Source organism: Nocardia sp. NPDC004568 (genome assembly GCF_040609955.1).
Taxonomy (GTDB): domain Bacteria; phylum Actinomycetota; class Actinomycetes; order Mycobacteriales; family Mycobacteriaceae; genus Nocardia.
Genome location: NZ_JBEXLL010000013.1, coordinates 1 through 57,671, shown reverse-complemented (window position 1 = coordinate 57,671; position 57,671 = coordinate 1). Strand labels below are relative to the sequence as shown.

The window sequence follows — 57,671 nt, the reverse complement described above, 5'->3', positions numbered from 1 at the left end:
GCCAGATCGAACGCCAGCGCGGCCGCGGAGGTCTGCCCCAGGAAGGCCAGCGGCGGCGGGCTCGCGCAACTGTGCACCACCGTCGGGACGCCCGGGGCCGTCAGTACCGTTTCCAGGATCGCCAGCGCTTCCGGCTCCGGTACGGCCGCGACCGTGTTCAGGACACTCGGCCCGCGTAGCGAACCCGCCAGTACGGCGCCCAGCGACGGCTCGTCCAGTTGCAGCACCACCTCGGCCTCGAGCCGCGAACCGACCTCGGCGATATGCGCGGCCAGCCCCTCGGCCAGCGATTCGGCCAGATCCCGTACCGCGCCCCGGTCGGTCAGTACCCGGTGCCCGCCGGCCAGCTCCACCTGCGCGGCGAGTGTCAGCGGCCCGGCGGCCTGTACCTTCACCGGCCGACCGGATCCGCGCAGCCCGGCGTTCTCCCACGCCTCCTGGAGCGCGTCCAGATCGGTGCGCAGCAGGTCGCTCGCACGCCGTGAGACCGAGCCCGGCCGGGCGGCCAGGCGGTAGCCGCGCGGGGTGGTGTCGAACCGCATATCCACGAGCAGCGCGGAGGCCCGTCCGACCGTATCCGCGCCCACCCCGCGGGCCGGTAACTCGACCAGATGCGGCAGTCCGGTCAGTTCGCCGACGATCACCGTGGCGGCTTCCCGGGGGTCGGTGCCCGGCCACGACCCGATTCCCGTCGCGATCCCGGCCGGCAGACCGGACAGGGTCATCGTGGTGCGCCCGCCGGCGCGGTACGCGCGGTGGCGCTGATGGTGCCGCTGCCGAGTACCGCGTCGCCCGCGGAGTCGGGCCGGTACAGCACCACGGCCTGCCCCCGCGCGACACCGCTGAGCGGCTCGTGCAGCCGCACCGCCAGGCCGTCGCCGACCGCCTCGGCCGTCGCGGGCGCGGTGCCGCCGTGCGCGCGGACCTGCACCACGCAGTCGAGCGGTTCGGTGGGCGCCGCGCCGCCGGTCCAGACGGCCCGGTCGGCTTCGATGGACCACACCAGCAGATCGTCGGCCGAGCCGACGCGCACGGTGCCCGAATCGGGGTCGATATCGGTGACGTAGCGCGGTTTGCCGTCGGGGCCCGGCCCGGGCAGCCCCAGGCCTTTGCGCTGGCCGATGGTGAAGCCGTGCACACCCTCGTGCCGGCCCAGCTCCGCGCCGCCCGCGTCCACGATGGCGCCGGGACGGATGCCGATCTTCGCGCCCAGGAAGGCCCTGGTGTCCCCCGAGGGGATGAAGCAGATGTCGTGACTGTCCGGTTTGTTCGCGACCGCCAGGCCCCGCTCGGCCGCCTCGGCCCGGATCTGCGGCTTGGGCGTATCGCCCACCGGGAACATGGCCCGCGACAGCTGCTCGGCGGTCAGCACCGCCAGCACATAGGACTGATCCTTGTCCGCGTCCACGGCCCGGCGCAGCACACCGTCGGCGAGCCGGGCGTAGTGACCGGTCACCACCGCGTCGAAACCCAGCGCCACGGCCCGGTCGGCGAGCGCCGAGAACTTGATCTTCTCATTGCAGCGCAGGCAGGGGTTGGGTGTCTCCCCCGCCGCGTAGGACTCGACGAAATCGTCGATCACGTCTTCTTTGAAACGGTCCGCGAAATCCCAGACGTAGAAGGGTATCCCGAGCACATCGGCGGCCCGGCGGGCGTCGCCCGCGTCCTCTTTCGAACAGCAGCCACGCGATCCGGTACGCAGCGTGCCGGGCGCACTCGACAGCGCCAGATGCACGCCGACCACCTCGTGCCCGGCGTCGACGGCCCGTGCCGCCGCCACCGCGGAATCGACTCCACCACTCATCGCGGCGAGCACTCGCATACGCTACGCACCTCCTCTCGCACCGGCCAGACCCGCGGCCCTGGCTCGTTCCACCACCTGCGGCAGTACCTCCAGTACTGCCTCTATATCGGACCGCTGCGAGGTGTGTCCAAGGGAAAACCGCAGCGACCCCCGCGCTTCCCGGGCCTCGACACCCATCGCGATCAGGACGTGGCTCGGCGAGGCCACCCCGGCCGTGCACGCCGAACCGGTCGAACATTCGACCCCCGCGGCGTCCAGGAGCATCAACAGCGAATCACCCTCGCAGCCGGGGAAGGTGAAATGCGCGTTGCCGGGCAACCGCCGTTCGTCGTGGGGTCCGTTGAGTATCGCGTCCGGGACGGCCCGCCGCACGCCCGCGATCAGCTCGTCGCGCAGCCCGGACAGTTCCGCGGACCGGACCGGCAGCTCGGCCACGGTCTGCCGCAGCGCCGCGGCCAGGCCGGCCACCGCCGCGACATCGGCGGTGCCCGAGCGCAGGTCCCGTTCGTGGCCACCGCCGTGCAGCAGCGGCACACAGCCCACCTGGCGGCCGAGCAGGAGTACGCCGACACCGTGCGGCCCGCCCAGTTTGTGCCCGGCGAAACTCGCGGCGGCGAGTCCGGCGGCACCGAAATCTATCGGCAGTTGCGCGGCGGCCTGGACCGCGTCGCTGTGCATCGGCACCTCGGCCGCCCGCGCGATCTCGGCCAGCTCCCGGATCGGCTGGATCGCCCCGACCTCGTTGTTGGCCCACATCACGGTGACCAGTGCGACCTCGCCGGGATGCGCGGCCAGTTCGGCGCGCAGTGTCTCCGGGGCGACGATTCCGTCGGCGTCCACCGGCAACCAGGTGACCCGGGCGCCCTCGTGCCGCTCCAGCCATTCCACCGCGTCGAGCACCGCGTGGTGCTCCACGGCGGCGGCCAGGATCCGGTTACAGCGCGGGTCCGCACCCCGCCGGGCCCAGTAGATTCCCTTGACCGCGAGATTGTCACTCTCGGTTCCACCGGAACACAGGATGACCTCGGAGGGGCGGGCGCCGAGATCCGCGGCGATCGATTCGCGCGACTCCTCCAGCCGGCGCCGGACCGCCCGGCCCGAGCCGTGCAGCGAGGACGCGTTTCCGACCTGCGCGAAGGCAGCGGTCGTCGCCTCGATCGCGACGGGCAGCATCGGTGTGGTCGCCGCATGATCGAGGTAGACCGTCGTGGGCACACCGCTGACAGCACCCGGGAAAGCCGACTTCATGACCGACAAAGCCTATCCCACCGTTGACCTGGGCATCTTTGGGGTCTCCCCCCTCCTTCTACAATTTTTCTACAAATTCCACACGATTCATAACAGTGCAGGCACCACCGACATTCCTCCATTTACCTGCCCGGATGACAGGGATGGCGCCGGCATAACCGTGGCCTTGAACGCCACAGACTGTGCCGTCGGGCCAGATGGGCCCACCCCCGGGAGCAGCGCGGTTGGAGCCGACTGACCAAGTGGGGTTTCCCATCCCGCTGGTGGAAGGGAAACGGCGTCTGTCACTCCGCACGCACGCCACGCGGAATACCCGGGGGGCATCGCCGGGGTTTATATGACCGGTGCCCACGGGGCGTCCTGGCCCTGTTCTGATGCCACTCTGAACGGATGCCACCGTGGGTTTGGACCGGGCCGAACAGACCAAGAAGTGAATGAGCTTGGCACAGGCGCCGGAGACCCGGGCGGGCGTCCGCCGCTGGTAGTCCTCATGGTCGTTCGAGGTCCATATACGGAGTCGTCTCGTTGCGGGAGGTTCGCCGAGTAGTCACATGTCACCGATGTCGGACCCTCCCCGCGCGTGCGGGGCCGACACCTTCGGCGGCTGCGGCGGCAACGGCATCGCCGGACCATCCCCGCGCGTGCGGGGCCGACCTCCTGGTGGACACCCTGGAGGAGGTCCGCGGTGGACCATCCCCGCGCGCGGGGGTCCGACCGGGCCCGGGCCACCTGCAGGACCCTGTACGCCGGACCATCCCAGCGCGTGCGGGGCCGACCTCCGGTCCCGGTCCCGGTCCCGGCCCCGGTCCCGGTACAGCGCCCTTACACGGACCATCCCCGCGCGTGCGAGGCCGACACTCCGCCGCTGAACCTGCCCGGCTCGATCTACGGACCATCCCCGCGCGCGGAGCCGACCGCCGATCACCGAGGTTGGTCACATGGTGATCAGGACCATCCCAGCGCGTGCGGGGCCGACCTGGTGGAGGCTAGTCCGGTGACTGGACTAGCAGGACCATCCCCGCGCGTGCGGGGCCGACTCCTGAGCAGGCACGTTCACAATGGCGATCGTGGGACCATCCCCGCGCGTGCAGGGCCGACTGCAGCGGGCCCTGGACACCGCCCAATCGACTAGGACCATCCCCGCGCGTGCAGGGCCGACACTTGCCGCACTTGGTAGGTTTTGGCTTTCCCGGGACCATCCCCGCGCGTGCGGGGCCGACATCTGCTCGACGGGAACGAGCACATCCCGCGCCGGACCATCCCCGCGCGTGCGGGGCCGACGCGTAGACGATGTGCCCGTCTCGGGTGTGCGGGGGACCATCCCCGCGCGTGCGGGGCCAACCACGGGGAGGTTTTGCGCCAGGTCCCGATCTCCGGACCATCCCCGCGGGTGCGGGGCCGACAGCTGCCAATCCTCGTGCTGCTCGACGACCTTCGGACCACCCCCGCGCGTGCGGGGCCGACCGATCCCGGCCTTCGACGTTTCCGAACAGCTTCGGACCATCCCCGCGCATGCGGGGCCGACCGCCCTGCGCGATCGGGCCGGGCGCGCCCCAGGGGACCATCCCCGCGCGTGCGGGGCCGACTTCCAGCTGGCAACCAAGGTCAAACCATGCTGGGGACCATCCCCGCGCGTGCGGGGCCGACGACGCCGACAGTGTCCACGCAGCTCCTGCGCCCGGACCATCCCCGCGCGTGCGGGGCCGACACCGGGGTGACATCCACCAGCGCGCCCATCGTGGGACCATCCCCGCGCGTGCGGGGCCGACTACACACCGCACCGGATCACGCGTAAGCACCTCGGACCATCCCCGCGCGTGCGGGGCCGACAGGCGAGGACTTCCGTCCACATGGCGTGTGCCCGGACCATCCCCGCGCGTGCGGGGCCGACGGTGGTGTGGGCCCGATCAAAGTCACGCCTAGCGGACCATCCCCGCGCGTGCGGGGCCGACTGACGCATGCCGGTCGGATGGGGTTCCCGCTGAGGACCATCCCCGCGCGTGCGGGGCCGACTACAACGGCCGCAACGGCGAAAACCTCGACGAAGGACCATCCCCGCGCGTGCGGGGCCGACAGAAGGTTTCTCCAGGAAGCAACCCGGTCGTACGGACCATCCCCGCGCGTGCGGGGCCGACCTGGGCGTGCAGATCGACGACCAGTTCGTCGTAGGACCATCCCCGCGCGTGCGGGGCCGACGCGCTGCATCTGCACAAGGAGACCGGCGAGGTGGGACCATCCCCGCGCGTGCGGGGCCGACCGCACGCCGGCCAGTCCGGCGCCCTCTCCCGACGGACCATCCCCGCGCGTGCGGGGCCGACTGCGCCAGGACCTTGTCCACGTCCTCGTTCAGCGGACCATCCCCGCGCGTGCGGGGCCGACGACACGCCGCCCGGCCACGCCTCACGATGCGGAGGACCATCCCCGCGCGTGCGGGGCCGACATGGTCTCCGTCGGGACGCACGCGCCAGCCGTCGGACCATCCCCGCGCGTGCGGGGCCGACCAGCGCTGGCCGCTGGGAACCGTGCCCGCCAGAGGACCATCCCCGCGCGTGCGGGGCCGACCACCTCTTGCACCATCACCGCGACCGTGGACTAGGACCATCCCCGCGCGTGCGGGGCCGACCGCACCGAGGAGGCCGCGACCAGCCCCGAACAGGGACCATCCCCGCGCGTGCGGGGCCGACCCGAACCGCGCCCGCTTCCTCGGCCGCGCTGAAGGACCATCCCCGCGCGTGCGGGGCCGACGTGTAACGCGATCGACAGTTCTCCGGCCAGCAAGGACCATCCCCGCGCGTGCGGGGCCGACGTCCGGAGCGCTGACCGCCAGATGAACGACGGCGGACCATCCCCGCGCGTGCGGGGCCGACCCACTGTGACCGACGATCGCGTCACCGGATCCAGGACCATCCCCGCGCGTGCGGGGCCGACAAGCTCACGTCCGCGACGAGTTCCCGGGCGATCGGACCATCCCCGCGCGTGCGGGGCCGACTGGAGGCCGCGCTCGCGAAAGACCGCATCATGAGGACCATCCCCGCACGTGCGGGGCCGACCGCACGTACCGAGCACCTGGGCACGGTGGCCACGGACCATCCCCGCGCGTGCGGGGCCGACCTGGCGTAGGGGTATACCGCAGGTCAGTGCGCAGGACCATCCCCGCGCGTGCGGGGCCGACGACGCGGCGGCAGCGTTCGCTGAGGCGCGCCGAGGACCATCCCCGCGCGTGCGGGGCCGACCAGATCACCCTCGGTCTCGGTCAAACCGGCATCGGACCATCCCCGCGCGTGCGGGGCCGACCGGTTCTCCCCTTCAATCGTTGTCAGGGTCTCCGGACCATCCCCGCGCGTGCGGGGCCGACGTGTCTCCCCGGCCGCCGCCCCTCCTCCCCTCAGGACCATCCCCGCGCGTGCGGGGCCGACCTCGGCGCCGTACATGATCACGTCGCGGTCGGTGGACCATCCCCGCGCGTGCGGGGCCGACTCGCCAACTCCGGGCGCGGCACCCGGATCGAGAGGACCATCCCCGCGCGTGCGGGGCCGACCTCTCAGCAGCCGCCACCCCGAAGACAGGGTCAGGACCATCCCCGCGCGTGCGGGGCCGACATCTTCGGCACGGCCAAGAAGATGGCGGCCTGCGGACCATCCCCGCGCGTGCGGGGCCGACCCGCACTCGGTTCCGCAGGAAATCAGCGTCCGCGGACCATCCCCGCGCGTGCGGGGCCGACGCAGTGCGCGGGGGCCGCCACTCGTTGACCATCGGACCATCCCCGCGCGTGCGGGGCCGACGACACCTGCGGCACATCCAGGTTCGCCGCGATAGGACCATCCCCGCGCGTGCGGGGCCGACAAAACGGTTTTGAGTCGGAGGCGGATTACGGTCGGACCATCCCCGCGCGTGCGGGGCCGACTCCGCTGCGTGTGGGTCGCCGATGACAGTGCCCGGACCATCCCCGCGCGTGCGGGGCCGACGGCGCCAGCCTCACCCAGGCCGCCGCCGACGCAGGACCATCCCCGCGCGTGCGGGGCCGACCTCGGCGTGGAACTCGGTGACGACGATGCCACCGGACCATCCCCGCGCGTGCGGGGCCGAACCGACTTACTACTGGGGCACTGCACCGGAGGGGGGACCATCCCCGCGCGTGCGGGGCCGACGGTGGCATCGAGATCGGCGGTTTCCTGGACGGAGGACCATCCCCGCGCGTGCGGGGCCGACGCACCGGGGACGCGGGACCGGTCACCGAGCCGCGGACCATCCCCGCGCGTGCGGGGCCGACCACGGAGAGCAGGCACTCACCGGATCGCACCGCGGACCATCCCCGCGCGTGCGGGGCCGACACGACATGGGCCGAGAACTCGTTCACGAAGCCGGGACCATCCCCGCGCGTGCGGGGCCGACACCTCGCCACCGAACTCGGCCTGCTGGAACCGAGGACCATCCCCGCGCGTGCGGGGCCGACGTCGCGTTCGTGCGCGGACCCCGGTCCAAGGCAGGACCATCCCCGCGCGTGCGGGGCCGACCACAGATCCACCGCGATACTGTCGGCGTCGGGGGGACCATCCCCGCGCGTGCGGGGCCGACGGCTGCTGCCGCGGTGATGGGTTCTCGGGCGGCGGACCATCCCCGCGCGTGCGGGGCCGACCCGACCCGACGACGGCACCACCCCGGTGTGGCCGGACCATCCCCGCGCGTGCGGGGCCGACTCGCCGACGACCACCGGATCCAGCAGATAGGCAGGACCATCCCCGCGCGTGCGGGGCCGACGCCACTGTGGTGGGTCCGGCACGCATAGTCCTCGGACCATCCCCGCGCGTGCGGGGCCGACAACGTGCAGGCCACTGTGGACATCTGCACGGAGGGACCATCCCCGCGCGTGCGGGGCCGACCCCCGGCCCCGGCTGGATCTCGGATGGAACCACGGACCATCCCCGCGCGTGCGGGGCCGACACTTCTTTACCTGCGTGTTTGTTCGCCAGTCGCGCCTTTTTCATTCACTTCGGTCAGCGCGCTGCTGTCGGCTGCCGCCCCTGGATCTCGGTTCTGTTGGGGCTTGGAGGAAGTCTTTCCGGGCGCGGTGGGTGTTTTTGGGCGGGCAGAGAGGAGTAGTCCGTCGAAGTCGGTAGGGCGCCAGCGGTCGCGGCCGGCAGTGCGGACGGCCCAGCCTTGTTCGTTGTTGGCGGGTTCGATCATGACGGCCTGGCCGTCGCGGACGCGGTCGGCGAGTAGTTCCCAGAGGCGTTCTCGTACACGTCGGCTGGGTCTTCCGACGAAGACACCGGCATTTACTTCGACCATCCATCGGGTGAGATGGCCACGAAGGCCTGGCGCGACAGCGATGAGGACGATGACTGTCACAGGTTCACCATTCGACCTGGGTTTCGATTTCGGGTCCGATGATAGTGAGCTGTTGCTCGCCGAAACTGGGTTGCATGAGGTCGGCTTCTTTGTCTGCCCAGTTGGTGCCGCCATCGACGGCGCCAACTTTCTCATCCCACAATTGCGGTCCGGAGGGATCATCCTCGGCCCCGGTAGCGTCGAGCAGCGTTCGGACGTCGTTGACGACCCGTGGAAGCAGTTGTCGCTCGGCAATGAGGTCGCGGAGTCCCAGTCGGGCGTCGCGTTCTTCGCTGAGTTCGTCAGCGACGAGGTCGAATGCGAGGGGGATGGTGTATTCGGCCTTGTACAGGTCGGCGATGTCGAGGACGAACGACATCGCCGATCCGGTGTGGACAAATCCGAGGCCGGGGCTGGCTCCGAGTCCGACGATGACGGCGTGGCAGATTCCGTAGAGGGCGGCGTTCGCGGCGGAGAGAACACGGTTGAGGTCGTCGCCGGTGGCGTGGGCGTCGCCGGCGATGTATTTGCGGCCTTGCCAAGTGATGCCGGTTCGCGAGGCGTGCTCGCGATAGATGCGTCGGATGCGAGTTCCTTCGCGGCCGCGGAGCTGCTGCATGGTCAGGTCGCTGACGTTCTCGCCGGGGAACCGCATCGAATACATGGCGCGGGCGACTTTCAGCCGTTCTTTGGGCCGGGTTACCAGGTGTGCCTGCTGCATCAGGAGTCCGGCGCCGCGGGACGGGCCGATCCCCGCGGCGTACATGCGTACTCCTTGTTGCCCGATCCAGCAGATTGTGGTGCCCGAATCGGCGAGGAGTGCCGCGGCGGCATGGGTGATGCGGGTGCCGGGTCCCAGCAGCATGGCCGCGACCAGCGCTGCGGGGACACGAACGGTTTCCTTCTTGTTGATCACCACCACGGCGTTCTCATCGCGGTCGATATGGGATCGCTCGACGTAGACCGTGGATATGCGGTCTTGGAGTCGGTGCAGATCGTGGGGGTGGGCTTTCCACCAGATGTCGGGCATATCAGGCCGATGGAATCGGTGCGAGAGTGAGCAGCCCACATCCATATGCTTTGGAAGGTCCGATACCGGCGAGGAGGGTGGCGGTGAACCGCTCGCGGTCGGTGATCTCCAGGTGGCCCTCGAAGGTAGCGGTGTGGATTGTGACCCGAGACCTTCCCATGTTGTCTCGATCGGGGTGCCCGAAATTCAGTCGTTGACGCGTGCTGATCAGGATTTCGGGCGCGGACTCGTCCAGCTCGATTCCAGGCAGCTGCGGTTCGAACTCGGTGGAGGGGATCCGGAACCCCCACTTCTGTGTCCGATCCAGAAACCAGGACAGTTGCGCCGCCGCTGTCCGGTGGCCGAGCCGCAGCGACCTCGGCCGGGGTCGCTGCGCTTCAGGCTTTTGCGTTCCGGCTTCGACCCGGGCAACCTGGGCTGCTGTGCTTTTCAGCGGGGTTTTGGTGTTCTGTACTGGGCTTGCGGTGACCCGGAAGGCGTAGTGGTGTCCGCTGTCGAGCTTGTCCAGAAGGGGACGGTAATCGGCGATGTCGGCGTGTTCACCGTCGGCTCCGGGCCAGCCCGCATTTTCGATCAGGTGGGACCAGTCGGGCTTTGTCTGAGTCAGCGCGTACAGCAACGGTCGGTGTGGATTGTCGGTGTCCAGTCGCCACAGGATGCGCTCACCGGTGGCGTCGCCGGGGACTCCGTGCAGGACGGCGCTGTGCATAGCGCGGGGGTTGGCGAGCAGTTTCCGGCTCTGCGCCCGCAGTGGGTTGATGCGGATGCGTGAGAGGTAGGTCATGGGGCGCCTTTCACCAGTCCAGGAGGGAGAACGGATCGTGGCCGACCGGTGGCACGCTGCTACCGGTCTCGGCGGCGTCGGGCTCGGGGAATCCGGTCGGGATCTGCACGGTGGTGTGTCGCACACGGCGCTGCATATACCTGCGATCGCGAAGGCCGAAGGAAACGGGCACATCCTGGCGGGTTTCGCCGCCAGCGGGATCGTCGATGGTGACCGGCAGATGCACGAAAGCTGGTTTGGTGCCGCGCAGGTGGCCGGCGCGGGCTGCTGTGCTGGCCTGCCATGGATGCGAGGACAGTGCGGTGAGCAGTTCCGAGGTGGGTGTGCCTGCCAGGATCGGTTGGGTGGGCGGGCAGCTACGCCGTCCGAGTGCCAGTGGGAAGGCCGGCCGCTTGACCGCCGCAGCCAGTTCGCGGACGGTATCGGGTGGACCGGCGAGCCCGACCAGGAACGCAGCGTCTTGTAGATAGTAGCGGTGCGTGACGTGGGTGTATTTCGCTGGTGTGGTGGGCCGTTGGTTCCCTTTCGCGTTGACTCCGCTTTGTTTCAGCGGCTGTCCGCGGTAGTCGGAGACGGTGTGGAAGTCGCGGAGCAAGGTGCCGGCCTGGTCGGTGCGTACTCCCATGGCGAGTCCGGCCAGGGTGCTGAGATCGGCGCCGCGCTCGAGGCCGAGTGCTGCGGCGAGGAGGCCGACGACTCCGGATTTTGTCGGTTCGGTCCGGGTTTCGCGGCGGTTGAATTTGCTGTTCTCGCCCCAGGACTGGAGAGGTGCGGCCAAGCGGAGCAGCAGGATCGAGGTGTCGGTGGATGCGGTCATCGGCTCAGGTATCCGCGCAACTGTTCGAGCAGTCCTTGGCGGAGTTCGGTGATTGTTACCGCGGCACCGAAGGCGGTTTCCAGGTCTTTCTCGGTTTCGGGGCCGAAGGCGTGCGCGAACGCGGCGTGAGCGGGTTTGTCGCCCCACATTTCGATGCTGCGTCGCTGTTCTTCGGCCAGCGCGCGGGCGGAGCGTTCGGCGATGCCGCCTCGAGGTGCGGAGATCGGATTCTCGAATGCCGAGACGAGGTTGACGGGTTGGTCCTCCCGGACCACGACCGCGACCAGGGAGGGCAGGGTGCGGTGGGCGAAGGAGTTGCCGTAGCCGGCGGGCATGGAGCGGGCGAAGCTGTCGACGAAGATGTCGATCGCTTCGAGCACCGCGTCTGGTTCGCCGAGGTTGTGGTGTAGCTGGTCGAGTCCGATGCTGGCGTACCGGTAGAGGGTGGCGGAGTTGAAGCCGATCGAGCCGATCATTCCGGCGGCAGGGTCGGCATCGTTCTCGTTCGCATCGTCGACGGCGGTGTAGTAGTCGAACTCGGCTTCGACTGCGTGTGTGGAGATGGCATGTGCCACCTGAGCTGCGGCGTCGACGTTGAGGGCGGGAATATCGGCGACCATGCGTCCGAACAGAGCGACGTCCATGGGGTGGTTCTGAGTGAATTGGTCGGCGACCGGCAGGTCCTTCATGGCCTTCTCGAGCGCTTGGTCGTCGAGCGCGGCGAGTTCGTCTGCTCTATCTGCGACGAGGTCGACCACTGAATCGAGTTGGCGGTTGCCGACGAACAGCAGGTAGGCGGTGTTGCCTGCTTTCTTCCCTGCGGCGATGCCGACCGGGGCAAGAACGGCAGTGCCGAGGCGTGCTGCCTTCTCGGAATCGAGAGAGGTACGTTCCTTGATCCGTTTGGCCAGTTCGGCCGCGACTTTACGAGTCCGGGTTCCGAGGTCTTGCTTGGGGACACGTTCTTCGAATCGCATCCGTGCCGCCCGCTTCCAGGCTTGCGAAGACACGCGGGACCGACGGACGCCGCCGTAGACGGCTTCCTTCGGGTTTCCCTGGTCGTCGCGATTGAGGTTGGCCGGCGGAACAGTCTGCAGAATGTGTATATCGATGCGTACATGCTGAGCCATGTCAGGTGTGTCCTTTGGTCTGAGTTGATGTGCGGCAGAGGTGTCTCGTCAGCCGGTGGCGGACTCGGCGGGTTTTTCCCATCGTTGATAGCCCCGTGCCCAGGCTTTTCGGACGCGCTGCCGCCCATCGGGCCAGTGCCAATCGTCGAGGTCGCGGAGCAGTCGGTCGTAGTCCAGCCCTTGTTTGACATCGCGGAGTTGCGTGACCAGCCCGCGTAACTGGTAGGTCAGCATCGACACCGAAGTCGAACTCACCATCGCGGATACACGGCGGTCCACCGCGTCGGCGCTGTACTTCTCGTGACCACGCAAGACCCGCAGGGCGAAGCCGAGGCCGACACCAGGAACGTGCATCAGGGTCTTCTGGGACTGTTGATGCAACCCGAACAACGCCAGTGCGGCATGTTCGGCGTGCTGGTCGGCAGTCACGCCCCCAAAGCGTTCCTGTTTTTCGTTGTCGTCGGGCGCTATGGTGTAGAACGGCCACATCTTGGGAACTGTCAACGTTTCACGGCCGAGGCCTGACCGCAACGCGGCAAGATGTTCGCCCGGCGGCAGCTCCTGCCTTGCCGTGCCTTCGCGGATGAACCTGTTCCAATATTTCTGAGCCATATGTCTATTCCTCCTCGTGCGGCCGTTTGCGCAGAGCGGATGCTCGGCCGAGGGTGTCGTTGACCGAGGTGTGAAACCGGTTCGCCGCCAGTCCGAGTTTGTAGTGGTGTTCCTTGCTGCCCGATTTCTCGCTGCGGCCGTTGAACGCGGCTGCGGGGAGGGCGAACAGCGGTGCGGCGCAGCGATGAACCGCGTCGAAGGCCATCAGCTCCCATGCCGCACGTCCGCGGGTGAGTTTGTCCTCATCACGGGAGTCCGCCGTTACGCCTGCCAGGAGTCGCCGGACCAGTGGATCGAGGGCAGTGAGTAGCTGCTCTCCCGGCCGCATCCCCTTGTTCCACGGGATCGGGGCGGCGCCCACGGATCGGCGCAGATCGGCGGAGAGGTGGTTGATCGCGTTGACCAGCTGTTCGGCCTGCATCGCGGCGTCTACGACCACCTCGTAGGCCAGCCCCTTACCTCTCAGAGATGCCACAGGCACAGACACGACGTCATGGATCAGTTCCTCGATCACCGCAGACTGGTTGCCGTACACGATGCCGAAGGTCTCTACCTGCAGCGGATAGTCGACATCGATGATGCCCTCGGCGTCCAAACCTGCGATCTGATCGATCAGCTCACTGGTCTGCGCCGCGCCGTTCTCCTTCTCCAGGGCCAGCAGGGCGTCCAGTCCACGCCACGCTGCCTTGCCCGCCGTGTGCCGCAACGGACGTAGCGGAGCGGCTCCTGTGCGTTTGTCGGGTTTGTCCTTCCGCCATGCGGTGTGGGTTTCCCATACCGGCACACCGACGGTGAACCGGTCCCCCGCGGACACCACCACTCGCGAGACAACGAGACCATCCTGGGTAGATTCGGCCATCAGCCGGATCCGCCGTGACTGCCACGTCCACAGGTCCAGCACGCTCTCCGGTGCGCGAATCTTCCACTGCGGCCCGAGAGGATCTTTCGCCCATTGCGGGGTGCCCAGTCGCTTCTGAATACCGATCGGGGTGTTCAGAAGTAAAGTGTCGTAGAGGGTTCGCCCGACCGGCATCACCACACCCAGCTGCCCCAGCGGGCCCGTCGGGTTTCCCGACGTTTTGCCCGTTTTCTCGGCATTCGGGTCACCGATAACACCGGTTTTAATGGCCGCGGTGTCCCAGCATTGCGTATGCAGCATCCAGCGCACGGCGGCATCGAGCGACAACGGCAGGGCATCAGCCTCGGTCCGTGTCGCGAACAACGGGACGTTGTTACCCGAGGGCGCTGTGGCCACCAGCAACGCAGCCCCCTTGGTTTCACCCTTCTTCGTCCGAAGACCAGCGACCTGGCCGAACGGATGCACCGGATGCAGTACGTCGAATCGGTCGCCATACTCGACCAGATACGCGTCGAGCGCCTCGACCTCACCGGCATCGAAGCATCCGCGGTCGAATCGCTGCCCCCACTCTTGTCGAGACCGCGGCGACCCGAGCGCGTGCAGCACGATCGGCAGCAGAAGTTGACGCAAGATCGCCGGCAGCATTGTCGGCACCTCCACATCGAGGCTGACGATCCGGTGGCTGTTCACCAACGCGCGCCACACCGGAAGCGCCTCGACAGAGCCGTCGTCGAACCTGCAGGGCAACAGCGGAACTGCCCGAATCAAGTCGCCTTCATTCACGCTCTCATCCATTCGATAAGGAACAGTGTTTAAGGTATTTCTGGAGAGTACTTCACTCGCTTGTCCGGCGGTATGGAAAACTAGAGCCATACCTGCCGGTTTGTTCCGGCAGGTATGGTCCAGAACAGTGTTTGGGCTCCCAGTCGGCCCCGCAGAGGCGGGGAGTGGCGCGGTGACGTACTTTCTGTACTCACCGCGTCACTCGACACGCAGGCCGAGTTTTTCTTCGTAACGGACCTTGGTCTCGCCGACCATCGCCCGGCTGTCGCGGTCGAGGACCAGTGCACGGCTGTAGCGCAGCCATGGGTGATCCCGCCAACCGTCCAGCGTTCGCAGCGACTCCATTCCGGATCGGGTAAGTCGCGTCGGCAGCCGAAGTGTCCCGCCGAGAACGTCGTCGAGAACCTCGGCACCGACCTCACCGTTCGGCCCGAGCCGGCGCCCGTTCTCGGCTCGGTAACCGTGGTCGTCCCGCCGTACCAGGATCACTTCGATCGATTCCTCGCCGTCACGGACACGGACATCATCGTCCTTGACGTACTCCCCCCGGTGCAGGCCCTCCAACGTCGGGTGCTCGTGCTCGCCGAGGCGGGTCAGCACGAACTGTGCTGCCGTGTCGGCCCGCTTGTGTTGATCGGCGATCCAGGACTGCGACGCGTCGGCGACTTCGGATGCCCAGGCTTGAGAGGTCGTTACCTGCCCGTCGTAGGCGGCGGCTACCAGCTCGGGGACCTGGGCAGGAACCTTCCAGCCTTCTCCTACCGCCTGCAGGACTGCTGCCGCACTGCACAGTAGTGGGTATCGCCCATAGATCGCTTCGCTGCCACCGTCGAACTGCGGTGAACCGTCTCCACGCGGGGTGAAGCCGGTGACTATCACGGTCGGCTCACGCAGCCCCGGGGGGCGGCGGACTCCGTCGTGGCGGTGCATGCGTCCGATCCGTTGCAGCAACAAGTCCATCGGCGCCAGATCGGTGATCAGCAGGTCAGCGTCCACGTCGAACGATTGTTCCGCGATCTGTGTGGCAACCACGATGGACAGAGGTCGTTGCACCCCATCTTTTTTCGGGCCCAGGACAGTGAGACATTCCTCGGTCACCGCCGCACGCTCACGGATGTGCATCCGCGCGTGCAGCAGCCGCACCGCAGACCCGAACACAGGCCTCAACTCCTCGTAGGTCTGCTGGGCCCGATCAACCGTATTGCGGATGATCAGCACGCAACCGCCTTCGGACAGGCGATCGCGCAGCAGCTCGGCGATCGACATTCCTTCCCGAAGCACCCGGACATTGACCCGCAGCGATTCCGCCCTCCAGGCCGGTGCAGTGGCCTGCTCGACCACCGGAGTGCCGGCGGTGTCCGTCCACGCCGTGATCACCCTCGGATATCCCGGTTCCGGCTCGACCGCGATCGGCTCGAGTTCCTCGGTGCCGCGGGCCCCGGCCAGGTAAGCGCTGAGCAGCCGCTCGCGTTGCTGGGGCGGCAACGTAGCCGACAACAGGATGACCGGGACTCCGGCCTGGCCGAGCCAGCGCAGCCCCTCCACGAGGAACTCCGACATGTACACGTCAGCCGCATGCACCTCGTCGAGAATGACGACCTTTCCCGCCAGCCCGGCCATCCGTAGCATCACATGCTTGGTCCGCGTCGCCGCCAGCAACAACTGATCGATCGTGCCAACGACGAACGGCGCCAGTAACCCCCGTTTCGCTCCGAGGAACCACTCGGCCGGCACCGTACGGACCGGCCTCTCCCACGTACACGGGTCGAACTCCGCACAGCCATACGGATCATCGAGCCCGAACTCGTCCTCACCGACACTCAAGAACTCCGCATCCCCACCCTGAGCGGATTCGACGAGCCCTTGCCACTCCGCGTTGAAGCGACGCTTGCCGTGCAGCAACGCAACCCCGGCCGCAGCATCGGCGTTTACCTTCTCCACCCATGCCCGCGCTTGCGTGAACATCGGGTCACTTGTCGCCTGAGTAGGCATCCCCACGAACACCCCGTCGAACCCGAACCGCGCCGCCAGCACCTCCGCACACAGCAACGCCGTTCTCGTCTTACCCTCCCCCATAGGCGCCTCTACAATCATCAACCCAGGACGCTCCATGCGCGCCGCACACTCGATTGCCACACGCTGCGAAGCTCGCGGTAGAGCACCGAATCGCGACTCGAAATCATCGGCCGAAGGCTCCGGAATTCGACCCCACCCGCGAGCCAGACCGAGTGCTTCCCATGCCTTCTCAGCCCTCGCGCGTGCCCATTTGACACTGATCTGGTCCAAACGATCAAGGCCCGGGAAGTGCTCCCCACTTGCGATCCAATCGGCCATAATGATGTACCCGCTCAATGCCAACTGCAGCGCTCGCGACGGCACGACCCGCGGCTCCAGATCAGAAAGCTCGCCATACCCCAGCGCCCGGGTATACACCGCTAGCAACGCTCGCTGAGCCTTCGGCCAATCACCCGTACCCCGCAGCTCAGGCTCACTGCGCCGACCAGGCCCCAAATCCCCCAGCGATGGAAACTGCCCGTGATGCCCGGCTATCAACGGCCACAACCAGTCTCGTTGCTCAGCACTCCACCCGGCCTCCTGAAGCAGGTCCTTCAGCACCCTCGCCCCGGCCTTCTCATGCCTCCACCGCCTTGTTTTGACCGCGCGCTGATCCCAACCCAACCCCACGCTGCGAACCGCAGCGGCACCGTGACGGTCCACGGACTGAAACGCAGGCGTTGCCTTGCCCAGATCGTGCACACCACATAGCCATACGAACAACCGCCGACCCGCATCAACACCGCCGGCAACCAGTGACACTTGATGACGGACCGACTCCGCCAAGTATCTATCCCAGATCAACTCTGCAACAGCTGCCGTATCCAGTAGATGCGAAAGCAACAGATTCACCGTGCCACCAGCACGACCAGCAGACTTCCCCCAAATAGCGCCCAACCATGCTTCTTCGGAGCCAGCCAAGTCCGGGCACCCAGCCGACCTCACGTCCCCGTCCACAGTCATAGCGCCACCATAAAAAGACCCACCGACACAAACAGCGGCTGACACACGGTCGCACCCCCATGCCCGAACATCAGTCATTGACAGCTGATTTCGTCGCTGCCGCCGCCACCAACCCCCTGTGTCGCACCCTGGGCGTGGCGCAGTCGATGGGCCGGGTCACTTCGACCCTGGACAATTCACCAGCGGAGTCGTTCAACTCGCTGCTGAAGGTCGAGTTCGTGCACCGTCACCGGTTCCGCACCCGCGCCGAGGCCGGTATGCGGATCGTCACCTGGATCACCGGGTTCTACAACCCGAAACGCCGCCACAGCCTCTGCGGCGGCATGTCACCGATCTACGAAAACCATATGGCCACCGTCCGCGCGGCGACCGCAGCGGCCCTGTCACGAGACGAAGCCGCATAAAGGAACCCTCCACGGTTTCAGGGGACTGACAGTGCCGCCGGTCACGGAATAGCACTGGACTCCGGAACCCTTCTTAGCGAACCAAGATCAACACGTGGTGCTATGAAGGGCCATATGCACCCTCTGCAGGGCGTTCCAGCAACCATCTATCCATAGTCCCGACGAAGTGAATGAAAAACAGCCACCCAGCACGAAAATGGCCAGTTCAGGAAGTGTCGGCCCCGCACGCGCGGGGATGGTCCCACACCCGAGTTTGTAATGACATTCCGCACAGCGTCGGCCCCGCACGCGCGGGGATGGTCCGACTTGGCGGGCGAGGTTGTTCACTGGGCACTCGTCGGCCCCGCACGCGCGGGGATGGTCCTCCCGGCCCTCGGCCAGCCACACCACAGGTCGCGTCGGCCCCGCACGCGCGGGGATGGTCCTTTTGAATACGCGCGAGTGTTTCTACAGCGTAAGTCGGCCCCGCACGCGCGGGGATGGTCCATGATGCGTTTCCGGATAGCCCTATCAAGATGAGTCGGCCCCGCACGCGCGGGGATGGTCCGCGGTACGGCATCCCGTCCGAAGACCCGGAGGCGTCGGCCCCGCACGCGCGGGGATGGTCCGCAGGCCGGTATCGCACTCGGTCTGCCGAGCGAGTCGGCCCCGCACGCGCGGGGATGGTCCGCCGACGAAGAACTGATGATGCGCGAATGGGAAGTCGGCCCCGCACGCGCGGGGATGGTCCGCCCTGGCTCGCGCCTTGCGGGTCGACCCGAGCGTCGGCCCCGCACGCGCGGGGATGGTCCAGGCCGGATTCCGTGCTTCTACCGGCTGCGGGTGTCGGCCCCGCACGCGCGGGGATGGTCCGGCGGATGATGACTCGCCCGTCTGGCAGGTCGAGTCGGCCCCGCACGCGCGGGGATGGTCCGGCGACCAGCACGGCCGAGATCAGCGCCTCCAGGTCGGCCCCGCACGCGCGGGGATGGTCCTACCGACCTCGACGGCGACGGATTCCATAACTAGTCGGCCCCGCACGCGCGGGGATGGTCCCCCCGTGCGCTGTGGGAAGGTGCCCGAGGAGTAGTCGGCCCCGCACGCGCGGGGATGGTCCGAGGTTCGAGCCGTCTTCGACGCTGGTGTCGACGTCGGCCCCGCACGCGCGGGGATGGTCCGTCCGGAACGAGCCGATCGCGGCGAAAATTGGAGTCGGCCCCGCACGCGCGGGGATGGTCCATCGGTGAGGGCCTGGAACTCCGCGGACACACCGTCGGCCCCGCACGCGGGGATGGTCCTCAGAATGTCTGAGAACGAAGTCGACCAGATCGGTCGGCCCCGCACGCGCAGGGATGGTCCTAGACGGCAATGCGCACGATTGGAGGTCTACCCGTCGGCCCCGCACGCGCGGGGATGGTCCTCCGTTGACCCACACCGTGGCGACCCGCAGCTGGTCGGCCCCGCACGCGCGGGGATGGTCCGCGTGGGCTTATCTGCCGCGTATCGAGTCCGTAGTCGGCCCCGCACGCGCGGGGATGGTCCACGGGTTGCGGCGTGGCATTACTGGGCTCTCCGGTCGGCCCCGCACGCGCGGGGATGGTCCGGTTGAGGAGTCGAACCCCCAGGTTTTACCCTGGTCGGCCCCGCGCACGCAGGGATGGTCCGGGGTTCATGGTGAGCAGGTCACCGAGGATCGGGTCGGCCTCGCGACCGCGGGGATGGTCCGGATTCAGCTCGGTACTCGAAGACTGTGTCGAAGTCGGCCCCGCGCCCGCGGGAATGGTGCTGCCATCCCGGACAACATTTTCGATCCGGGCCAGTCGGCCCGCGCCCGCGGGGATAGTCCGGGCGCCGACGTCTCGACGGTTCTTGTCAGTCGAATTCCCGTCGGCGAGCAGGCGCTGCGGCCCCTGCACTACAGCGAGCGCTCGATGCCACCAGCGGCCACGCGCAATCCACTGAGCAGCCGTGCCTGAACTTCGGTCGTGCCTTCGATAAGGCGCCGCCGGAGCGCACAGGCTGAGCAAAGACACAATCCGGCGAATGACCAGCGAGGACACACTCCGCGCGTACCGTTCCGCGGCGAGATCCGATCACGGACGAAGACGTCAACACGGACATGAGCCCGATCGAGTGAGGAGGTACCCAACCCCATGCGCTCACGCATTCTGCACGAAAAAGCCAGGTCAAGACGAAATATCGCCTTGACCTGGCCATTCTATGGTTGTCCCAGCTGAGATCGAACCAGCGAACTTGGGCGCGTGAGGCAAAAGCCTCTTGCCGCTGCCCCTTCTGGGCCGGGAGAGGCACCGATCGCGATCAACGGCTCCGGTCCGCCACAGACGAAAACGATCCGACCCGACTACGGAACCGCGGCCGCCAGATAAGTCGATGGTTCATTCCGGCAGGAGCTTCTAGGATTCGCCGACGACCCGCATTCCAGTTGTTGCCTTTCGGTAGTCCCGCAGCCCACGCCGAAGTGCTTGTCCGATGGTCTGTGCCGTGTCCCGCTGTCCATCCACCAGGTGGGTGTAGATGTCGAGGGTGGTCGTGTTGTTCTTGTGCCGCATGCGCCGGGTCACGTCCGCCAGGCTGTATGCCCCGTCCGCCAACAGCGACCCGTACAGGTGACGGAGCGAGTGGAATCCCATCTGTTGGCGCATCTTTCCGTCGGGACCCCAGGGCACCAATTTCGCTGGTTCTCCGCCGAGCTCGGACACCGCGGCGTAGACACGGTTCCGCAGGGCCTTCTGAGACATGCGCCCGCCTGAACGACTCCCTTCGAACTCGATGAATTTGCCGGTAGTGCGTCCACGCAGCAGATCTACCAGCCAGTCCACGACCCATGGATCGACCGGGATCTTCGTCCCCGATGTTTCGGTCTTCAGTGGGCCGTCGTGGGTATCGATCCTCTTTCCGTAGACTCGTCGAGATGGCTTGTACTGGGTCACGGGCCGGTAAGTGCATGCTTCGACGTTGAGGTCCTCGATGTTCGCGCCGAGTACCTCGCTGAGGCGCAGTCCGACACCGACACCGAGTGCGACCGCGATGTGTGTCTCTTCGGGCATCAGGTGGAAGAAGGCCCAGAACTCCGACATCGTCGGGCAGTAGGCGGCGATCTTCGGGCGTTCCCGGTTCGGTTTGGCGTAGGTCTCGATCGAGCAGGGCATCACCATGGTGAGCTCGGCTCGTTTTGCTGCGGCCATGATCCTGGTGAGCAAGCGGTGGATATCGACTCGGTAGTCGAAGGCATAGCCGGTGCGATGCAGGCCGGTCATCAGTTTCAGGACATGCGGTTCACGCACTTCGTGGACTGCGAGTCTGTCGAGGTACTGGAGGATGAGCTTGATCTTGCTCCGGTAGCCACCGAAGGTTCCCGGATCGATCGCCTGGAGATCGAGCCATTCCCAGCACCACTCGGTCATCATGACGCGTGACGCATCTTTCGTTATGTGCTGTCCGGCTTTGATCGCCGATACTTGGTCCTGCGCCCATTGTTCGGCTGCTTTGGCGGTGTCGAACCCGCACGTGTGGGCAGCGTGGCGAATTCCGTCCTGGTATGCGCCTCTCCATCGCCTTCCTTTGCCGTAACTGGACGATTTCAACCGGTGCCCGTTTGTGTCGCGTTCGCGGCGATGCCAGGTGTCATACGGTTTCCTAGCCCGCACGGCAGGGACACGCTTTCGCTGTGCCAATGGCTATTTCCTCGCCGGGTGGTGGTCGACCCGAACCGACGAGAATGTCCATAGTAAAGACGGGCAAGGCAAGGCGCTCGCCGTTCCGCCTCTGTTACGCGGCATCTCGATGCTCGGTCTCGTCGATGGTGTGGCCGCCGCCCCGCGCGAGCATCATCTCTTCCCAGGCCATCAATTCGTCCAACCGATATCTCCGATGGCGGCCGATGCGAGCGAAGCGGGGCCCCTTACCAAGGGAGGCCCAGTTGGCCAGTGTCTTTGGCGGTATCTTCAATCGATCCGCCACATCATCAGTCGTCAGCCAGCCGGAAAACCTATCTTCCACGTCGTTCACTCCCCATTTCGAATTGAAATGATTTCATCAACCGATTTCGACATAGTTCGAATATTGGATTGCCAGACAATCAACGCTCGATGTGTATCGAATTGTCAAGCACTACTGGCGAGTTGGTGCTAACGTTTCGCTGGTTGCCATCGAAAGACGGCCGTCGCGTCTGAAATTCCTCACTCACAGATACCTCTCACTCTCTGGCACCACCTACTGTGCGGGCTGATGTCGGCAGCTGAATTGCCACAATGCGATTACTCAGCGGCTAGCGTTTCCCTCTCCTCCAACGCCTCCGCCGCCGTATCGACCGGTACAGGCCGCCCCCGGTTAGCCCCCCACCCGTGATCACGCCCGTCCGCCGTTTCGGGGCGGAATACGGCCCCGGCTGGGTGACCCGCTGTGGTGGGGTGCGGTGGTCGGGTAGGCGGTGCCGTGGCGCAGCGGGTGGGTGTTTCGTTGCCACATAGGGACGAATCCGGTTCAGACCGAGCGGTTGTCGAGGATCACCTCTTCCTTCTCGTGAGCACCGATGTCGCCGGCGCCGCGAGCGGGCGTTGTGATCTCGGGACCGGTGGGTTCGGTGAAAGCGGGCAACGGGGCCGTAGCGTCGATCTCGATATCGGGGTCGGCTTCGTCGTTGCTGGCAGCGAGTTCGCCGGGGTCGGTGGTGATCAGAGCGTTCTCGGTGGGTGAGGCCAGCGATGCGAACACCGCGCGGTCGGTGCCGCCGACCGTGAGCAGTCCGCTGCCGCGTGCGGCGGAGAGCAGGAACTGTTGTTCTCCGTCGGAGAGCCGGAACGCCGCGGCGACCTCGTCGATGGCTTGAGGTGCTTGGCGGAGCAAGATCTGGGTGGCGGCGTTGGAGACGATCGCGCGGCCGAGTTCGGTGGACAGGACATCGGTGCTGTCCTGGGTGGCGACGGTGAGCCCGGCCCAGTGTTTGCGGAAGCTCTTCGCCGCCTTGAAAAGGAACTGGGCTCCGGCGGGTTGGCGCATGAGCAGCCATGCTTCGTCCACGGTGATCATGCGGGGCCGCCGGTCGGCCGGGTTGGAGACCCGCCGCCAGGTCGCGTCGAGGACCAGCAGGGTGCCGATGGTCTTGAGTTCTTCGGGTAGCTCCCGCAGTGAGAACACCACCAGCCCGCCTTCGGGTTCGGTGGTGGTGGGCCCGTCGAGCAGCCCGGCATAGGCGCCGGCGCCGACGTAGGGCGCGAGTCCGTCGGCGATCTCGCCGGCCGCCGGTGTCGCGAGCCGGGCCAGGTGCTCGCGCAGGCCGCTCAGGGTCGGGGCGGGCTGGGTCCAGGTGGCGGGGTCGTCGGTGATTCCGGCATCGGAGTAGGTGGCCGACAGCGCGGTGTCGAGGGCTGCTCGCTGGGCGGGGTTTTGGTCGCCGAGCAGGACCGTGATGAGGGTGTGCAGGAACAATTTGCGGCGGGTGAGAGCGTCGACGGGGGCGCTGCGGCTGCCGCCGGGGCGGGTGTGGATTTCCAGGTCGAAGGGGTTGAGTCGCTGCCCTTCGGAGCCGAGGCGCAGGTGGGTGCCGCCGACCGCGTGGGCGAGGCGGCGGTATTCGTCTTCGGGGTCGATGACGATTTGTTCGATCCCGCGATAGAGCGAGCGCAGGATCTCGGCCTTGACCAGATACGACTTGCCTGCGCCGCTGCGGCCTAGGACAACGAGGTTGTGGTTGTGGGCCTCGGGGCCGAAGCGGTCCACGAACAGCAGTCCCGAGGCGGCGTCGCGGCCGTAGAACACACCCGAAGGGCGTTCGGCCTGTACCGGGTCGGCGGCGGGCAGTTGCGGGGAGTCGAAGGGGAACGCCGCGGCGAGGGCGGTGGTGTCGAAGGTGCGCCGCACCCGGATCAGGTCCAGGCCCAGGGGCAAGGTGGTGGTCCAGGCTTGGGCGGCGCGGTAGGCGAGGGTGCAGGTGTCCACGAGCAGGCTCGCGGCCAGTGCTCGGACGGCGGCGAGTTCGTCGGCGAGTTCGGCTTCGGTGTCGGCGTGGACGGTGAGGTAGATCCCCACCCGGAACAACCGTGCTTCGGCGCGTGCCACGCGCGCCGACAGCTCGGCGGCGTCTTCGACCGCGACATCGACCTGCGGATCTGATAGCCGGCCCCGGCCCGCGTCGTGCATGCGGGAGGACTCCAGGCGCGCGAGTTGGCGACGCAACCGGCTGGCGGCGGTGACCGGGTCGACGGGATCGATGTGCACGGCGACCTCGACGCGCCCGAGATGGGTCAGCAGCGGCGCGAGCCAGCCGGCCGTGACTTCCCTCGGGTATCCAGTGACCGCGACGGTGGCGGCCCAGTCCCCGCCGACCTCGAGGTGCCGGGTGCCGATCGTCAACGACTCGGGCGCGAACTCGACCCCGTCCGGCGCTGCGAACGGGTCCAGCGCCCCGGCCTCGCCCGATCCGGCGGCGGTCACGACCGCTGTCGGCGAGACGTCGGCCGCGGCGGAAACGAGGCCCTCGGGATTGCAGCAGCTGCGCAAGACCACGCTGGCCTGGAGGTCATCGAGGGCGGTGACGGTCACACCCAGCGGGGATAGGACAGAGGCGGCCTCGTTGAGCCGACGCAGCAGCCGCGACTCCGCGCCGCGACGCGCAGCGGCCGACACAGCACGCCGGGCCCGCGCTCGCCCGAACAGGCTGGCCCGCGGCGAGACGGTGGTGGGGTGATCAAGCGGTTCGCGCCAGACGAGCAGCACTTGGCGGCGGGCCAGGTACTCCCCCGCAGTGAGGTCGCTCAGGTGCGCGGCGTGGTCGGCCGCGGCGGCGGCCAGCTCCGGCGACATCTCTTGGGCGGCGGTGTGCAGGGCGGTGAGGTGGGTGGTGAGGTCCAGGCGGGCCGAGCGGATGAGGATCTGGACGGGCTGGCGCAGGGTGTGCAGCCAACCTGCGAGCTGTCCGACGAGGCTGTCCTGCTCGGCCGGTGTTCGCAACGACAGGTTCAAGGTGCCCGCGACCGCGACGACAGCCAGCCCATCGGATCCGAGATCGACCACCCCGACACCAGTGCTGCCGGGGGTAACCAACTCCGGCAGCCGCTGCTCCCGGGTCGACAGCGCTACCGGGCGCGGCGGGCGGGGCCGGGATCGCGTGCCCCGGTCGGTGATCCACCTCGGTGCCGCGAGCGCAGTTGCCTCGGCACCGGCCACAAGGTGACGGGATGAGAAGTGGTGCCGGATCGCGGCAACCAGCAGCAGGTCCGCGGAGAGTCCGTCCCGGCGGGTCGAGATGGCAACGGTGACCACGACCGCGATCGGAGTGGCGGCGGTCAGGAACACCGCAGGGGCGAGTGCGGCCCGGGTCGCGATCCACGCCGAGTACAGCAGGACGGCGGTGGCGGCGAGGATGGCGAGCTGGCGGGCGGTGAAGGGGCCGAGCAGCTTGTCGCTGCGGTCGACATCGGCGGGGATACGCACGATCGTGCTCATCGCGGTGTTCCTCCTCGGGGAGCTCGTGGCGCGCGACGGCGTACGGGCAGGTCGGGCATCGGCAGGTGCAGCTGCCGCCCCGCCGGACGCGCTGGTGTGGGTGGCTGGGGTGTGGTGGGTGGCGGGGGTGCGGGTTTGACCCGGGTCACCGGGAACGGCAGCGGGTACTGACCGCTGCGGGTGGGCCGGTTTCGTGCGTAGGGGTCGGCCGGGGCTGGTTCGGCGAAGTCGAAGGCGAGCTGTTCGGGTCGACGACGCGGAGCCACTCGGACCGGTGGAAGTTGCGGCGGTGTCGGTGGTGGTGAGGGCCGTGCCCGGCGCACTGGGATCGGCAACGGGTACTGACCGCCGCGCCCGGGTCGGATTCCCCGATATGGGTCGGGCTCGGTGAAGTCGCACGCGAGTTGGCGCCCGCGCGGCGCGCGCGCCGGGCGAGCCGGAGCCGCAGTAGTAGAACCTGCCTCGGTCGAGTTCGGTTGCCGCCGAATTCGCCGCACCCCTTCAAGGGGCAGCATCAGTTGCCAGTCGCGGGTGGCGCGCACCCGCGCATACGGATCGGCAGGCCCAGCACCGCCCGCGGAGGTGCGTGGCATTCGCGGCAGGAGCCGGGTCGCTGGCCCGGCGGTGGCTGCTGTGGCGGCGGTGCGTGCGCTGCTCGCGGTGGCGCCTTTGAGCAGGCCGAGGGTCTTGTAGGCGAGGAAGCCACGCACGATCGACCCGACGAATGAACGACCTTGCCCGATCTTGAGCACCGACAGCAGCCAGAACGGGGTCTTGATCAACACGAACATCAACGCCAAAGCGACGATCATGTTCACGATCTCGTTGGCGTCCGGGCCGAACAGATGCCATCCGCCCGGGGTGAGCAGCACCCGCAAAACGGTCACCAGCGTCAGGTATTGCACGACCTGGATCCCCAGGCACGCAGCGAAACTGCGCCACCACCACCGCGCTAGCCCGTCGATGCCGGGCAGCGCGTGGCACATCAATGCCAAGGGTGCGGCCACGATCAGCAGGATCGTGATCGTGACTCGCACGACGTAGCTGATGAGCAGCACGACCAGCATCACTACCAACGCCAGGAACAACAGCAACGCGAACCCGCGGCTCTGGTCGCTGGTGACCGCGAGTTCGGCCAGCGCATCAGCGGCCGAGCCGGAGTCGACGCCGGCGCCGGCGACCGCGTGGGCGAGGGCGTTGGCGAAGCCGATCGCGGCCGTGGCGATCACCATGCTCAGCGCCCCGGCAACGAACCCGACCACCAGCCGGGGCGCGAGTTCACGTATCGACCACTGGGTCTGCACGGTTTCGCGCATCATCAGTAGCACCCCCGCCGCCATCACCACCAGCACATACAGGGTGGTGACCACCTGCCACGACTGGTCCCACAGCACTCCGATCTGCGGTATCTCCCCGGGCTCGGGAGTGGTCAGCAGCGTCTTCGACAACAGGTCGAGCAACGGGTTGAGCGCGGACTCGACGATCCGCTGGAAGAACCCGTCGATCGCGTTCTCCACACACCCGTTGATATCGGTGACCCCGCACTCGGCAGACCCCGACGAACCCCCCGGAACCGGGGACGGCGCACCGGGCGTGGTCGGTGCGGGCGAGACCGGGCCCGGGGCGGTGGTGGAGGGTGGGGTCACCCACCTCGACGGCGGGGTCGTGGTCGGCGGCAGGGGTGTCGGTGGGGCGGGTGTGGCCGGTGTCGGGGTCACCGGCACAGTCGGCGGTGCGGGCTGGGCGGTGGCACCGCCCGCGCCGGTGTGGCCGACGAGTACCGCGACCAACACTGCCGCCACTCCTGCGGTGTGGACGAGGCGCAGTCCTCGTCCGGAAACGACGGTGAAGCCGGTGGCGTGTGAGGCCGTCATGTCAGCCTCCGACGATGGATTTGAGAACAGCGACGATGACCGGTGCCAGCACCGCCAGCGCATAGCCCAGGCACGCGGCGCGGAAGGCGGTCTTGGCTTTCTCGGTTTCGGCGGGATCGCCGCCACCGAGCAGATAGCGCGCACCGGCCACGGTCAGGCACAGCGTTGCCAGCCCGGCGAGAATCCCCATCACCCAGTTGCGGGCGTTGTCGATCACCTCATCCAGCGACGAGGCGACCGCCAGCACAACGGTCTGCGGCGGCACGGCCGATGCCGATCCGGCAGTCAACACCAGCAACGCCACGGTGGCGCAGACCATCGCGAGGATCGTGGCCCACCGCCGCAGAACCGGCTGCCGACCCGGCGCCAGTGGCGCCTCACTGAGGTGTCCGCGGTTCGCGTTCATGCGGCCACCTGCCCGTGCTCGGTGCCCGAAGATTCCGGTGCCGGGATGTCCTGTTTCGGCCGGCGGCCTCGCTGCGGCGCGGACCCGGTGCGCGCGACCGGTGCGAGGGTGGCGACTGCCTGCGCTTCGACCGGGCTGGTGTTGCCCACCTCCAGGTCCAGGGCTTGTTCGGTGAGCCAGGCCGCCAGCCGGTGTTCGGCGCGGCGGCGTTGCTTGTGGAGTTTCCACAGCGATTGGCCGCGTTCGGCGGCGATCGCTGTCAGTGACCGGCCTTCCCACCGTGAGACCGCGATGAGTTCCGCCGCGTTCTCGGTGAGGACGCCGACGGTCACGGCGTGGGCGAGTACCTGCTCGGGATGGCCGGGTTCGGCGAGCGTCGATCGCGCCTGTGTCATGAGCGGACCGAGGTCGCCGTCGATGTCGCCCGCCGACATCACCCCTGATTGCTGTTGATTCGCTGCCTTGCGTGTGGCGCGGTAGGCCACCCACCGCAACCGATGCCACACTCCCGGCCGGTCTAGTGCGACGCGGCCGAGGGAGGTGAGGAATTCCGTCAGTACTTCCGACTCGACATCGTGGCGGTGGCCGCTGCCCACGGCGTCGTACTCTCTCGCGGCCCTGGCCAGCATCGGCACCGCCAGGCCGGCGCACACCAGCATCGCGTCCTCGCCGCAGGTGCGTGCGCGTTCGATCAGCCACACCCAGATCGAGTCGATCTCGGCGATCGGCACCGCGGGATCCCACAACCGCTCACGCAACCCGCCCCACGACTCGACAGGGCCTGCGACCGCTGCCGCCGGGCTCGGTACCGGTCGCGGATCGGTGGGCAACCGCTGATCGGTGATCCGGTCGAAACTCGACCGCACCACCCCGAGCGGCGAACCACCCGCTCCCGCATATTTCACGAATTCCGAATTCGTCACCAGATACTCCCTGCTCGGTGGAAAAAAATCCGACCTCACAACGACACCAGCGGCCTCTATCCGAAACGCATCCACACCACATCCAAACCGCACCCGGAACCTATCCAAACCACCCCCAAGACCTATCCGGGCTCAACCGGCGAACATTTGGCGACCGATCACCCCGGGCGTCAACCACTCAACGCGAATGGACCTACCAGTAATTGTTTATGCGCGGATGTGGTTTGGATGTGGTTTGGATAGGACGCGGATAGCACATCCACCTACCTCGGCAAACCATCGAAAAAGAATCTCGAAAAAATTTGCGGCACCCCGAACCGGAAGCCCTTGCCAGTTCTCGCTATTCAGCAAAATTATCCAGACTTGTTCGAAGAGCATTGTCCAAAAATCGGCTTTTCGGCGGAAGTAAGCGAGTACACACCGCTCTCTCGTCAGGAGTCGTTATGACCGTCAGTTCTCGCCGACCCCGGCCCTTTACCCCGATGCCCACGGTGCGTGTCCCCTCAACCTTGTGGGCGGTCGGCACCAAGGCCCTCGATCCCGACTACCGCTGGCCCGAGCCGATCCTGGCCCACACGGTCCGGGAGTTCTCTACGCCGGGCTCGCGAGTGATGTTGATCGGCTGGCCGGCCCCGACCAGCCGGGGCACGCTGCGGATGATCGAGCCCGACACCGCCCACGCCCTCGCCGCGATCCGCGATCTGGACCGCCACAGCCTCGACGTCCCCACCCACCCGAGCCATCCCGGTGAACCGGTGGATCTGGTCATCGCCAGCCTGCTCGCCGACCACTTCGACCCGATCCGAGCCGCCGAACACGTCACCGCGCTCGCCACCGAAGTGATGGCGATGGGCGGTTTGCTGGTTGTTCTCAGCCGGTGCCGCCACAGCCATTCCGGGATCCTGCTCGATCCTGCCGGTCCGGTCGTATCTGCCGCCCAGGCCGCCGATCTGCTCTACCTCCAGCACGTCATCGCCGCCCCGGTCACCGGCCACACCATCACCGCCCCCGCGCCCGCCGAGCAGACAACGCCCGGCATTCCGCGGCACACCGTCGCCCATACCGACGTCCTCGTTTTCCTCCAGCCCGAACACGGCTGACTCGCCCGGCTCGCCATCTCGCACACCACCCGATCAGAAAAGGACCACTCGATGACTCCCGAACCCAGCACCACCGCCGCCTACACCAACTCGGTAACCACCACGCCCACTGGCCCCATCGATGCGCCGGTGTCGGTGTGGGCAACCGCTCAGAACGCGCCCGCCGCGCAGCGGCGGGGACGCTATCACCCCGACAGCACCGCGCACCCGGCGAAGATGTTCCCCGCAATCGTGCAACACGCGGTGACGACCTACACCCACCCCGGCGGGCTCGTTCTGGACCCCATGTGCGGCATCGGCACCACCCTCATCGAATCCCTGCACCTCGGCCGCCGGGCCGCCGGTGTGGAATACGAGACCCGATGGGCCGAACTGGCACGCACCAACATCGCGCTGGCGCGCGAAGCGGGGATCGATCTCGATGCCGACGTCTACCACGGCGATGCCCGCAAACTCACCACACTGATACCGCAAGAGCTTCGGGGGCAGGTGGATCTGGTGATCACCTCCCCGCCCTACGGTGACTCCCTGCACGGCCACGTCCGCGCCAACGGCAAAGCCCCGGTGGTCAAAACGAATCACCGCTACGGGGCGGTGCTCGACCGCGGCAATTTGGCCAACGTCGGAATCGGCCGGCTGCTGTCCGGATTCACGAAAATCCTCGCCGGAGCCGCCGAGTACCTCGCCCCGGGCGGGCATGTCGTGGTCACCGCCCGGCCGTGGCGCCAGCACGCCGAGCTGGTGAACCTGCCCACCCACTTGTTCACCTGCGGCGAGCTGGCCGGGCTGGTCCCGGTCGAACGGTGCGTGGCACTGCTGGGGCGGCTGTCCGACGGTGAACTCGTCGCGCGTAGCAGTTTCTTCCAGCGCGATTTCGTCGTCAAGCAACGCGCTGCCGGGCTGCCGATGCACTTGATTGCGCACGAGGATGTGGTCGTTCTGCGCAAACCGGACGCTGCCGCCTCGACCGAACACCGGAGGGCACGTACGCGATTCCCCTACGGTACTGCGCCGGTTCAGGGGACGGACGGCGATGCCGGGCCAGGGTCGGTGGCGGCGTGAGTGCCACCATCGCGAGCCCTGAGCAGGGGTGGCTGGGCCGGGCGCTTCTCGCGCATGGCGCGGCAGCACGTGATCTGGCCGAGGCGGTCGAACAGGGGCTCGGTTCGGCCTCCGGGACCACTGGAGTACTGAGCGTGCTGGGTGTGCTCGCCGCGGTGGGAGTTCTAGGGCGGTGGCGCCGGCGGCGGCTGAATGCGAGTGCTCGCCAGATCACCGTGCTCACGCCTCCCGAGGTCGACGCCAAAGGCGCGCTAACTTTCTGGGCGCATCTGATCGGCCAGTTGCGCCCGGCCTGGGCGCGGCTGCTGCTGGGGCAACCGCATCTCGGTTTCGAATACGCCGTGACCCCCGATGAGGGGGCCGCGATCCGGCTCTGGGTGCCCGGCGCGATCCCGCCTGGGCTCATCGAGCGGGCCATCGCCTCGGCGTGGCTCGGCGCGCACACCGAGACCGGAGAACCCGCCCGGCCCCCGCTACCGGCCCCGGTGAAAGGCGTGGAACGGATCGTGGCCGGAGGCGAGCTACGGCTGGGACGGCGGGAGGGGCTCCCGTTGAGCACCGACCACGCCGGTGATCTCGTACGTAACCTGATCACCGCCGCCGACGACCTCGCACCCGGCCAAGCCGTCTGCGTGCAGATCCTGGCCCGCCCGGTCACCGGCCGCCGCGCCGCCCGTGCCCTCCGCACCACAGCAACCACCAACGCCCCCGCAGGGATCGTGACCGGGCTGCTGCGCGAGGCATTGAACCTTCTCACCCCTGGCACAAGCACCGCGCGCCCGACCCGCGCCTGGGGGCCCGGCGAGCGGCGGGGCGGCGACCGGCAGGCGGTGATGGAGTACAGCGCCGCCGCCCGCGCGGCGGCAACCAAGGCCCGGGGAGCGCACTGGGAGACCGTTGTCCGCTACGCCGCCTCGATTCCGGTCTCCGACGACCTCGACGACACGAACCCGAGAGCGCAGGCGCGGGCGGTGGCGCGGGGTCGCGCCGACGCCCTGGCCACCGTGTTCGGGGCATGCACCGATCACAACTACTACCGGAGGCGGCGCCGCCTCCGGCTCGCGACCTTGATCCGGCAGAGGCGGCTCGGGCGTGGGGATGTGTTGTCGGTGCCCGAGCTGGCGACGATCGCGCATCTGCCCACCGAGACCGGGCTGCCCGGCCTGCAACGTGCCGGAGCCCGCGCCCTGTCTCCCGCCCCTGAGATCCCGGTCGGTGGGGAGTTCACGAAGCCGCTGGGCCTCGCTGATACCGGCACTCGTCGCCCGGTTGCGGTCAAGATCTCCGATGCCCGCCATCACCTGCATATCCTCGGGCCCACCGGTGTCGGCAAATCGACTCTGCTGGCGCGCACGATCCTCGATGATGCCGAGGCCGGGCGTGGGGTGATCGTCGTTGATCCCAAGGGCGACCTCGTCACCGATGTGTTGTCGCGGTTGCCGGCGCGTATGGGTGAGCGGGTGGTGCTCTTCGATGCCGACTCCGCCGCTCCGCCGCCGTGTGTGAATCCCCTGGATATCGGGCGGATCGGGCGGGCGGGAATGGATTTGGCGGTTGACAACCTCGTCACCGTGTTCCACCGGATCTTTCACCAATGGTGGGGGCCGCGCACTGACGACATCATGCGCGCCAGCCTGCTGACCCTGTGTGCTCAACCCGGCACCGCCACTCTGGCCGACCTGCCCCGCCTGCTCACCGAACCTGCCTTCCGGGCCCGCGTCACCCGCACCACCAAAGACCCGGTCCTCCGCGGATTCTGGGACAGCTACGAGACGCTGTCCGATACCGGCCGCGCCCAGCTCACCGGCCCGTTGTTGAACAAGCTGCGCGCGTTCCTGCTGCGCCCGTTCGTGCGCGCGGCCATCGCGGGTGGGCCCTCCACGGTCGAGTTCGCCGACATCCTCGACCAGGGCGGGATATGCCTGGCGAGACTGCCGAAAGGCTCACTCGGGGAGGAGACCAGCCGCCTGGTCGGGTCCCTACTCGTGGCCCGCACCTGGCAGGCGGTCACCGCCCGCGCTCGGGTGCCCTCCGCCGACCGGCCCGACGCCGCGCTCGTGCTCGACGAGGCACAGAACTTCCTCAACCTCTCGACCCCGATCGAGGACATGCTCGCCGAAGCCCGCGGACTGCGCCTGTCACTGCTGCTCGCGCACCAGAACCTCGGCCAACTCTCCCGCGAACTACGCGACGGGATCTCGGCGAATGCCCGCAACAAGATCGTGTTCGCGGTCAGTCCCGACGACGCCCGGGATCTGGCCCGCCATACCGAGCCGTGGTTGTCCGAGCACGACCTGTCCCACCTCGATGCCTTCCATGCCGCCGCCCGGCTGCTGGTCGACGGCCGCAACGCCCGCCCATTCACCCTCACCACCCAACGGCTGCCCGCACCAACCCCGGGACGTGCCCGCGAAATCGCCGCCGCTGCCCGCGCCCACCTCACCACACCGGCACACACGCCCGACCCCGGCCGCGCGCCGGTCCTCGACCGTGACGAGCAGCCGAACCCTGCACGGCACGACCCGCGCCAGCGCTAGCCATCCGACCCGGCCTCTCCGAGAAAGGTTGCCGTAGCGATGATCTCTCGACCCGATCGGCAAGAAGATCGACGCAAGCCCCGCCCTGAGACCCGCGCCGCGCAGACCGGACCGGTCGACATGACCGTGCTGGTGGCGCGGTTGACCGAGCGTGACCGCTGGATTTTGCGGATGCTGCACGAGCACCGCGTCCTGACCACCAACCAGCTCGCCGCACTCGCCTTCACCAATACCGTCATGGCGTTGCGGCGCCTGAACCGCCTGCACCGCTACGGTGTCCTGGAACGGTTCCGGCCCTTACGCACCCGGGGCAGCGCACCGATGCACTGGGTCCTGGCCCCGCCTGGAGCCAGCGTGCTTGCCGCCGAAGCCGGCATCAGCGTACGCGAACTCGGCTACAACCACCAACGCACCCTCGCCATCGCCCACAGCCTGCACCTGACCCACACCCTCGGCGTCAACACCTGGTTCACCACCCTCACCGCACACGCACCCCACGACGAACGCGGCCAGCAAGCCCGAGTACAGGCATGGTGGTCACAAACCCGCTGCCAACGCCTCTGGGGAGACCTCGCACGCCCCGACGCCTTCGGCCGCTACACGCTCGCCGAGGCGACCCTCGATTTCTTCCTCGAATACGACCTCGCCTCCACCACTCTGACCCGGGTCGCTGCCAAACTGCACGGCTACAGCGAACTGGCCCGCACCACCGGGATCCCCACCCCTGTGCTGCTGTGGACCCCGACCACGTTGCGTGAAGCCGGCGCTCGCACAGCCTTGCGACAAACCTGGCAACGCCTGCCCGACCCCGAAGCCGTACCCCTCGCCACCGCCGCCGCCGAACTCCTCACCCCGAAACCCGAGGCCAGCCCCGCCGACCAGGTGTGGCTACCGCTGGACCGTGACAGCGATCGGTTACGCCTGAACGAACTCGCCACCGTGTGGCCAGGGCGCACCCCGCCCGACGACGAACTCCACAGCGAGCAGAACTGGGTGCCTTCGGGCGGGCTGATCCTCCTGGCCCCACCACCACCCACTCCACCGCTCTACGAGTCCTGGTGAACCGCTGATGCTGGTCAAAGCACTCGGCGCGGGCTGCGCAGCGGTCGTGTTCCTCGTGGTCGTGATCGCGGCCGTGGTCACCACCGTCATCGTGTTCGACCAGTCTCTGTCCACCCCGGCCCCGGGAGCCTCGACCGGCACCGGCTCCATCCCGAGCCCAGAAGCCCGCCACGACATCCCGGCGGAGATGCTGGTGCTGTATCAGGCTGCGGCCCAGCACTGTCCCGGTTTGGACTGGTCGGTGCTCGCCGCGATCGGCAAGATCGAAACCGACCACGGCCGCTCCCCCCTCCCCGGAGTGACCTCGGGCGAGAACTCCTCCGGTGCTGGTGGGCCAATGCAGTTCCTGGCCTCGACCTTCGACGCCGTGACCATCCGCCACCGGCTGCCTGCCGGCGGGGAGAGCCCGCCCTCGCGCTACAACCCGCACGATGCTGTGCACGCTGCCGCGTTCTACTTGTGTGACTCCGGCGCACCCGCCGACCTGCGCGCCGCGATCTTCGCCTACAACCACGCCGACTGGTACGTCGACCAAGTCCTCGATCAGGCCGCCCGCTACCGCGCCACCGACACCCCCGGCGGGGGCGACTGCCATACCCAGACAGGCACGAACCGTGTTGCCGCGCAGATTATTTCCTTCGCTTGCGCTCAGCTCGGACAGCCATATGTCTGGGGTGGTAACGGGCCCGAATCGAGCGGAGGCTGGGACTGCTCCGGACTCACCCAGGCCGCCTACCGGTCCGCCGGAATCGCTCTCCCCCGCACCACCTACGACCAGGTCCGCACCGGCCCCACCGTCCCCGAAGCGGGACTGGCCCCCGGGGATCTGCTGTTCTACGGCACCACCGTCGACGTCCACCACGTCGGTATCTACCTCGGGAACGGGCAAATGATCCACGCACCCACATTCGAAGAGCCCGTCCAGATCTCGCCCTACCGGTGGACAGGTGACGACTTCTACACCGCTACCCGCCCAGCCAGCGGCTCGCCCGCCCATACCGAACCTCGTGCCGCGCCCTGACTCTGCACGCCGCAACGCTCCATCCCGCGCCCCTTCGCTTCCGACTCGCCGTGACAGACGGCGCTCGGCCCATCCACCCGACAAGGAGACTCTCCATGCGCATCCGCCCCACCCGCCACCGGCCCGTCAGCACGGGCCACCGCGTCGCACACGCAGCATTGTGTGCGGCCATGACCACCGCCACGATCTCCGGCGCCGGTGTCGCCAACGCCGACCCGACACCCGGCTTCGCTGCCGCGAACTGCCCACGGTGGACCGCACTGCTGGTACCGGGCACGTTCGAGACGACCCCTGCCACTGGTTCGAGCGGGCCGGTGGGGGTGCTCCCCCCGGTCGCAGACTCGCTGACCACCCGCTACGGGATCGATATCGAGGTCCGCACCCTCACCCGCACCACCGACACGACTCACTCCTCGACCGCATCCCCCGGCGAACCAGCGCTCACCGCGGCTGTGTCGGCGTTGTGTGCGCAGACGCGCGTAGTCCTGGTCGGGCATGCCGAAGGCGCCGCTGCCGTCGGTGACCTCGCCGCGGCGATCGGCAACAGCGACGGCCCGCTCCCGGCCTCCCGAGTGGTGGCGGTCGGACTCGTCTCCGACCCTCACCGCGACCCGAGCACCCCGCAGTTGGGGACCCCGGTGGCCGGCCGCGGCGTCGCGGGCCCTCGTCCACGGGACTTCGGCGATCTCACCGGCCGTGTCCGCGCTATTTGCTCCGCCCAAGACCCATACTGTTCCAGCACTGCTCAGGAATCGACCGCCCTCGATGCGGTCGTACGCGCCCTCACCGCCACCCCAGCCCCGGACTCGACCTCGACGCAGATGCCGACCACCACGACTACACCGGCCATCACCTCGGCCCAGACGGGGGCGCTCACTCCTGCTCAGGTGCTCACGCAGGTGGTCACCGTGGTGCACGGGCTGGCCGCCTTCGCCGCGAACGTGCCCGCCATCGTCACCGGCCTCGCCGAGCTACCTACTCTCCTGGGCCGTGGTGATGTTCCTGGGCTGCACCGGGTCGCGGGGAATCTGAACAACCAGTTCCACCCGCTGGTCGCGATGGCCGCCGATATCGACCTGCGGCTGGTGGCGCGCGCCCTGGCCCTGGCCGCGCCGCTGGACACCACCGGCGTGGCCGCGATCGCCTCCGAGGTCGTCGGGCTCCTCGCCGGCCTCGACATCACCCGCGTCGCCGAAGGAGCCGGCCGTGCCCAGGAGATCGCCTGGACCGCCGCCGAAATACTGGTCGCCGGGGACCCCCTCGGGGCCGCGCTGGCGCTATCGGGAATGGCCCCGATCGCCGCCGACCTACTCGCCGCCACCGCCTCGGCGTTCACCGGCACACAGTTGCCCTCCCTGGCCCAGACCTACACCGCCACCACCGGTACCGTCCCGGACGATCCGGCCCGCACAGACAGTGACATGGGCGTGCCCACCGGTCACGACACCGCCGCCGCGCTGCTGGCGAACTGGCTCACCCAGACGATCGACGCCACGAAATAACCCGCACACCACACAACCAGCCAGACGACGAACGGCCGGTGGGACCGAGCAGATGCTCGGCCCCACCGGCCGTTTCAGCGAGCAGGGGCTAGGAAGTGAGCGGCAGCACAGCAGGTGGCGTAGCCGGGGCACCGGTGGCCCGGAATCGCCAGGACGGCACCTGCCTGGGCGATTCGACTGTGTCGGTCTGGTCACCGGTCTCGGTGTCGGCGCGGCCGATCACCAGGGCGGGGGCCGCACTGACAACCGCACGGGCGGCGCTTTCGGGGTCGGTGTAGGCCGTGCCGGTCAACGGTCCCGTCACGATCCGTGTTGCGCCGGTGAACGGGAAGAACTCGCCCTCGGTGCGCGCCATCCGGTAATGCACGAACACCGGCACCCACGACGCCAGGGCCGGGTGGATGCGCAAGCGCAGCTGACGGTCGGCCTCGGCCGACACCGCAAGCCACAACTCGAGGCTGTCGGCGGCGTGCGGGGAGTTGGCGAACACGCGATGCAGGGACTCCGCCATAACAGCCGAGTGGGAAGTAGTGAACATGGTCAAGCACCTTTCGAAGGGATAAATTGTGGGAGCGGTGCCGGGCTCCCCGGAGCTAGGCTCTCCGGGGATCTCGGCATCGTCTCGTCAGGCCGAGGCGAGGGTGAATCGTTTGGGCGCCGTACTGGTTTGGCGCGCGGTCCCGCCCTTGGTGAGAGTGACCAAGGCGTTGTGGACCGCGCCGCTGGAACGGTCGAGTGCCTTGCCGATCTGGTGCGGGCTGAACTCCTCGTCCGGGTGATCGCGCAGGAAATCCTCGACCTGCCCCCGCAACGCGCCCGAACGCAACCGGGGGCCCGACTCCGGCGGGGCCACTGCCGGATCATCGCCCCCGGCCGGGGTGATCGGGGTCGTGTCGGCGCTCTCGTCGCCCGTGTGGCCTGCTACGGGCGTGTCTGCCTGCCCGGGATCGGCGGGCGCGGGGTCAGCGGGCGCCTCGGAGTCGGTGCTCGTCGTGACCGCCTCGGCGGCCGGTTCGGGCGCAGCCGGTTCGGAGGCTGCCAGTTCCGGTGCGGTGGCGGGCTGGGGTGCAGCAGCGGGTTCGGCTGTGGTCCATGTTTTGGCCGCGCGGGGCGATTCAGGGTCGCTGTGGGAACGAGCGGCCCCGGCGGTCTCCCAGCTGAGCAGCGCGCGCCGGGCGGTTGACACCCCGACCCCGGCCACATCTGCCAATGCGGCCGTAGTGGATCCGGGGTGGGTGCCCAGCGCGGCCCACAGCGCCGCGTCGGTGTCGTTGCGCAGCACGGGCACACCAGTGTCCCCTGATCCACTGTCCAGGGCGGCAGCGGCGGTGTCAGGGGCCTGATCGGGCGTGGCGGATGCGGGCGCCGTGGCGTTCTTCTTACGTGTGGACATGACAGATCCCTCCAGCAATGTGGTTCGGGTGAATGGGTCATGTCCCGGCCGGGACGGCAACCACACCGGATCGGGGTGAAATTCCCGGGGTCGGTGTCATTGCCGCTCCTATGAACGCTCGATACCCCGGTCGCTGTCAAGCGGATCGTGAAAAGAAAATTCCGCGCCCCGAACTCCTCTCATCTGAACCCGAAATAGCTTCGGCACGAGTGGAATCAGCCTGAGCGACACCCCTCGGGCGAGCCGACAGGGCTCACCACCGGCGAGTCCGCCGGCGAACTGCCGCGGACGGTTTTCAGTGACCTATTCGGCTTCTGCCCGATCACCGCGCACACCGGAGAACGCCTGGCCCGCCCCACCTGGGCCGTCTATCACCGCCGCGACAGACACCGGCGACACGTCAGCGAGCATCCTGCCCAGGGCCACTACCAGTGATCCTGGCGGTTGCGCCACGGCGGCACGGGCACACTCCGTCCCCCGGACGTGTTCTTTTCCTGTTCGTGCTGGAGCTGGTCACGTTCGTGGCGTACCTGTTCGGCGAGGTCGTAGATCGTGTCGAGATCAGCGGTCGTACCGCCCATCACCTCGACACCGGTCATGCCGTCCTCGACGTCGTAGTCGCAGTTGACGATCTCTTCAGCGGCGTGTCGGGGGCACCCGGGGACGGTCACGAGGGTGTCGTCATCGAAGATCCTTACGCGCACACGGACCTCACCGCCATCGCAGGGTGAGTACCCCCAGCCCAGGCGGCGGGAACGGTCCGCGCCGAGGAGGCAGCCTCTACTGTGGACGGCTTCGGCCGTCAGGGACAGTATGTTGGCCGCGTCCATGGCCGCTTCGAGTCGGGCGTGTAGCGGCCCGCTGGTGGTCCGTTCCAGCCTATTGAGTGTGACGCGCACTCCGTAGTAGGCCGCGGCAACGGTCGTCCACTCCATACAGTGGAGGTCGGCGTCTTCACGAACGCGGTTCAGGTCGTCGAGTACCTCCCGGATCGTTGTGCGGAATTGCTCGTTTGCCTCGTTCTGGGTCAGCCGGTGTCGCTGCCAGGAGGGCACGAGCACGGTCGTCGGCTTCAGCTTGGCGGACCGAAGCGCACGGACCCTCGGCAACAGGACATCCGCCGCGGCAACGACGTCGGCACAGGTCGGATCCGCCAAGCCGTCTTGGCCGAGCTGTTCGGCATCCTCGAGACGCGAGTACTTTTCGACTCCGTCGATCTCGGACTTCACGGGCCGCAACCACGAGTTCTTCGCGGCCTGCTCGCGGGCTCGCGCAGTGGTTTCGTCGCCGCGCATGAGAGCTTGCCTGTATTTCACGCCGTCCTCGGCCTCGATCCTGCGAGCCCGGCGTCGCCGGCGCGCACTGGTGTTCTTCGGCATGTTCTCGTCCATTCCCGACAGAGGTGCCCACGCCACCCTGCCTGCGACGAAATAAGCATGCGAACAGGGGAAAGGTGTGAACGCGGGCCCCGGGAAGGACCTTGGCCATCAACGTCACCGAACCGGCGTGGGCGAGGCAACTCAGGCGAGGAAGAGGAGCGCGTGCGCGGCCTGACACTCCATGGGGAGCATATCCTCCCGCACCCAGCGAAAGACCGAACTTCGCCGAAACAACCACGGCAATAGTGCACGGGCGGAATATCGGCCGTTCCCGGGGTGGCGTGACCACCCGGTTCATGATTCGCCGACTTCCGGGCAAGGGACAGCAGGTGATCGAGGTGTCGCCCGCCACCGGGCTGCGCAGAGGGCCCGCCTGCCCGGCGGCATGACTGGCCTGCACGAGGACCGACGGCCATGGCAGGGCGATGACGACGTTTGAAACCTCGGGGTGGCCGACGAGGTTGGGGCCGCCCTGGTGGGCGGCCCCAACCTGGTCAGGTGGCGGCTAGGGTTTGTCGATGGACTCGGCCGGGAGTATTTCGAACGGGTCGCTGTCGAGCAGGATCAGCGAGCGTCCGTTATCCCAGTCGACGTGTATCTGGCCCGGGCGTGGCGCGCTGAGGTGGGTGACGGTGCCGGTGGCGCCGAGTTCGAAGGGGTCGGGGTCGCCGGGCAGCGGGCCGGTGATACGGACCCGGTCGCCCACGCTGGGGGTGGTCGTCATAGGCGTGTCTGTCGTGCAGTCGTGGCTGGTCGTGGTCGTGAGGTCGAGTCGGAAGAGGCCCGGCTCATGGGGTCGCGGACGAGTGAGGGCGGTATCGGTGATGGCGCGGATATCGGTGGCGTAGCGGGTGATATCGAGGTCGAGTTGGTGATCGGCGACCGGGTTGCCGTGGCGGTCGCGGAATCCGGCGACGCCGAGGCCGCCGTAGGGTTCCCAGTCGAACAACACCGTGGTGATGGCGGGATGACGGTCGCCGATCTCGGCGGCGACGAGTTCGAGGACGGCCTCGGTGATGCGCTGTTCACGCACCGGCCCCAGCGGCAGCGCGAACGCCGCCGCCAGCCGGGCCTGTGCCGTGTTGGCGGCACCGGGACCCGAGCGGCCCGTGACGGTGGTGGGGTTGTGGGTGGGGTGGTTCATGTCGTGTCCTCCATCGGGTGTGGTGGTGGCCTGTTTTCGTGGGTGCTGTTCGTTGGCCGAGGTTCGGTCCGGCCGGGTAGTGCCTGGTTTCACCGCTTCTGGGGGCGCGGTGCGGGACCGCGCCCCAGGGTGGTGTGGGTTATGCGTTGCGGACTGCGGTGGTGGCGGCGCGGCCGATGGCGGCGGCGGTAGTGGCCGGGTCGGTGACCAAGTGCATGTTCACCCCGGTCAGCGGGTTCGGGTCGCTGTCGGCCGGTGCGAGCCACAGCACCGCACACCCGGCAGCGCGCAGCGCGTCGACCCGTTGCTGGGCGCGGTCGCGGTTGCCGCCGCTGTAGTGGCCGTCGGAGATGATCACCAACAGCCGGGTCGCGCCAGGCCGGGCCAGGCCGAGGGCACCGTCGAGGGCCTCGACAGCGGCGTCGATGACGTGGAGGTAATCCGGGCAACTGAATTCGGTGACCCGGGCCGGGGCAGTGCCGGGGTAGGTGATCGGTTTGACCGAGGCCCCGAAGGTCACGGTCGCGGTGTCGGCGGGCATGGTGGCCAGCTCGGCCGCGCGGGCGATGATCCACGCGGCCGAGGCCACCGGGGCGGCGTACTCCTCCATCGAGGAGGACACGTCACAGGCAATACCGACTCGCAACGGTGGCAGAGGAACGGTTTTGCGGGTGGTGCGGGTGAACGGTTCGGCGGTCGGGATGGCCCCGGCGGCGCGTTGGGCCTCACGCGCCAGCGCGCCGCGCATCCGCAACCGGCCCGGCGGCAGCGCGGAAGTCGTTCGCACCGTGGTCCGTTCCCGGGTAGCGGCAGTGTTGAGGGCACGGGCCAGCACCCGGGCAGCGCTGTGCTCGTCCGGCCGGGCGGCACGGGTCCGCCGCCTGCTCTCAGTCCGACCCCGGCCCGACCCGTCGCCGAACACCTTTCCCGCTTGCGAAACAGCATCGGCGGCGGCCTGCCGGGCGGCGTCACGGGCGGCGGCGGCGATCTCGGCGGGGTCGGGTTCCACCGGCGAGGTGGCGACCGCGTTGCCGATGTTGGTTACGGTGTCGCCGATCGCGGCCCCCAGCGGCGAGTCCGGTACGGGGTCGGTGTGGGGGTCGGGGCCGATCAGATCGAGCCAGCGCTGCCCGAGCTCGAGCATGGCGGCGGCGTCGTTGTCGGCCGTGGTGTGGGCCTCGCGCCAAATCGCGCGGAGTTTGTCGAGGGTGTCGGTGCCGAGGATGGCCTCGATCGCGGTGGCGGCGGGCGCGCATTCCGCCTTGTCGAGGATGCCGCCGTCGTGGCGGGCCAGGATGAGGGCTGCGTTGCGGGCTGCGTTGTAGGGGGTGGGCGGAATCTGGGCGGCGGCGATCGCGCCGCCGTTGTCGCCGATCACGATCTCGGTGGCGCTGGCACGCAACCAATGCCGGTCATCGGGGCGGCGGCAAATTTGGGCGGCCTCGATCCGGGATTCCTCGAGCAGCATCGCGGCATCGACAACCCCCGGGTGCGCCACCAGCGGCGGGGTCCACCTCGTGTGCTTGGCGTGGGCGCACTCGTGCACAAACGCACCCCACACCGCCGGGTAGCGGTTGCGGTCGCTAGTGCGTTCCGGGCGGGCGGTGGCGGGGTCGATGGCCAGGCGGGTGCCGTCGATCTCGATCGCCGCACGGCCCGGCATGAACACCGCCGGGTGCCCGAAAGCAGCACCGGGGGCGATCGTCACGGACAAGTCCTCACGGTCGGCGATCGGCGGGGCCTCGGCGGTCATCGCGGCCGAGAGCGTGGCCCATCCGCCGGTGACAGGCACAGAGGCCGAGGCAGGTGCGGGCGTAGCGGGGGCGGTCGTCGGGGCAGCAGCGGCGGCGGGGGCGGGGGCGGGGGCGGGGGCGGGGGCGGGGGCGGGGGCAGTGATCACGTGGCCGGTCATGGCGGGTAACGCCTTTCGTAATGTGTGGTCGGAGCTGGGCGGGGTTAGAGGCGGGCGCCGAGGGCCAGGGGTTCCAGTGAGGTGCCGAACACCGTGCGGACCACAGCGGCCACGAAAGGGCGGTCGTCCTCGGGGGCGGCGCCGAGGAGATTCGCGGCGGCGGTGTTCGTGTCGGTGGCGGTGGCGATTTTCTGGAACGCCAGCAGTTCGCGCAGCTGCGGCGCCCACCCGACCTCGCCTTTGGCCTGCCGCTGGGCCAGCGTGCGCGCCACTTTCACGGCCCGCCTGTCGACCCCGAGCTGTCCGGCGAGGTCGTAGTCGCTGCCGACCTGCACCTGGAACGCGAACCGGGAGGCCAGCGCATCGGACAGGATCGCCCCGTGGACCCCGGGGTTGTGTCCGGCCACCACGAAGAACCCAGGCTCGGCTTTCACGACCTCGCCGCCGTGGGCTTTGATCACGATCTCGCGGCGGCCGTCCATCGCCGGGTACACCACCGACAGCACGGTCGGCGGGATGAGAGTCGCGTCGTCGATGAACAGCACCCGGCCCTCACGCATCGCGCGGACCAGCGGGCCGTGCACGAAAACGAAAGTTCCGTCGGGGTTCTGGGTGTACTCGCCCACGAAATCGGCGACCGTGGTGTCCCCGTCACCCTGCACGGTCAGCAGATCCCCGTAGGCGGCCTCGATCAGCGAGGTTTTGCCCGTTCCCGGCGGGCCGTACAGCAGCACCGGGACCTCGGCGGTGCGCATCGTCTGCAACACATCCACATCGGCGCGCCCGGCGAGCTTGCGCACGTGGTAGTCCTGCCCGTTCGGGCGGACCACCGTGTTCCCGGTGCGCGCCGGGGTTTTGGGTGTTGTTTTGGCTTTGGGTGTTTTGCGGGGGCGTGGTGCGGCCGGGGTGGCGGATCCGCCGGGGGCCGGGGTGGGTGCGGTAGGCGTGGTGGCGGGGGCCGGGGTAGCGGCGGAGGCGGTGTTTGCGTTGGCGCAATAGCGGCGCGGTGAGGCCGAGGTGCGGTCGGCGTGCCCGGCGGCGGTCAGGGCCTCAAGCGCGTTACCGACAGCCCCGGACGACCGCGCGAGGGTTTTCGCGATCTCACGGGGTGATAGCTCGTCACCCGCAGCATCCACCAGCGCACCGGCGACCATGCGCCGCAATTCCCCATTGCCCAAACGAGCACCAGTTGCGGGGGCCGGAGTCGCGTTGCTTGCCATTTCATCTCCTGAAAGTTCAATCCCATTTCACGCACCAATGCGCGGATCGTGGCATACGTGTAGCGAGGCCACCAATAGGATTTCCGTTGATTTCCCGGCGAATTCCGGGAACGGCTCGACGCTAGCTCGACTCACAGTGTGCTCACAACCCGAAAAGGACGAAATATTTACGGAATTCTGCCTCGACCACGCGAATTCGACCGCGCAAGACAGGGAAGAAATGCGCGCGCCACCGAGGCCGGCCGTGTCGGTGTTTCAAAAAGGAATAACCGATTCAAGCCGGACAGAAGAATAAAGAATGGAAAGGGAATGGAGATAAGTGGATTCAGAGGGGGTGAGAGGGGGTGAGAGGCGGTTACCGACAGAGTGACAGCCGGACAGACGCGGGCACACGGGCCGCCCGAGCATGTCTATACAGCTTTGTGTATAGACAATCCCGGGTAACACCCCGCCGGATACATACCGATCTACCTGCTATTTTGGCACGGCAGGGTGGTCCGGTTTGATCATTGCACCGAATAGTGCACGGAACCTCACCACCGAACAGCGCACGGATTATTTTTCATCGAACCACCCCACCTTCGATCGAGCCACTGCACAGAAACCGCCGCCGATCAGCTGCCGGAGATAGTCTCTGATCGATGTCGTTCAGAATATGCCGGAAAATGCGGGCACAGGCAATTTGGCACCATTCCCATGATCGTAGCAATGACATTTACGCGACGATCGGTATTCGCCGAGTACAGAATGTCGGGGCTGGTTCTTCTCTATTGGGTGGTGCGGCGGAGCTGGGCGAGGAGTTGCCGAGTCTCAGCGCTGGGGGTTTGGCCTATTTCGGCTAGGGTGCGGGTGAGGAGTGAGTAGGTGCGTGCGAGGGCGGCGTATTCGCCGAGGCGGGCGTGGAGGCGGAGAATGTCTTGCCAGACGGCTTCGTTGTAGGGGTCGTTCTCGGCGGTTTTCTCGAGCAGGCCCAGGGTGGCACGCGGATCATTTTCGGTATTGCGGGCGGCCAGCCAGCTCAAGGCGTTGAGCGCGTTGCGTCGTGCCGATTCACGTAGCGCTTCTGCCCAGGTATCGGTGAGGTCGCTGGCCAGTTCGCGGGTGGCCAGGTCCGCGATACGGCGGGCCGCGGCAACCTGGTCGGTGTCGCTGCCCGCGCGGCGTTCGGCGACGGCGGCGTTGAAGTCCCAGTAGTCGACGCCGAGCACTGTGCTCTCCAAGCGGCAGTGCAGCCGGTCGTCGGTGACCAGCCCGGTGATCTGCCCGCCGGTCACAGCGCTGAGGGAGGTCCGTAGTCGGCTCATGGTGTTGGTGAGCGCGCTGGTGCCCCGCCCGGGTGGGCGTTCACCCCACAACATGTCGATCAACTGAGCCCGCGATAACCCCTCCGGATGCAGGGCGAGCACCGTCAGCAGCTCACGAACGCGGGGCTGAAACTGCGCGGTGACCTCCACACCCTCCGCAGCGCCCCGCGCACTCCAGAAGATCCGTGTAGGCCCGAACACCCGCAATACCAAGGCAGGCGCAGCCTCGTGCGGCGCCGGAACCGGTGGAGAGTCCGTGGGTGCGATGACGAAGCCGGGCTCGGGCGCCGCGACGAGTTCTTCCTCACCGAGGTGGCCGGCATCTTCGCGCCCGCGGCCGAGGACTGGGTCGGGGGCTGGCGGCGGTGCAGTGGGTTCCGCGACCGCTGGCCCGGGTGTGCGCGGGTCCGGTGTGGCCGCTGGTGGCTGTTCGATGCGGTAGGTCGTCGGAGGGGCGTTCTGGTGGCGGGTTCGGCCGTTGCGGCGTGCGGCGGCCCTGGCGAGCTGTTCTGTGGGCTGCCTGTCACCGCGGGCGGGGGTGCGGAGACGGATGTTCAAGTCCGCAGCGATGTCTCGGGCTGCCGGGAGGAGGGGCGCGCCGCGGCGGCGGCGTGGCACGCGGGTGCCGTGCAACAGCGCCTCGGCGCGGGCCCGGCTGTCGGGCAGGGCACCCAGCAGTGGGAGCCCGAGGGCGGCAGCGAACTCACCGCGGGCATCGGCACCAACGAGGACGATCCCCGGGTGGGTGCTGTGGCGGGCGAGTACGCGGATCCGGTGGGCGGCCGAATCAGAGTCCCAGTGATCAGAACGCACAACCACCAGGCAGGCATCGGCAGCAGCCATCACCGGCTCTATATCCGAATCCGGCTCGGGGGCCCCGCAATCGGCGAACACGGTAGCCCCGAGGTTGCGCCAGCTCGGGGACGGACCGGCCAACAGCTCAACGGTGAAAGCCGCGCGGCCGGGATCGCGGTGAGTTGGCGCGGCCAGCAGCGCCTCTCCGCCGGGTAGGAACTGCACGTGCCGGGCCAGGCTATCCGGGTCGATCGGCGCACCGGTGGTGACCATGCGGGCCAGGCTCGCCAACCCGAGATATGGGTCAGCACCCGCCATGTCGGCGAGCTGCCCGCCTGCGGGGTCGGCTTCCACGATCAGAGTGGGTTCCGGACCGGGCCAGGTGCGGGCGAGAGCCAGGGTGGTTGTGGTGGTCCCGGCGCGTGGACTCAGGCCCGCGACCGCGATCAGCAGCGGCGCCTGCGGGCCTGTGCGCACAGGTGAGGCGTTCACGGTGCCAAACCGGTGGCCGGGGTCATCCTTGCCTCTGAATATTGGTGATCAGCAACGCACGGCCCTCACCAGGGCGGGTATTGACGACTTGGAGGTAGTCGATGCGTTGCCCCTCGGCGCGCAGTTCGACGATGTGCACGTTCGCGGTGGTCGCCGAGATCGGGGTGATCGCCACGCAATGCGCGGTGCCGCGCGGGATCGACACGATGCCGGCGGCGAGCCCGTCGAAGCCGATCCCGGACTCGGGCGCCAGCAGCCGCATCGCCGCCTCGGCGTCGCGGCTCAGATAGTAGGCAGCCTGGAATGAGGCGATCACGCCGGGCACCGTGGCGGGGTCACCGGCATGGTCGGTGACCACCGTGCCCGACAACCCGGTACACGCGCCCTCCGGCGCGAGTGCCGTGTTGGGAGACGCCGTGGTGACCGCTGGTGCGCCTGCCTCACAGGAATCAACCGATAACGCCACCACACCGATCAGGCTCGCGACGACAGCGGCCGGCACCGCCCAGCCCCCGGCCGGTACCCGATTCCGCACCGCGGACCATCGTGCCCGATGGCCACCGGTGACGCCGGTGTCGGAAGTCCGCGGCAGTGCGACCAGCCAACGGTCCTCCGGCAGTTCGGGGTCCGGGTCGGGATCGGGCACGGCGTGCAGCTCGGGCGTGGGTCGTTGCTCGTCCAGCCACGCCCAGGCGTCGTCGTCATCGGGTGGTGGGTCGGGGTACCTCATTCACCTCGCCTCGTCGGTGTTGATCTCGGGTCGGTGGGGATTGCTCCGGGGGCCTGCCCGCACCCGGCAGGGGGAAGAGCGGAGGTGCGGGCAGGGTCCCCCGGAGGGGTCAGTGGTGGCTCGTGTGCTCGGCGCCCTCCTCCCCCGCGTGGTAGCCCTGGACGGGTGCGGTTGCCGGTCGGCTGGTGATGTTGTCGGCGAGCCGGGCGAGGACATCGCCGATGGCCAGGTGCGCGGTGGAGCGGTGGTCGGCGTCGTACTCTCGCCAGCTCACCGCGGCGCCGCGTTGCCGGTAGGCGATGAGTGTGCGTCGGCCGGCGTGCACGGGCACGATCGGGTCGAGTTCACCGTGATACAGGTGCAGGGGCGTCGCCGGTGTGACATGGGCGAGGGTCTCGAGCGCCAGTACCCGCCGCCACCAGGGGTCGTTCCAGGGATCGGGGCGCCGACACCAGTGCGCCAGCGGGTGGGAGAACTGTTGCAGCAGTTCGATGCCCGTGAGGTGCTGTGCTTCGGCTGCGGCGGCGATTCCGTCCTCGGTGAGTACATGGCGCAGGGGAAGCGGGTCGTAGGCGCGTGCCAGCCCGATCAGCGCGGCCAGTCCCAGTCCCGGGTCCGGGCCCTGGCTGATGACCGGTGCCAGGGCGGCGAGGTCGGAGGCGACGGCGCCGGCTGCGGTACCACGCAGGTCCACCTCGGGCGCATACCACGGATGCACCTCCCCGGCAGCCGCAGCTACTCGCCCACCATCGGCATAGCCCCAGACCACCACCGGGGCGATAGGTAGATCCAGGTTCGCGCCCCGGTAGACGGCTCGGGCGAGATCGAGCACGAGCCTCGCGCCGGCGCGGGCGGCAAGGAAGGCATGCGGCCCGGGACCGACACCGAGCCCGTGGCCGTCGGGGATGGCCACCACCCATCCCCGCTCCAGGGCGGCCTCGATGGCGGCGGTGTCGGGTTCGGTCCCGGTCGCCAGCAGTTGCGACGGCGCGCATACACCTCCCAGGCCGCGGAAGGGCGGGCAATACAGCAGGATCGCGGTGGTGCCGGGCTCGGGGACCGCGTCGGGGATCAGCACGATCGCCGAGGCCGCGATGAGCTGGGAGCGGGAATTGGTGGAGACGTAAACGATCTGCCACGCTTCCGCGGCGGCCTCGATTTGCGGGGTGAATACCGCGCGGGTGCGCATGAGGTCGCCGGGCCGCAGCCCTTCGCACAGGTTCGGTGTCTGATAGAAGTCGGTGATGTTCACGGGTGGCTCCCGTTCGAGGTCGTGGACGAGGGCGGTCAAGCGGTCTCAGGGCTGTGGGTCGGGGCTGTGTGGGGCTGTCAGGAATTCGGCAGCGTGGTCGAGGGCGTCCTCGGTGGTGGCGTTGGCGGTGTGGTCGCTGGAATATTCACGCCAGCTGACCTGTACTTGAGCTGCGCGGTAGTCCTCGGCGAGTTGTCGGCCCATTGCGATGGGGATCAACGGGTCGTTGCTGCCGTGGTAGAGGTGCACCGGGACCTGTGGGAGGTGTCCACTGCGGTGTTCGGTACGCAGGACATAGCTCCACATGGGGTCGTTCCACGGGTCGGGGCGTTCGCACCAGCGGCTCAATGAGCAGCCTGGATGCTGTGCGAGCAGCCCGGCCACATCCAGCTCCACCGCCTGCCGGGCGGCGAGCGCACCGAACGGGGTGAGCAGGTGGTCCATCGGCAGGTGGGAATAGGCACGTCCCAACCCGGCCAGTCCAGCCAGCACCAGCCCGGCGCACGGGGCGCCATCGAGAACTTTGGCCAGCGAACGCAAATCGGCGGGAACGGCGCCGGCGACTACTCCGCGTAAGTCGACATCGGGGGAATATCGTGGGGCGAATTCGGCAGCCCATATTGCGGCGCGTCCCCCGTCGGCGAAACCCCAGACCACCGAAGCGGCCGTTGCCGCGTCGGGGCCCAGGAGTTCGGGAACTGTACGTACCAGGTCGAGTCCGGCGTGCGCTGCTCCTGCACCCGAAAGCCACAGATGCGGGCCGCCACCGGTTATTCCGAGGCCGATCCCGTCGGGTACTGCGACGGTCCAGCCGTGGGCGAGGGCGGCCTGGATCTGTGGGGCTTCGCTTTCGGTCCCGGCAGCCAGTTTCTGCGACGGCGCGCACTGGCCACCTAGACCGTGAAAGGTCGGGCAGTACAGCAAGACCCGAGGCCCGCCTGCGGCTGTTGCGGGGTCGGGTATCACTACAGTTCCCGAGCCCGGGACCGGGACCCCGAACCCTGTGCGCGTGGCATACACCACCTGCCATGCGGTACTCACGCCCGCGAGACCGGGCAAGATCACCGGGCGACGTCGCAGAATTGTTCCGGCTGCGGACTCGAAGCCAATAGGCGGTGCGTCGTAGAAGTCGTCGGCCGTAGCCGTGGCGGTGTCCGTCACAATGATCCTCCTGCGAGGTCGTGGGCCAGCGCGGTCATCCAGGCGGCGCCCGAAACGAGGAGTCCGCCGGTGGCGTAGTCGGTATGCGCGGCCACGGTGCCGGCGAAGCGGACCCAAACCGCCGGGTCGAGCAGTGCGGCGTTATCGTCCAGCAGCTGCCCCCATGCCGCACCGAGCTGCCCGACCAGGGCAGGGACAACATTTAGCGGGTTCGTGGCGACGGTGGCGGTGATCGCGTTCCATCGGGCCGACGCCGCGGTGTGCTCGGCGGGCCCCGGGGTGGGGAGTCGGGGGTCGGCGGCGTCGATCAGCCTTTGCGCCAACGGCACCGTGGGCTGGTAGTCGACGCGGCCGGGGGTGAGGTGGAAGTCGTTCAGCAGCACGGTGGTCCACGCGTCACCCAGCGCAGCCGACAGCAGCGCGGCCAGCGAGTTCACCGCGGCCAGCGGGTCACGCAGATCGGCTCGCGCGGCTATCTCGGCGCCGAGCCGCAGCAGCGCAGCTCGGTCCGGCGCCGAGCACGCCAAGTCCCCCTCGGCGCAAAAATCGGCAACCCGGCCCGTCAGCGTCCCGTAGCCGGTGCCGCGTTCAGCGATCCCGGAGCCCGGCGCAGCCGGGGCACTCATCTGCACACCCGCGACCGCCTCACCTGATGTGCCCGGCGCAGGGTCAGGGGACAATTGTCCCGGACGACCGGGAAACACCGGCGAAGAATGTGTCCGGTCCGGGTTGGCATACAACGCGATTCCCGCGATCCGCTCGGCCGGGACCGGTCCGCTGCCCGCGCCGATATCGCGGGCAAACCACGACACCGCCTGCGCACCTTGGGAGTACCCGACCGCCGCGATCGCCGTCCCGGGACACATGTCGGCGAGCTGGTTCACTGCTGTATCCAGCCGGTGACGGGCTTCGGCGACCGACACCGTGTACGGGGCCGCGCCTCCACCGGGCACCGCACCACCGAATCCGGCGCTGTAGGGAATGTAGCTGCGGGTCACCAAACCGGGAGCTGCCGCCAGGACGGGAGCGATCAATGCCCCGACGACACCCGAATCCGTGCTCGGGTCCGCGGTCGGGGAGGACTGGCCGGTGCCTTGCACCCCGAAGATGTGCAACCTTGCGCATTCACTGCCTATGGGGGCGGCGGAAGCCGGAATACTCACCACAGCGACGGCAGCCAGACATACTCCGGCTACCAGCGCGGCAACGGCGCGGTGGCGGGTTCTGTTCACAGCGGTCACTGCTGCCCGACCCCGACGCCCGCTCCGAACCCCGCACCCACGGTGCCACCGGCCAAGGCGCCCGCAACCGCGACCGGAATGCCGGCGATCGCCGCCCCCGCGGCGGCTCCGGCCGCCGCGCCGATCGCGGTCCCGGCCACGCCAGAGGTGACGGTGCCGATCACCGGTATCGGTACCACGGTGCCCAAAGCGGCCCCGGCTATTCCTCCGACGGTGCCTCCGATCAGGCCACCGACCACCGCACCAGCGGCAGCTGCCGGAATACCTACGGCGGCGGCTCCGGCCGCGCCGCCGAGACCGGCACCGGCCAGGGTGGCGCCGCTGACACGGTCGGAGCGCCCCGCCGGGATACCGACCGAGTCCAGCGCGGTCGCGACCTGAGCTTCAGCAGTCGCCGCGGCGCCGTTGATGGTGTCGCGGACCTCCGGCGGCACCCACGGCGGGCTGGGGGCCTGCCACTGACCGATCCGGATCGTGTCCGGCGGAGGCGCAATCGGGGCCACCGCTGGCACCGGAGCGGGCAGATGCAGTTGCTCGATCCGCACCGGCTCCACCGGCTCCTCGATCGGCGGGGCCGGACGCGAGGGCGCCTCATTACGGACCTCCGGCGGCTGCGCGTAATACACCGGCGGCTCCGGTGCAGGAGGCGGTGGAGGGGGTGCGCTCGTACCCGGTTGGGCGGGACCCGTGACCCCCGGCTGGTCAGCGATAGACGCCGGCAACGGACCCGCCGCGGACGCCGTCCCGTGTGCAGCCACCAACACGGCAACGGGCAATGCCGCAGCCAATGCGATGCGGCCACCAGAGGCAAAGGCGATTGGCCTATACCGTTCGCAGTGCGATTCACCGCACCGGCGCTCACGACCATTCCGTAACGGCTGAGACTGCAAGAACGAAATCGGGTATCGGTAAAAAGGCATGCGGAAATAACCCTTCATTGAGGGGTAGGGGAAAGTATCGGAAGGAATGATCAACGTGCCCGGACCCGCTCTACCGGGGCATCGGAAGAATCCGATAGAGCGGGCGTCACGGGCTAATGGATCAGATGAAAGCCAGCACGATGCCGGCCAGCTGAGAAGCCACCGACAGCCCATTCGCGAGCAGTGACAGCCCGGTGTCTACCCAGCTCAGAACAATGTAGGGGTCCATCGAATTCCTTTCCGATCTTTGGATTGACGCTCTTATCCAAACCCCGAAACAAGTCGCAATGGAAGAGTTTGCAGTTACCTATTTTGCGTTAACTCAATTTTTCCCATCCCCGAAATAGGTGATGTACTGCGCGAACGCGCTACGCGGAAAAATTTTGCGTAACCCGTAAGAGTTCCGTCGTACGACCAGCGGACCCCAGGAGCGTGGCGCGCGTCACTACTGCAGGAGATGTTTCTTGAATTTTTCTGTTGCCCGGCCACTTTCGGGTGTGATATCCCTTGATGTCCACTCGGGGGCGGGAATTCACTGGCAGAACTGTGCCGCCCTCGTCGACTCACACATCCGGGGGGTGCCGCATGGCCACGACCACACACCGATCCACGCCCGACTCTGGACCCGCGCTGAAGGCGCGGATCCCCGACCTACCCAGCACGCTGCTCACCATCCGGGAACATCTTGGATTGACTCGCGCCGACGCCCACGAGCGCCACAGGGTCAGCAGCTCATACCTCAGCCAGATCGAAGACGGAAAACGCACACCCAGCCTGGACTTGCTGGAACAAATCATCGCCGGCTACGAACTCTCCTGCGCCCAAGCTCAATACCTGCGCGAACTCCGCGCTCCCGCCCGCAGACTCTCCCCGATCTCACACCTACGCCGGTTCATCGCCCGGACGCCGCAGCTTGTCCAGCATCTCGACAAGCTCGAGCAGCACGGCGTACCGGCCGCCTTCATCGACCCGCTCAAGCAGGTCCTCGCGGCCAATAACGCGTTGCGAACAGCCTTGCCCGGCATGTTCGACATCGGCTGCATCCCTGAGTGGATGTTCAGCGCCACCGGCAGGGCCGCAGTGCTCAACTGGCCGGCCGAAGCCCTCTACACCGTCGCGTCCCTACGACCCGGACTCGCCCGCTACCGCGACTCCCCCCGAGCCCGCGCTCTCCTGGCCGACCTCGCCAAAGACCCCACCTTCAACGAGATCTGGCACAACAACATCGACATCATCTACGGCCGCGACACCAGCAATCCCCTGCAGTGCCACCACCCCGACACCGACAACCACTACTCACTCACCCTCGCCATCTCTCCCGTCACCCAAACCCAAGAAATCCTGCTCGCCACCGCAGTCCCAGGGCCACCTGCCAACCTCTCTACGTCGTCGGAGCAGGGATGACGTTGATGCCAGCACAGATAGTCGACGCGCGAATTCACGCCCGCCGCATGAGTCGGATCGAGCGGACCTGGCTGAACAGAGTAGCGCGATCCTCCCGCCGAATCGCGCCCTCGCTGGATACGGCGTCGAGTACCGCGGCGGCTGCGTTGGCGAGTAGGTCGGCCGTAGTGCCAGCTATCGGCTCTCCGTCGGCATCGAGATCGACGAGTACAGCGCCTATCCGGACATCCGCATCGACCTCGGCGTCAACGCACTCACGATCGCCCGCAGCGTCACTGACCCCTGAGCCACGACCTCACTGCCGCCAAACCGTGCTCCGATCCCTCCGGCGAAGCGGGGGGCGAGCCTCCCCTTTCGTCGACCCCGGTGAAGTCCGACAACAGCAACCGCGACCTCACCACCGTGCACAGTGCCAACCCCGCTGCCGAGGGGACCAAACGGAAGTCATGCGAAGCCCGGCTTTCGGCGTGGTAACAGCGAGCCGCCCTCCCTGCTCAGTGACCCGGGACCGGTCGGCCACGGAATGATCTGCGTTCACTGCGGTGGCCAGACCGACGATCTCAGTTGTCCATCAGAAACCGTCGTGCCTCTCCGGTATCCGGCCTTGTGGTTAATTCGACGTCGCTGCGACCGAGCGTGTCGAGGCATCGGGGTGTCGCCCGGCCGCGGTTTCATCGCTGGTGATCGCGGTCAAGTCCTCGACGTAATGCGGCCAACGCGAGCGATACGGCGTTGTGCGGGTCTTAGCGACTGTCGGTGCGAATCACCATCGCGGCCGGGATCCGGGAGCCGATTCGAGAAGTGTGTTCCGCCGGTTTGCTGTGCGGTCATTCACTGCGGGTCTCCGATCGGCTTCGGGATGTCGTTATTCGTAGTCGTCGTTGTGGAGACCGCCGAGGTAGGCAATTGCCCCCAGATACTGACGGCACAGTGGTACATGGTCGGTGTGTGTTTCACGGGTTTGCATGGCCTCGTCCAGTGAATCGAACCTCGGTTCGACGGCGCAGTCGTCGCACCGACTGGACGCGGGTGGGGTTTCGATATCGGGGCGGGAGCTGGTTCCTTCACCGTGCCTGGTCCGGGGGCGGGTGTGGGCGAGGGTGATGAGTTGGTGGATTGCCAGGGAACTCACGATCATCTCCTTGACTGCGTTGTTGTGTCGGGGAGGGGCACTGGCGGGGTCGGAGGGAAGGCGACCGGTAGTGCTGTCAAGGCCCGGTGGAACGGTCCGGGTCGCCATGTCAGGTCCCCAGCTGGGACGGCCAGGGCCATGTCCGGGATCGCGTCGAGGAGTTGGTCGATCGCGTCACGCACGATCAGATACGCGAGGGTGCGGGCCGGGCATGCGTGCGGGCCGACGCTCCAGGCCAGGTGGGAACGGTTGCCGGTGAGGTCACCGGCGGTGACGTTCGGGTCGGTGTTGGCGGCGGCGAGGCTGATCAGCACGGGTTGGTGGGCGGGTAGCCAGGTCTGGCCGATGAGGGTGGGGGTGCGGGGGTAGGTGGTGCAGAAATTCGCCATCGGGGGGTCGTGGAACAACACCTCGTCCAGCGCGTCTTGGGTTGACAGGCTGCCGCTGATCAGGCCACCGCCGAACCGCTCATCGGTCATCATCAACAGCAGGGTGTTGGTGATCAGATTCGGTTGCGCTTCTGCGCCGGCTCCATAGAAGCTCATCAATTGGGCGAGCACTTCTCCTTCGTCGAGGCCGTGCTCGTGGGCGAGTAGCCGTGAGGTGGCGTCGTCGCCGGGATGCCGGTGTTTGAGGTCGATCAGTTCTGTCAGTGCTGTCCGCAGCAGAGTCATTCCTTCGGCCGCGCCGACGGTATCGAAACGTGCGGCCATTCCCGCGGTGACCCGTGCCCCGATTTCGGTTGGGCAGCCGATGATCTGGTTGAGGACCGCAATTACGAGGGGACGGGCGTAGTCGGCGACCAGGTCCGCGGATCCCGACTCGCAGAAAGTGTTGATCAGCGGGACGGCGAGGTCTTCGACGACTGCGTGCATCGTGTGGCCGTCGACGGCGTCGATGCTGTCCTTCGACGCTTCCCGGTAGCGGGTGTGGTCGAGGCCGGTGCTGTAGCGGGCCGCCGGAAGCCAGCGCATCATCGGCAGTACTGGCGAATCCGCCGGTACTGTGGTCTGCCAGGTGCGGGGGTCGGTGGGGAAATGCTCGACGTCGTGCAGGATCCGTACCGCGACCCTATGACCGAGGACCAGTGTGGCCGGCACACCGGGCGCGATATCGACCGGCGCCAGATCACCGAATTCCGCACGCAGTTCGGCGTAGACACGGTGCGGATCGGCCGCGAATTCCAGGGTGTACATGGGTGTTCGCGGATCACTGGAATCCTCTGGTGATGCGTGCGCGACCGGACACCGGGCCACCGGTCCTGCGCCGGGATAAGAGATCGAGGGCATCGAGGGCAAAGAAGACATGTTCCGTTTCTTCGAACGTGGGTGAGGAGACCGAGAAGCCGGCTCGGTCTCCAATATCTGGGGGCAACCCGCGAACCCTGCGGGAGGAACTGGCCTGGGGTGACGTGTTCGTCACCGGCACCGACCGGTCAGGTCAGGTCAGGTCAGGTCAGCGTGTCGCGCACGGTCGAGACCAGCGCGTTCTGCTCGGTGCGGGGGCAGCGGGCGCTGATGTATCCGTCGGGCCGGATGAGGCACACCGCGTCACCCTCGGGTGCCCCGTATAGATCGTGTACCCGCCGCGAATCGGCAGCGACCGCGCCGACCGGTCCGGGTCCGTGGTATCCGGGCGGGAGCACGACCACCGGTTCGACCCGGCGGCCGAATTCCCGACGGACACCCATGACCAGCGCCGTGGTGTCCGCGGCGGTGTCGGGGTCGCGGTGGGTGACCAGCAGAGTGTGGCCGCCGTGCCGCAACCGTTCGTGTAGCCGTAGGCGTGGGGTGATCTCGACGTCGGGCGCTCGATCCCCGGCCGACACCCCGGCCAAGAGCTGCCCGGAGTAGGTGCCTTTCTGGGTTGCCTGCCCATATCCGAAGGCCAGTGCCGAGATCCGGCCCACCGCTCGCTCGGTGAACCCGGGTTCCTGGGCGATCGCCAGCCGCTCGGGGACCGGGCGGCCGTGATCCATCAGCACCGAGTGCAGTTCGTGGGTGCCGGCTACGACCTGTTCGGCGATCGGACGCCGCTCGGCGTCGTAGGTGTCCAACAGCGATTCCCGGGCATGGCCGTTGACGACGGCGGCCAGTTTCCAACCGAGGTTGAATGCGTCCTGCATCGAGGTGTTCATGCCTTGCCCACCTGCGGGGGAACGCTCATGGCCGGCGTCTCCGCACACGAGGATCCGCCCGTTGCGATACCGGGAGGTCGTCCGCCGCCGTGTCCGGAACACCGTCGTCCACTCCGGGGTACCCAACCGCACCGCACCGCCGAAATGCTCGTCGAGCACCGTCTGGAATGCTGCCGCGGACGCATCTATCTCGCGGGCATCTCCGGTTCCGCTGATCAATACCCGCCACAGACCACCCGGTAGCGCGGTCGTCAACAGCATGTGATCGCGGGTGATGCGGTAATCGACACCTCCGACCTCCACCGGGCAACCCGATAGCGTCACGTCCATCATCCGCATCGCGGTCCCCACGTACTCCGCGCTGGTGACCTCCGCCCCGAGGTAACCGGCGACGCGGCTGTGCACGCCATCGCACCCGATCAGCCACTCAGGGCGAACCGTTTCGGTTTCGCCGCTGTTCGTATCGCGCAACGTGGCTGCAACTTCCCCGCCGGGGTCGACAGCCACCGAAACCAGTTCGGTATGCCAACCGATACTCCCACCCAGCGCAATGAAATGACCTCGCAGAATATCCTCGGTGTCGCGCTGGCTGATCGTCCGGTAATAGGGATACCGACTATCGAGGCGCGTGAAATCCAACTGCACCTTTTCCTCGAACCCCTCGAAGCGATAATCCATCCACTCGCTCCGCAAACCCCTGTCCTGGAACTCCTCGACGATCCCGACCTGCTCCAACAACTCCAGGGTGCGGGTATGCACCGTGAACGACCGCGACGTCATCACCGAGGCGGTGAGCCTGTCGATCACCCGACACTCCACGCCACGACGCAACAACTCGATACCGAGAATGAGCCCGGTCGGACCAGCACCCACGATGAGAACAGAAACCCGTGAAACACGCGAAAACCACATCGAGATATCTCCAACTTGATCAAGATCGAAATCGAATCGTGCATCCGTCTGCGACACACGACGGCACCGAATTGGTCGCGACGTCAGCAGCGGAGCTTCGATGAGCGGACGAATGGCACGGTCACAGCCTCCAAGGGGTATACGTCGGATGCGCGTGACGGCAGTGGCACACGCCATGGAACGGTGGCTCGGCGTGAAAGCACTACAGGTCTTGCCGGATCGCACGAATCAGTTCACCGTCGCCTCTGCCGACCGTCGGTCGGCATGTCCTGACTGTGCCGCGGCGGGGTGTCGCATCTCGACACCCATCACATGCCCATCTCAAACTTCTTGTGCCCCTGCCGTCCCCTCTACGATGGGCACCGCCAGCAGACGCAGGGAATCGAAAGGTCTCAA

The 57,671-nt window shown here is 67.9% G+C and carries 40 protein-coding genes and 2 CRISPR repeat arrays (1 of these 42 running past the window's edge); of the genes, 8 read left to right on the top strand and 32 right to left on the bottom strand.

Going from position 1 to position 57,671, the window contains the following annotated elements; all coding sequences use genetic code 11:
- From ABZV91_RS09280 to cas3, 11 genes are all read right to left on the bottom strand, one after another.
- On the bottom strand, positions 1–725 hold the 5' portion of the coding sequence (locus tag ABZV91_RS09280; RefSeq protein ID WP_355237881.1) for a methionine synthase. Its footprint begins 310 nt before the window's first position; the window shows 725 of its 1,035 coding nt (coding positions 1–725); the start codon lies at positions 723–725; the stop codon falls past the left edge of the window.
- Positions 722–1,822, bottom strand: coding sequence for a tRNA 2-thiouridine(34) synthase MnmA (gene mnmA, locus ABZV91_RS09275; RefSeq protein WP_355237878.1), 1,101 nt, complete (start codon positions 1,820–1,822; stop codon positions 722–724). Before mnmA ends, ABZV91_RS09280 begins: the two co-directional genes overlap by 4 nt.
- Before the next feature lie 3 nt (positions 1,823–1,825).
- Positions 1,826–3,052 carry a cysteine desulfurase family protein gene (locus ABZV91_RS09270; RefSeq protein ID WP_355237875.1) on the bottom strand — a complete coding sequence of 409 codons (1,227 nt, stop codon included), beginning with the start codon at positions 3,050–3,052 and terminating at the stop codon, positions 1,826–1,828.
- A gap of 565 nt (positions 3,053–3,617) precedes the next feature.
- A CRISPR array of direct repeats spans positions 3,618–7,993; the repeat unit is 28 nt; unit sequence GGACCATCCCCGCGCGTGCGGGGCCGAC.
- A gap of 6 nt (positions 7,994–7,999) precedes the next feature.
- Positions 8,000–8,401 carry a type I-E CRISPR-associated endoribonuclease Cas2e gene (gene cas2e / locus ABZV91_RS09265; RefSeq protein ID WP_355237872.1) on the bottom strand — a complete coding sequence of 134 codons (402 nt, stop codon included), beginning with the start codon at positions 8,399–8,401 and terminating at the stop codon, positions 8,000–8,002.
- A gap of 4 nt (positions 8,402–8,405) precedes the next feature.
- Positions 8,406–9,410 (bottom strand): type I-E CRISPR-associated endonuclease Cas1e, encoded by a 1,005-nt coding sequence (gene cas1e, locus ABZV91_RS09260; RefSeq protein ID WP_355237869.1) that lies wholly within the window; start codon positions 9,408–9,410, stop codon positions 8,406–8,408.
- A gap of 1 nt (position 9,411) precedes the next feature.
- Entirely contained in the window at positions 9,412–10,194 is a 783-nt protein-coding gene (cas6e, locus tag ABZV91_RS09255; protein ID WP_355237866.1) for a type I-E CRISPR-associated protein Cas6/Cse3/CasE, read from the bottom strand.
- Positions 10,195–10,204: 10 nt separating this feature from the next.
- A complete protein-coding gene (gene cas5e, locus ABZV91_RS09250) occupies positions 10,205–11,011 on the bottom strand; it encodes a type I-E CRISPR-associated protein Cas5/CasD (RefSeq protein WP_355237863.1) in 807 nt (268 codons plus the stop codon).
- Positions 11,008–12,141 carry a type I-E CRISPR-associated protein Cas7/Cse4/CasC gene (gene cas7e, locus ABZV91_RS09245; protein WP_355237860.1) on the bottom strand — a complete coding sequence of 378 codons (1,134 nt, stop codon included), beginning with the start codon at positions 12,139–12,141 and terminating at the stop codon, positions 11,008–11,010. The genes cas5e and cas7e overlap by 4 nt, the downstream gene beginning before the upstream one ends.
- A gap of 48 nt (positions 12,142–12,189) precedes the next feature.
- Positions 12,190–12,753 (bottom strand): type I-E CRISPR-associated protein Cse2/CasB, encoded by a 564-nt coding sequence (gene casB, locus ABZV91_RS09240; RefSeq protein ID WP_355237857.1) that lies wholly within the window; start codon positions 12,751–12,753, stop codon positions 12,190–12,192.
- Between the two features lie 4 nt (positions 12,754–12,757).
- On the bottom strand, positions 12,758–14,395 hold the full coding sequence (casA, locus tag ABZV91_RS09235; protein ID WP_355237854.1) for a type I-E CRISPR-associated protein Cse1/CasA: 1,638 nt from the start codon (positions 14,393–14,395) through the stop codon (positions 12,758–12,760).
- Positions 14,396–14,593: 198 nt separating this feature from the next.
- On the bottom strand, positions 14,594–17,413 hold the full coding sequence (gene cas3, locus ABZV91_RS09230; protein ID WP_355237851.1) for a CRISPR-associated helicase Cas3': 2,820 nt from the start codon (positions 17,411–17,413) through the stop codon (positions 14,594–14,596).
- A 77-nt stretch (positions 17,414–17,490) separates the two neighbouring features.
- Here cas3 and ABZV91_RS09225 point away from each other — a divergent pair, with 77 nt between their 5' ends.
- The gene (locus ABZV91_RS09225; RefSeq protein ID WP_355237848.1) at positions 17,491–17,817 is read left to right on the top strand and encodes an integrase core domain-containing protein; all 327 of its coding nucleotides are present in this window, start codon (positions 17,491–17,493) and stop codon (positions 17,815–17,817) included.
- Positions 17,818–18,031: 214 nt separating this feature from the next.
- Positions 18,032–19,642: a CRISPR direct-repeat array (repeat unit 28 nt; unit sequence GTCGGCCCCGCACGCGCGGGGATGGTCC).
- A 568-nt stretch (positions 19,643–20,210) separates the two neighbouring features.
- Here ABZV91_RS09225 and ABZV91_RS09220 read toward each other — a convergent pair.
- From ABZV91_RS09220 to ABZV91_RS09195, 6 genes are all read right to left on the bottom strand, one after another.
- Positions 20,211–21,401, bottom strand: coding sequence for a tyrosine-type recombinase/integrase (locus tag ABZV91_RS09220; protein WP_355237845.1), 1,191 nt, complete (start codon positions 21,399–21,401; stop codon positions 20,211–20,213).
- Positions 21,402–21,585: 184 nt separating this feature from the next.
- The gene (locus ABZV91_RS09215) at positions 21,586–21,825 is read right to left on the bottom strand and encodes a helix-turn-helix domain-containing protein (protein ID WP_355237842.1); all 240 of its coding nucleotides are present in this window, start codon (positions 21,823–21,825) and stop codon (positions 21,586–21,588) included.
- 474 nt (positions 21,826–22,299) lie between these two features.
- The gene (locus ABZV91_RS09210) at positions 22,300–25,260 is read right to left on the bottom strand and encodes a PrgI family mobile element protein (RefSeq protein WP_355237839.1); all 2,961 of its coding nucleotides are present in this window, start codon (positions 25,258–25,260) and stop codon (positions 22,300–22,302) included.
- Entirely contained in the window at positions 25,257–27,134 is a 1,878-nt protein-coding gene (locus tag ABZV91_RS09205; protein WP_355237836.1) for a hypothetical protein, read from the bottom strand. The genes ABZV91_RS09210 and ABZV91_RS09205 overlap by 4 nt, the downstream gene beginning before the upstream one ends.
- Position 27,135: 1 nt before the next feature.
- Positions 27,136–27,453 carry a pilin gene (locus tag ABZV91_RS09200; protein ID WP_355237833.1) on the bottom strand — a complete coding sequence of 106 codons (318 nt, stop codon included), beginning with the start codon at positions 27,451–27,453 and terminating at the stop codon, positions 27,136–27,138.
- A gap of 83 nt (positions 27,454–27,536) precedes the next feature.
- Positions 27,537–28,463, bottom strand: a complete 927-nt coding sequence (locus tag ABZV91_RS09195) for a hypothetical protein (RefSeq protein ID WP_355237831.1) — start codon at positions 28,461–28,463, stop codon at positions 27,537–27,539.
- Between the two features lie 491 nt (positions 28,464–28,954).
- On the opposite strand from ABZV91_RS09195, the gene ABZV91_RS09190 reads away from it, so the two are divergent.
- The 6 genes from ABZV91_RS09190 (at position 28,955) to ABZV91_RS09165 (ending at position 36,747) form a co-directional block, all read left to right on the top strand.
- Positions 28,955–29,563 (top strand): hypothetical protein, encoded by a 609-nt coding sequence (locus ABZV91_RS09190; protein WP_355237828.1) that lies wholly within the window; start codon positions 28,955–28,957, stop codon positions 29,561–29,563.
- 51 nt (positions 29,564–29,614) lie between these two features.
- Complete coding sequence (locus ABZV91_RS09185) at positions 29,615–30,625, top strand: DNA methyltransferase (RefSeq protein ID WP_355237826.1); 1,011 nt, start codon at positions 29,615–29,617, stop codon at positions 30,623–30,625.
- Positions 30,622–33,162 carry a DUF87 domain-containing protein gene (locus ABZV91_RS09180; protein ID WP_355237823.1) on the top strand — a complete coding sequence of 847 codons (2,541 nt, stop codon included), beginning with the start codon at positions 30,622–30,624 and terminating at the stop codon, positions 33,160–33,162. Before ABZV91_RS09185 ends, ABZV91_RS09180 begins: the two co-directional genes overlap by 4 nt.
- A gap of 39 nt (positions 33,163–33,201) precedes the next feature.
- Complete coding sequence (locus tag ABZV91_RS09175) at positions 33,202–34,224, top strand: replication-relaxation family protein (RefSeq protein ID WP_355237820.1); 1,023 nt, start codon at positions 33,202–33,204, stop codon at positions 34,222–34,224.
- A gap of 7 nt (positions 34,225–34,231) precedes the next feature.
- Positions 34,232–35,245 (top strand): bifunctional lytic transglycosylase/C40 family peptidase, encoded by a 1,014-nt coding sequence (locus tag ABZV91_RS09170; RefSeq protein WP_355237817.1) that lies wholly within the window; start codon positions 34,232–34,234, stop codon positions 35,243–35,245.
- 170 nt (positions 35,246–35,415) lie between these two features.
- Entirely contained in the window at positions 35,416–36,747 is a 1,332-nt protein-coding gene (locus ABZV91_RS09165; RefSeq protein WP_355237814.1) for a hypothetical protein, read from the top strand.
- Between the two features lie 88 nt (positions 36,748–36,835).
- Here ABZV91_RS09165 and ABZV91_RS09160 read toward each other — a convergent pair whose 3' ends face one another.
- The 12 genes from ABZV91_RS09160 to ABZV91_RS09105 all read right to left on the bottom strand — a co-directional run bounded on the left by ABZV91_RS09160 (position 36,836) and on the right by ABZV91_RS09105 (position 51,396).
- Complete coding sequence (locus ABZV91_RS09160; RefSeq protein WP_355237811.1) at positions 36,836–37,285, bottom strand: hypothetical protein; 450 nt, start codon at positions 37,283–37,285, stop codon at positions 36,836–36,838.
- Between the two features lie 87 nt (positions 37,286–37,372).
- The gene (locus tag ABZV91_RS09155) at positions 37,373–38,140 is read right to left on the bottom strand and encodes a hypothetical protein (RefSeq protein WP_355237808.1); all 768 of its coding nucleotides are present in this window, start codon (positions 38,138–38,140) and stop codon (positions 37,373–37,375) included.
- A gap of 425 nt (positions 38,141–38,565) precedes the next feature.
- Positions 38,566–39,519, bottom strand: coding sequence for a hypothetical protein (locus ABZV91_RS09150; RefSeq protein ID WP_355237805.1), 954 nt, complete (start codon positions 39,517–39,519; stop codon positions 38,566–38,568).
- Positions 39,520–40,024: 505 nt separating this feature from the next.
- A complete protein-coding gene (locus ABZV91_RS09145) occupies positions 40,025–40,663 on the bottom strand; it encodes a hypothetical protein (protein WP_355237803.1) in 639 nt (212 codons plus the stop codon).
- A gap of 139 nt (positions 40,664–40,802) precedes the next feature.
- A complete protein-coding gene (locus ABZV91_RS09140) occupies positions 40,803–42,371 on the bottom strand; it encodes a VWA domain-containing protein (RefSeq protein ID WP_355237800.1) in 1,569 nt (522 codons plus the stop codon).
- 248 nt (positions 42,372–42,619) lie between these two features.
- A complete protein-coding gene (locus ABZV91_RS09135) occupies positions 42,620–43,795 on the bottom strand; it encodes an AAA family ATPase (RefSeq protein ID WP_063062203.1) in 1,176 nt (391 codons plus the stop codon).
- A 767-nt stretch (positions 43,796–44,562) separates the two neighbouring features.
- On the bottom strand, positions 44,563–46,386 hold the full coding sequence (locus ABZV91_RS09130) for a BTAD domain-containing putative transcriptional regulator (protein ID WP_355237797.1): 1,824 nt from the start codon (positions 46,384–46,386) through the stop codon (positions 44,563–44,565).
- 22 nt (positions 46,387–46,408) lie between these two features.
- On the bottom strand, positions 46,409–47,116 hold the full coding sequence (locus ABZV91_RS09125; RefSeq protein ID WP_355237794.1) for a hypothetical protein: 708 nt from the start codon (positions 47,114–47,116) through the stop codon (positions 46,409–46,411).
- Positions 47,117–47,225: 109 nt separating this feature from the next.
- A complete protein-coding gene (locus tag ABZV91_RS09120) occupies positions 47,226–48,368 on the bottom strand; it encodes a lipase family protein (protein ID WP_355237791.1) in 1,143 nt (380 codons plus the stop codon).
- Positions 48,369–48,413: 45 nt separating this feature from the next.
- Positions 48,414–49,292 carry a lipase family protein gene (locus ABZV91_RS09115; protein ID WP_355237789.1) on the bottom strand — a complete coding sequence of 293 codons (879 nt, stop codon included), beginning with the start codon at positions 49,290–49,292 and terminating at the stop codon, positions 48,414–48,416.
- A 233-nt stretch (positions 49,293–49,525) separates the two neighbouring features.
- Positions 49,526–50,761, bottom strand: coding sequence for a cutinase family protein (locus ABZV91_RS09110; protein ID WP_355237786.1), 1,236 nt, complete (start codon positions 50,759–50,761; stop codon positions 49,526–49,528).
- Between the two features lie 5 nt (positions 50,762–50,766).
- Complete coding sequence (locus ABZV91_RS09105) at positions 50,767–51,396, bottom strand: hypothetical protein (RefSeq protein ID WP_355237783.1); 630 nt, start codon at positions 51,394–51,396, stop codon at positions 50,767–50,769.
- An 879-nt stretch (positions 51,397–52,275) separates the two neighbouring features.
- Here ABZV91_RS09105 and ABZV91_RS09100 point away from each other — a divergent pair.
- The gene (locus tag ABZV91_RS09100; RefSeq protein WP_355237780.1) at positions 52,276–53,094 is read left to right on the top strand and encodes a helix-turn-helix domain-containing protein; all 819 of its coding nucleotides are present in this window, start codon (positions 52,276–52,278) and stop codon (positions 53,092–53,094) included.
- Between the two features lie 865 nt (positions 53,095–53,959).
- Here ABZV91_RS09100 and ABZV91_RS09095 read toward each other — a convergent pair.
- The 3 genes from ABZV91_RS09095 to ABZV91_RS09085 form a co-directional block, all read right to left on the bottom strand.
- Positions 53,960–54,226, bottom strand: a complete 267-nt coding sequence (locus tag ABZV91_RS09095; protein WP_355237777.1) for a hypothetical protein — start codon at positions 54,224–54,226, stop codon at positions 53,960–53,962.
- A 2-nt stretch (positions 54,227–54,228) separates the two neighbouring features.
- A complete protein-coding gene (locus ABZV91_RS09090; protein ID WP_355237774.1) occupies positions 54,229–55,422 on the bottom strand; it encodes a cytochrome P450 in 1,194 nt (397 codons plus the stop codon).
- 254 nt (positions 55,423–55,676) lie between these two features.
- Entirely contained in the window at positions 55,677–57,275 is a 1,599-nt protein-coding gene (locus ABZV91_RS09085; RefSeq protein WP_355237771.1) for an FAD-dependent monooxygenase, read from the bottom strand.
- Positions 57,276–57,671 lie beyond the last annotated feature (396 nt).

Bases quoted from the DNA above. Each gene is read 5' to 3' on its own strand.
- casB (WP_355237857.1), bottom strand. From the start codon at position 12,753: ATGGCTCAGAAATATTGGAACAGGTTCATCCGCGAAGGCACGGCAAGG.
- ABZV91_RS09100 (WP_355237780.1), top strand. From the start codon at position 52,276: ATGGCCACGACCACACACCGATCCACGCCCGACTCTGGACCCGCGCTG.
- ABZV91_RS09150 (WP_355237805.1), bottom strand. From the start codon at position 39,519: ATGCCGAAGAACACCAGTGCGCGCCGGCGACGCCGGGCTCGCAGGATC.
- mnmA (WP_355237878.1), bottom strand. From the start codon at position 1,822: ATGCGAGTGCTCGCCGCGATGAGTGGTGGAGTCGATTCCGCGGTGGCG.
- cas7e (WP_355237860.1), bottom strand. From the start codon at position 12,141: ATGGCTCAGCATGTACGCATCGATATACACATTCTGCAGACTGTTCCG.
- ABZV91_RS09085 (WP_355237771.1), bottom strand. From the start codon at position 57,275: ATGTGGTTTTCGCGTGTTTCACGGGTTTCTGTTCTCATCGTGGGTGCT.
- ABZV91_RS09170 (WP_355237817.1), top strand. From the start codon at position 34,232: ATGCTGGTCAAAGCACTCGGCGCGGGCTGCGCAGCGGTCGTGTTCCTC.
- ABZV91_RS09200 (WP_355237833.1), bottom strand. From the start codon at position 27,453: ATGGTCTGCGCCACCGTGGCGTTGCTGGTGTTGACTGCCGGATCGGCA.
- cas1e (WP_355237869.1), bottom strand. From the start codon at position 9,410: ATGCCCGACATCTGGTGGAAAGCCCACCCCCACGATCTGCACCGACTC.
- ABZV91_RS09270 (WP_355237875.1), bottom strand. From the start codon at position 3,052: ATGAAGTCGGCTTTCCCGGGTGCTGTCAGCGGTGTGCCCACGACGGTC.
- ABZV91_RS09165 (WP_355237814.1), top strand. From the start codon at position 35,416: ATGACCACCGCCACGATCTCCGGCGCCGGTGTCGCCAACGCCGACCCG.
- ABZV91_RS09090 (WP_355237774.1), bottom strand. From the start codon at position 55,422: ATGTACACCCTGGAATTCGCGGCCGATCCGCACCGTGTCTACGCCGAA.
- cas5e (WP_355237863.1), bottom strand. From the start codon at position 11,011: ATGACCGCATCCACCGACACCTCGATCCTGCTGCTCCGCTTGGCCGCA.
- ABZV91_RS09185 (WP_355237826.1), top strand. From the start codon at position 29,615: ATGACTCCCGAACCCAGCACCACCGCCGCCTACACCAACTCGGTAACC.
- cas3 (WP_355237851.1), bottom strand. From the start codon at position 17,413: ATGACTGTGGACGGGGACGTGAGGTCGGCTGGGTGCCCGGACTTGGCT.
- ABZV91_RS09205 (WP_355237836.1), bottom strand. From the start codon at position 27,134: ATGACGGCCTCACACGCCACCGGCTTCACCGTCGTTTCCGGACGAGGA.
- ABZV91_RS09160 (WP_355237811.1), bottom strand. From the start codon at position 37,285: ATGTTCACTACTTCCCACTCGGCTGTTATGGCGGAGTCCCTGCATCGC.
- ABZV91_RS09145 (WP_355237803.1), bottom strand. From the start codon at position 40,663: ATGAACCACCCCACCCACAACCCCACCACCGTCACGGGCCGCTCGGGT.
- cas6e (WP_355237866.1), bottom strand. From the start codon at position 10,194: ATGACCTACCTCTCACGCATCCGCATCAACCCACTGCGGGCGCAGAGC.
- ABZV91_RS09175 (WP_355237820.1), top strand. From the start codon at position 33,202: ATGATCTCTCGACCCGATCGGCAAGAAGATCGACGCAAGCCCCGCCCT.
- ABZV91_RS09210 (WP_355237839.1), bottom strand. From the start codon at position 25,260: ATGAGCACGATCGTGCGTATCCCCGCCGATGTCGACCGCAGCGACAAG.
- ABZV91_RS09135 (WP_063062203.1), bottom strand. From the start codon at position 43,795: ATGGCAAGCAACGCGACTCCGGCCCCCGCAACTGGTGCTCGTTTGGGC.
- ABZV91_RS09155 (WP_355237808.1), bottom strand. From the start codon at position 38,140: ATGTCCACACGTAAGAAGAACGCCACGGCGCCCGCATCCGCCACGCCC.
- ABZV91_RS09125 (WP_355237794.1), bottom strand. From the start codon at position 47,116: ATGAGGTACCCCGACCCACCACCCGATGACGACGACGCCTGGGCGTGG.